Source organism: Candidatus Pelagibacter sp. (assembly GCF_052049815.1).
Lineage (GTDB): Bacteria > Pseudomonadota > Alphaproteobacteria > Pelagibacterales > Pelagibacteraceae > Pelagibacter.
Genome location: NZ_JBNGZG010000001.1, coordinates 56,939 through 114,314, shown reverse-complemented (window position 1 = coordinate 114,314; position 57,376 = coordinate 56,939). Strand labels below are relative to the sequence as shown.

Annotated in this window: 57 protein-coding genes (1 of these 57 only partly in view); 30 read left to right on the top strand and 27 right to left on the bottom strand. The window is 31.4% G+C overall.

Features of this window, described 5'->3' with window-relative positions:
• Positions 1 to 15: 15 nt before the first annotated feature.
• From glaH to ACTT9D_RS00570, 7 genes are read left to right on the top strand one after another with little or no spacing between them, the layout of a single operon-like run.
• Complete coding sequence (glaH, locus tag ACTT9D_RS00600) at positions 16 to 927, top strand: glutarate dioxygenase GlaH (RefSeq protein WP_440929969.1); 912 nt, start codon at positions 16 to 18, stop codon at positions 925 to 927.
• Between the two features lie 29 nt (positions 928 to 956).
• Entirely contained in the window at positions 957 to 1,724 is a 768-nt protein-coding gene (locus tag ACTT9D_RS00595) for a pyrroline-5-carboxylate reductase (RefSeq protein ID WP_440929966.1), read from the top strand.
• 3 nt (positions 1,725 to 1,727) lie between these two features.
• Entirely contained in the window at positions 1,728 to 2,510 is a 783-nt protein-coding gene (locus ACTT9D_RS00590) for an ABC transporter ATP-binding protein (RefSeq protein ID WP_440929965.1), read from the top strand.
• Between the two features lies 1 nt (position 2,511).
• Positions 2,512 to 2,874, top strand: coding sequence for a DUF2306 domain-containing protein (locus ACTT9D_RS00585; protein WP_440929964.1), 363 nt, complete (start codon positions 2,512 to 2,514; stop codon positions 2,872 to 2,874).
• On the top strand, positions 2,874 to 3,581 hold the full coding sequence (locus tag ACTT9D_RS00580; protein WP_440929963.1) for an ABC transporter ATP-binding protein: 708 nt from the start codon (positions 2,874 to 2,876) through the stop codon (positions 3,579 to 3,581). The genes ACTT9D_RS00585 and ACTT9D_RS00580 overlap by 1 nt, the downstream gene beginning before the upstream one ends.
• 1 nt (position 3,582) lies before the next feature.
• Positions 3,583 to 4,593 (top strand): branched-chain amino acid ABC transporter permease, encoded by a 1,011-nt coding sequence (locus ACTT9D_RS00575; protein WP_440929962.1) that lies wholly within the window; start codon positions 3,583 to 3,585, stop codon positions 4,591 to 4,593.
• A 38-nt stretch (positions 4,594 to 4,631) separates the two neighbouring features.
• Entirely contained in the window at positions 4,632 to 5,963 is a 1,332-nt protein-coding gene (locus ACTT9D_RS00570) for a branched-chain amino acid ABC transporter permease (protein ID WP_440929968.1), read from the top strand.
• A gap of 125 nt (positions 5,964 to 6,088) precedes the next feature.
• Here ACTT9D_RS00570 and ACTT9D_RS00565 read toward each other — a convergent pair whose 3' ends face one another.
• The 6 genes from ACTT9D_RS00565 to ACTT9D_RS00540 form a co-directional block, all read right to left on the bottom strand.
• The gene (locus tag ACTT9D_RS00565; protein ID WP_014953572.1) at positions 6,089 to 7,270 is read right to left on the bottom strand and encodes an ABC transporter substrate-binding protein; all 1,182 of its coding nucleotides are present in this window, start codon (positions 7,268 to 7,270) and stop codon (positions 6,089 to 6,091) included.
• Positions 7,271 to 7,347: 77 nt separating this feature from the next.
• The gene (locus ACTT9D_RS00560) at positions 7,348 to 8,205 is read right to left on the bottom strand and encodes a DMT family transporter (RefSeq protein WP_440929961.1); all 858 of its coding nucleotides are present in this window, start codon (positions 8,203 to 8,205) and stop codon (positions 7,348 to 7,350) included.
• A 4-nt stretch (positions 8,206 to 8,209) separates the two neighbouring features.
• On the bottom strand, positions 8,210 to 9,691 hold the full coding sequence (locus ACTT9D_RS00555; protein ID WP_440929960.1) for an aldehyde dehydrogenase: 1,482 nt from the start codon (positions 9,689 to 9,691) through the stop codon (positions 8,210 to 8,212).
• Positions 9,692 to 10,477, bottom strand: a complete 786-nt coding sequence (locus ACTT9D_RS00550) for an alpha/beta fold hydrolase (protein ID WP_440929959.1) — start codon at positions 10,475 to 10,477, stop codon at positions 9,692 to 9,694. It abuts the gene before it with no gap.
• A 2-nt stretch (positions 10,478 to 10,479) separates the two neighbouring features.
• Positions 10,480 to 11,067: an amino acid synthesis family protein gene (locus ACTT9D_RS00545; protein ID WP_440929958.1), complete on the bottom strand. Its 588-nt coding sequence runs from the start codon at positions 11,065 to 11,067 to the stop codon at positions 10,480 to 10,482.
• Positions 11,067 to 12,233 carry an LLM class flavin-dependent oxidoreductase gene (locus ACTT9D_RS00540; RefSeq protein ID WP_440929957.1) on the bottom strand — a complete coding sequence of 389 codons (1,167 nt, stop codon included), beginning with the start codon at positions 12,231 to 12,233 and terminating at the stop codon, positions 11,067 to 11,069. Before ACTT9D_RS00540 ends, ACTT9D_RS00545 begins: the two co-directional genes overlap by 1 nt.
• A 143-nt stretch (positions 12,234 to 12,376) precedes the next feature.
• On the opposite strand from ACTT9D_RS00540, the gene ACTT9D_RS00535 reads away from it, so the two are divergent.
• A complete protein-coding gene (locus ACTT9D_RS00535; RefSeq protein ID WP_440929956.1) occupies positions 12,377 to 13,402 on the top strand; it encodes a D-2-hydroxyacid dehydrogenase in 1,026 nt (341 codons plus the stop codon).
• Here the strand turns inward: ACTT9D_RS00535 and ACTT9D_RS00530 are convergent, their stop codons facing one another.
• Entirely contained in the window at positions 13,403 to 14,125 is a 723-nt protein-coding gene (locus ACTT9D_RS00530) for a haloacid dehalogenase type II (protein WP_440929955.1), read from the bottom strand.
• A gap of 53 nt (positions 14,126 to 14,178) precedes the next feature.
• Here ACTT9D_RS00530 and ACTT9D_RS00525 point away from each other — a divergent pair, with 53 nt between their 5' ends.
• The 7 genes from ACTT9D_RS00525 (at position 14,179) to ACTT9D_RS00495 (ending at position 22,875) form a co-directional block, all read left to right on the top strand.
• Positions 14,179 to 14,922 (top strand): maleate cis-trans isomerase family protein, encoded by a 744-nt coding sequence (locus ACTT9D_RS00525; RefSeq protein WP_440929954.1) that lies wholly within the window; start codon positions 14,179 to 14,181, stop codon positions 14,920 to 14,922.
• Positions 14,923 to 14,924: 2 nt separating this feature from the next.
• Positions 14,925 to 16,094, top strand: a complete 1,170-nt coding sequence (locus ACTT9D_RS00520; protein WP_440929953.1) for a M24 family metallopeptidase — start codon at positions 14,925 to 14,927, stop codon at positions 16,092 to 16,094.
• Between the two features lie 49 nt (positions 16,095 to 16,143).
• On the top strand, positions 16,144 to 17,229 hold the full coding sequence (locus tag ACTT9D_RS00515; protein ID WP_014953559.1) for an ABC transporter ATP-binding protein: 1,086 nt from the start codon (positions 16,144 to 16,146) through the stop codon (positions 17,227 to 17,229).
• A gap of 98 nt (positions 17,230 to 17,327) precedes the next feature.
• On the top strand, positions 17,328 to 18,455 hold the full coding sequence (locus ACTT9D_RS00510; protein WP_440929952.1) for an extracellular solute-binding protein: 1,128 nt from the start codon (positions 17,328 to 17,330) through the stop codon (positions 18,453 to 18,455).
• A 68-nt stretch (positions 18,456 to 18,523) separates the two neighbouring features.
• The gene (locus ACTT9D_RS00505; RefSeq protein ID WP_440929951.1) at positions 18,524 to 19,777 is read left to right on the top strand and encodes an ABC transporter permease; all 1,254 of its coding nucleotides are present in this window, start codon (positions 18,524 to 18,526) and stop codon (positions 19,775 to 19,777) included.
• A 5-nt stretch (positions 19,778 to 19,782) separates the two neighbouring features.
• Positions 19,783 to 20,637 carry an ABC transporter permease gene (locus ACTT9D_RS00500; protein ID WP_014953556.1) on the top strand — a complete coding sequence of 285 codons (855 nt, stop codon included), beginning with the start codon at positions 19,783 to 19,785 and terminating at the stop codon, positions 20,635 to 20,637.
• Positions 20,638 to 20,652: 15 nt separating this feature from the next.
• Positions 20,653 to 22,875, top strand: a complete 2,223-nt coding sequence (locus tag ACTT9D_RS00495; RefSeq protein WP_440929950.1) for a 3-hydroxyacyl-CoA dehydrogenase NAD-binding domain-containing protein — start codon at positions 20,653 to 20,655, stop codon at positions 22,873 to 22,875.
• Here the strand turns inward: ACTT9D_RS00495 and ACTT9D_RS00490 are convergent.
• The gene (locus ACTT9D_RS00490; protein ID WP_440929949.1) at positions 22,864 to 23,511 is read right to left on the bottom strand and encodes a peptidylprolyl isomerase; all 648 of its coding nucleotides are present in this window, start codon (positions 23,509 to 23,511) and stop codon (positions 22,864 to 22,866) included. The genes ACTT9D_RS00495 and ACTT9D_RS00490 overlap by 12 nt on opposite strands.
• Complete coding sequence (locus tag ACTT9D_RS00485) at positions 23,508 to 24,230, bottom strand: putative zinc-binding metallopeptidase (protein WP_440929948.1); 723 nt, start codon at positions 24,228 to 24,230, stop codon at positions 23,508 to 23,510. The genes ACTT9D_RS00490 and ACTT9D_RS00485 overlap by 4 nt, the downstream gene beginning before the upstream one ends.
• Before the next feature lie 53 nt (positions 24,231 to 24,283).
• Here ACTT9D_RS00485 and speB point away from each other — a divergent pair, with 53 nt between their 5' ends.
• Positions 24,284 to 25,243: an agmatinase gene (speB, locus tag ACTT9D_RS00480; RefSeq protein WP_440929947.1), complete on the top strand. Its 960-nt coding sequence runs from the start codon at positions 24,284 to 24,286 to the stop codon at positions 25,241 to 25,243.
• Between the two features lie 20 nt (positions 25,244 to 25,263).
• Positions 25,264 to 26,697 carry an aldehyde dehydrogenase family protein gene (locus ACTT9D_RS00475; RefSeq protein WP_440929946.1) on the top strand — a complete coding sequence of 478 codons (1,434 nt, stop codon included), beginning with the start codon at positions 25,264 to 25,266 and terminating at the stop codon, positions 26,695 to 26,697.
• Here the strand turns inward: ACTT9D_RS00475 and argE are convergent.
• The gene (gene argE / locus ACTT9D_RS00470) at positions 26,694 to 27,872 is read right to left on the bottom strand and encodes an acetylornithine deacetylase (RefSeq protein ID WP_440929945.1); all 1,179 of its coding nucleotides are present in this window, start codon (positions 27,870 to 27,872) and stop codon (positions 26,694 to 26,696) included. The two genes, ACTT9D_RS00475 and argE, sit on opposite strands and share 4 nt — an antisense overlap.
• 27 nt (positions 27,873 to 27,899) lie before the next feature.
• Here argE and ACTT9D_RS00465 point away from each other — a divergent pair, with 27 nt between their 5' ends.
• Genes ACTT9D_RS00465 through ACTT9D_RS00430 form a run of 8 tightly spaced genes read left to right on the top strand, consistent with a single transcriptional unit; the run spans position 27,900 to position 35,330 of the window.
• On the top strand, positions 27,900 to 28,241 hold the full coding sequence (locus tag ACTT9D_RS00465) for a tRNA-binding protein (RefSeq protein ID WP_440929944.1): 342 nt from the start codon (positions 27,900 to 27,902) through the stop codon (positions 28,239 to 28,241).
• Between the two features lies 1 nt (position 28,242).
• Positions 28,243 to 28,833: a LysE family translocator gene (locus ACTT9D_RS00460; protein ID WP_440929943.1), complete on the top strand. Its 591-nt coding sequence runs from the start codon at positions 28,243 to 28,245 to the stop codon at positions 28,831 to 28,833.
• A gap of 4 nt (positions 28,834 to 28,837) precedes the next feature.
• Positions 28,838 to 31,507: an aconitate hydratase AcnA gene (gene acnA / locus ACTT9D_RS00455; RefSeq protein ID WP_440929942.1), complete on the top strand. Its 2,670-nt coding sequence runs from the start codon at positions 28,838 to 28,840 to the stop codon at positions 31,505 to 31,507.
• Between the two features lie 2 nt (positions 31,508 to 31,509).
• Positions 31,510 to 32,154, top strand: a complete 645-nt coding sequence (locus tag ACTT9D_RS00450) for a hypothetical protein (protein ID WP_440929941.1) — start codon at positions 31,510 to 31,512, stop codon at positions 32,152 to 32,154.
• Positions 32,147 to 33,448, top strand: coding sequence for an outer membrane protein assembly factor BamB family protein (locus ACTT9D_RS00445; protein ID WP_440929940.1), 1,302 nt, complete (start codon positions 32,147 to 32,149; stop codon positions 33,446 to 33,448). Before ACTT9D_RS00450 ends, ACTT9D_RS00445 begins: the two co-directional genes overlap by 8 nt.
• A 1-nt stretch (position 33,449) precedes the next feature.
• Entirely contained in the window at positions 33,450 to 33,875 is a 426-nt protein-coding gene (locus tag ACTT9D_RS00440) for a hypothetical protein (RefSeq protein ID WP_440929939.1), read from the top strand.
• On the top strand, positions 33,868 to 34,917 hold the full coding sequence (zapE, locus tag ACTT9D_RS00435) for a cell division protein ZapE (protein WP_440929938.1): 1,050 nt from the start codon (positions 33,868 to 33,870) through the stop codon (positions 34,915 to 34,917). Before ACTT9D_RS00440 ends, zapE begins: the two co-directional genes overlap by 8 nt.
• Entirely contained in the window at positions 34,914 to 35,330 is a 417-nt protein-coding gene (locus ACTT9D_RS00430; RefSeq protein WP_440929937.1) for a secondary thiamine-phosphate synthase enzyme YjbQ, read from the top strand. Before zapE ends, ACTT9D_RS00430 begins: the two co-directional genes overlap by 4 nt.
• Here the strand turns inward: ACTT9D_RS00430 and ACTT9D_RS00425 are convergent.
• The 17 genes from ACTT9D_RS00425 to ACTT9D_RS00345 all read right to left on the bottom strand — a co-directional run bounded on the left by ACTT9D_RS00425 (position 35,327) and on the right by ACTT9D_RS00345 (position 53,432).
• Positions 35,327 to 36,751 (bottom strand): cryptochrome/photolyase family protein, encoded by a 1,425-nt coding sequence (locus tag ACTT9D_RS00425; protein ID WP_440929936.1) that lies wholly within the window; start codon positions 36,749 to 36,751, stop codon positions 35,327 to 35,329. The genes ACTT9D_RS00430 and ACTT9D_RS00425 overlap by 4 nt on opposite strands.
• A complete protein-coding gene (locus ACTT9D_RS00420) occupies positions 36,744 to 37,895 on the bottom strand; it encodes a diaminopropionate ammonia-lyase (protein WP_440929935.1) in 1,152 nt (383 codons plus the stop codon). Before ACTT9D_RS00420 ends, ACTT9D_RS00425 begins: the two co-directional genes overlap by 8 nt.
• Before the next feature lie 3 nt (positions 37,896 to 37,898).
• Positions 37,899 to 39,224, bottom strand: coding sequence for a type III glutamate--ammonia ligase (gene glnT / locus ACTT9D_RS00415; protein ID WP_440929934.1), 1,326 nt, complete (start codon positions 39,222 to 39,224; stop codon positions 37,899 to 37,901).
• A 32-nt stretch (positions 39,225 to 39,256) separates the two neighbouring features.
• Positions 39,257 to 40,573: an FMN-binding glutamate synthase family protein gene (locus ACTT9D_RS00410; RefSeq protein ID WP_440929933.1), complete on the bottom strand. Its 1,317-nt coding sequence runs from the start codon at positions 40,571 to 40,573 to the stop codon at positions 39,257 to 39,259.
• On the bottom strand, positions 40,573 to 41,253 hold the full coding sequence (locus tag ACTT9D_RS00405; RefSeq protein ID WP_440929932.1) for a protein glxC: 681 nt from the start codon (positions 41,251 to 41,253) through the stop codon (positions 40,573 to 40,575). The genes ACTT9D_RS00410 and ACTT9D_RS00405 overlap by 1 nt, the downstream gene beginning before the upstream one ends.
• Positions 41,254 to 41,256: 3 nt before the next feature.
• Positions 41,257 to 42,135, bottom strand: coding sequence for a class II glutamine amidotransferase (locus ACTT9D_RS00400; protein ID WP_440929931.1), 879 nt, complete (start codon positions 42,133 to 42,135; stop codon positions 41,257 to 41,259).
• Between the two features lie 3 nt (positions 42,136 to 42,138).
• Positions 42,139 to 42,288, bottom strand: coding sequence for a hypothetical protein (locus ACTT9D_RS00395; RefSeq protein ID WP_014953535.1), 150 nt, complete (start codon positions 42,286 to 42,288; stop codon positions 42,139 to 42,141).
• 65 nt (positions 42,289 to 42,353) lie between these two features.
• Positions 42,354 to 42,584, bottom strand: a complete 231-nt coding sequence (locus ACTT9D_RS00390) for a hypothetical protein (RefSeq protein ID WP_014953534.1) — start codon at positions 42,582 to 42,584, stop codon at positions 42,354 to 42,356.
• A gap of 9 nt (positions 42,585 to 42,593) precedes the next feature.
• Positions 42,594 to 43,994 carry an ammonium transporter gene (locus ACTT9D_RS00385; RefSeq protein WP_014953533.1) on the bottom strand — a complete coding sequence of 467 codons (1,401 nt, stop codon included), beginning with the start codon at positions 43,992 to 43,994 and terminating at the stop codon, positions 42,594 to 42,596.
• Positions 43,995 to 44,110: 116 nt separating this feature from the next.
• On the bottom strand, positions 44,111 to 44,521 hold the full coding sequence (locus ACTT9D_RS00380) for a hypothetical protein (protein ID WP_014953532.1): 411 nt from the start codon (positions 44,519 to 44,521) through the stop codon (positions 44,111 to 44,113).
• Positions 44,522 to 44,529: 8 nt separating this feature from the next.
• Entirely contained in the window at positions 44,530 to 45,951 is a 1,422-nt protein-coding gene (locus ACTT9D_RS00375; RefSeq protein WP_440929930.1) for an FMN-binding glutamate synthase family protein, read from the bottom strand.
• Positions 45,951 to 46,799 carry a GXGXG motif-containing protein gene (locus tag ACTT9D_RS00370; RefSeq protein ID WP_014953530.1) on the bottom strand — a complete coding sequence of 283 codons (849 nt, stop codon included), beginning with the start codon at positions 46,797 to 46,799 and terminating at the stop codon, positions 45,951 to 45,953. The genes ACTT9D_RS00375 and ACTT9D_RS00370 overlap by 1 nt, the downstream gene beginning before the upstream one ends.
• Positions 46,787 to 47,731: a class II glutamine amidotransferase gene (locus ACTT9D_RS00365; protein ID WP_014953529.1), complete on the bottom strand. Its 945-nt coding sequence runs from the start codon at positions 47,729 to 47,731 to the stop codon at positions 46,787 to 46,789. Before ACTT9D_RS00365 ends, ACTT9D_RS00370 begins: the two co-directional genes overlap by 13 nt.
• Before the next feature lie 47 nt (positions 47,732 to 47,778).
• A complete protein-coding gene (locus tag ACTT9D_RS00360; RefSeq protein ID WP_440929929.1) occupies positions 47,779 to 49,248 on the bottom strand; it encodes a glutamine synthetase family protein in 1,470 nt (489 codons plus the stop codon).
• A 67-nt stretch (positions 49,249 to 49,315) separates the two neighbouring features.
• Positions 49,316 to 50,641, bottom strand: coding sequence for an NAD(P)/FAD-dependent oxidoreductase (locus ACTT9D_RS00355; RefSeq protein WP_014953527.1), 1,326 nt, complete (start codon positions 50,639 to 50,641; stop codon positions 49,316 to 49,318).
• Between the two features lie 99 nt (positions 50,642 to 50,740).
• Complete coding sequence (locus ACTT9D_RS00350) at positions 50,741 to 51,091, bottom strand: hypothetical protein (RefSeq protein ID WP_014953526.1); 351 nt, start codon at positions 51,089 to 51,091, stop codon at positions 50,741 to 50,743.
• Between the two features lie 4 nt (positions 51,092 to 51,095).
• Positions 51,096 to 53,432: a DUF1989 domain-containing protein gene (locus ACTT9D_RS00345; protein WP_440929928.1), complete on the bottom strand. Its 2,337-nt coding sequence runs from the start codon at positions 53,430 to 53,432 to the stop codon at positions 51,096 to 51,098.
• Between the two features lie 129 nt (positions 53,433 to 53,561).
• Here ACTT9D_RS00345 and ACTT9D_RS00340 point away from each other — a divergent pair, with 129 nt between their 5' ends.
• The 5 genes from ACTT9D_RS00340 to ACTT9D_RS00320 form a co-directional block, all read left to right on the top strand.
• Positions 53,562 to 54,506, top strand: a complete 945-nt coding sequence (locus tag ACTT9D_RS00340; protein ID WP_014953524.1) for an ABC transporter substrate-binding protein — start codon at positions 53,562 to 53,564, stop codon at positions 54,504 to 54,506.
• A gap of 85 nt (positions 54,507 to 54,591) precedes the next feature.
• A complete protein-coding gene (locus ACTT9D_RS00335) occupies positions 54,592 to 54,969 on the top strand; it encodes an MORN repeat-containing protein (RefSeq protein ID WP_014953523.1) in 378 nt (125 codons plus the stop codon).
• 3 nt (positions 54,970 to 54,972) lie between these two features.
• Positions 54,973 to 55,506, top strand: coding sequence for a hypothetical protein (locus tag ACTT9D_RS00330; RefSeq protein ID WP_440929927.1), 534 nt, complete (start codon positions 54,973 to 54,975; stop codon positions 55,504 to 55,506).
• Positions 55,507 to 55,569: 63 nt separating this feature from the next.
• Complete coding sequence (locus tag ACTT9D_RS00325) at positions 55,570 to 56,592, top strand: quaternary amine ABC transporter ATP-binding protein (protein ID WP_440929926.1); 1,023 nt, start codon at positions 55,570 to 55,572, stop codon at positions 56,590 to 56,592.
• A gap of 10 nt (positions 56,593 to 56,602) precedes the next feature.
• Positions 56,603 to 57,376, top strand: the start of a protein-coding gene (locus ACTT9D_RS00320) for an ABC transporter permease (RefSeq protein WP_440929925.1). Its footprint extends 1,380 nt past the window's final position; the window shows 774 of its 2,154 coding nt (coding positions 1-774); it begins with the start codon at positions 56,603 to 56,605; its stop codon lies beyond the right edge, outside the window.

Genomic DNA, 57,376 nt, shown 5'->3' with positions numbered 1-57,376 from the left:
AATATAATAAATTATATGCAAAAAGTTAAAGATCTAGATATATCTCAGCACGAAAAATCAAATAGAATTTACAATATTAGAATTGAAGATGAAATCTTAGATAAACTACAATTTTCTTTTAATAAATTTGATTTAACAGCTTTAGAACTTAAACCTTTTTCAAGATTTACAATTGCAAAAAGTTTAGATGACCTAACACAATCTAAACTTAGCGAATTAATGAACTTTATTCTAAAGGATAGAAACACTGGATGTTTTATTATTTCACCAAAAAATATGAGCTCTAAACTAGATGATAAATTTTTTGTTAAATTATCTACTGCAATTGCATATTTAATAGGAAACCCAAATTTTGATTCAATGGCTGGTAAATATTATGCAAGGTTTCATGTTAAACATGAAGACAACAGTGACTCTTATTTAAGAAAAGCATATAGAAATATGGATCTTCATACTGATGGAACTTATGTAAAAGAAGTTACTGACTGGCTATTGATGACAAAAATTGAGGAAGAAAATGTTGAAGGTGGCGAAACAGCTATGCTGCATTTAGATGATTGGGAATTTTGTGACGAACTCTCAAAAGACCCGGTAGGTAAACAAGATTTTGTTTGGGGTTCTCCAAAAAGTAAAAATGTTGATTATAAAGTTGAACATCCAGTTTTTTCAGAAGATAGTGAAGGTAGGCCTCAAATTTCTTATATAGATCAATTTCCTGAACCAAAAAATATGGAACAAGGAATTTTTTTACAAAAATTATCTGATTGTTTAGAAGGAAGCAGATATAAAATTGTTACAAAGTTACCAGTAGGATCTATAATTGTTGCTAATAATTACTTTTGGCTTCATGGCAGAAAACCTTTCAAAGAAAACAAAGCATTAAGTAGAGAACTATTAAGAATTAGAGGTTCTTTTTTTATTAATTAATTAAATTAATTCACTATATTAAGTTCTTTATGAATTTAGGATTTATTGGGACAGGTAAAATAGCTTATTCAGTAATTCAAGGTATTTGCACGTCTAAAATAAAGTGTAAAAAAATTTATATTTCTCCAAGAAATAAAATTTTAGCTCAAAAATTAAGAAGAAAATTTAAAAAAGTAATAATTGCTAAAGATAACCAGGAAATCATTGATAAAGTGAATTGGGTTTTTTTATCGGTTACCCCAACAGTTGGAGAGCAAATAATTAAAGATTTAAAATTTAAATCTTCTCAAAAAATTATTAGTTTCATTTCTACAATTACACTTTCACAATTAAAAAAAATGATAAAAGTAAAATGTTCAATTGTAAGAGCAATACCACTACCATTTATATCTTTAAAAAAAGGTCCAGTTCCAATCTGTCCTCCTAATAAAAGTGTTAAATCTTTCTTTGATAAAATTGGAACAACTATCGAAATTAAAAATGAAAAATTATCAATAAATTTTTGGACTATATCAGGAATGATGGCATCATATTACGATATGCAAAGATCTATGAGTGAATGGCTAACAAAAAGAGGCATTAAAAAATTAGATGCTCAAAAATATATCACTTCATTGTTTTTAGCTTTATCAGAAGATGCAGTTGTTAATTCTAAAGTTGATTTAAGAAATCTTGTAAAGGAATCTCAAACTCCTAAAGGACTTAATGAACAAGGTTTGAAAGAGCTTACAAAAAAAGGTATGTATAAATCTTTAGAAAGTACCTTAAATAGTATTCATAAAAGATTAAGCAAATAATTTATGGAAAACATTTTAGAAATAAATGGTTTAACCAAAACTTTTGGTGGTCTAACAGCAGTTTCAGATTGTAGTTTAAAAGTTAAAAAAGGATCAATCACTGGCATCATTGGGCCCAATGGTTCTGGAAAAACTACTTTATTTAATTTAATAGCTGGTAATTTAAAAACATCTGGGGGAACTGTAATGTTTAATGATGAAAATATTACAGATGTTCCTTCTTATGAACTTTTTTCAAAAGGATTGTTAAGAACATTTCAAATTGCTCATGAGTTTACAAATCTTTCTGTTTTAGAAAATTTGATGATGGTGCCTGGTAATCAATCAGGAGAAAAATTAGTTAACGTGATGTTAAGACCTCAATTAGTTAAAAATGAAGAAGAACAAATTAAAAATAAAGCTAAAGAAGTTGTAGAATTTTTAAATCTAGGTCATCTTTCGAATGAGTTAGCAGGAAATTTATCTGGAGGACAAAAGAAATTATTGGAACTTGGAAGAACAATGATGGTAGATGCAAAATTAGTTTTATTAGATGAAGTGGGCGCTGGTGTTAATCGAACACTTTTAAAAGATCTAGGCACAGCTATTGAAAAACTTAATAAAGAAAAAGGATATACTTTTTGTATGATTGAACATGACATGGATTTTATAAGCAGATTATGTGACCCAGTAATTGTGATGGCAGAAGGCTCTGTCTTATTTGAAGGTTCAGTAGAAGATGCAAAAAAAGATGAAAAAGTAATTGAGAGTTATTTAGGAAGAGGATCAAAATTAAAAAATAATTAAAATGACAATAACATCACATTTAATATTAGCAATTTTAGCAGTAGGATTTGGTATTAAAAATCTTCTGTCAAAAAAAGGTGGATCAACTCACAAAATAATTGGTTGGATTTGGGTATCTTTGATGATGTATGTATCATTTTCATCTTTTTGGATTAAAGAATTAAATGATGGTTTATACAGCTGGATACACCTACTAAGTATTTGGGTAATAATTTCTTTAACTTTATCAATTTATTTTGTTAGAAAAAAACAAGTGCTTCTTCATAAAATTTTTATGGTAGGAAATTTTATTGGTTTAACTGTAGCTGGTATTTTCACTATGTTACCAGGACGATATATACCTGAAATGTTAGGACTATATTAATGGCATACTTTGAAGGAAATAATATGACAGGCGGCTATGGCAATGGGCCAGATATTATTAATTCTTGTTCAGTAAATGTGAATCGTGGAGAAATTGTTTCTATACTTGGACCAAATGGTGCAGGAAAATCTACTGCAATGAAAGCAATGCTAGGTTTATTAAATCTAAAGTCTGGTTCAATTACAATTGATGGTAAAGATATTACTAAATTATCTCCTCAAGATAGAGTTAAACAAGGAATTTCGTTTGTGCCTCAAACTAAGAATGTCTTTGCAGGAATGACAGTAGAGGAAAATTTAGAAATGGGTGCATTTTTAATGGATCAAAACTATCAACAAATTATTGATGAGATCTATGATTTATTTCCAATTTTAAAAGAAAAAAGAAATCAATTAGTTGGTGAATTATCTGGGGGTCAAAGACAACAAGTTGCTCTTGGAAGAGCATTAATGATTAGGCCAAGTGTCTTAATGTTAGATGAACCAACAGCTGGAGTTTCACCAATTGTGATGGATGAATTATTTGATCATATTGTAAAAGTAAAAAGAACTAATGTTGCAATATTAATGGTAGAACAAAATGCAAAACAAGCTCTTAATATTTCAGATAGGGGTTACGTTTTAGTGACAGGTGAAAATAAACATGACGGGACAGGCAAAGAGTTATTAAATGATCCTGAAGTTAGGAGATCTTTTTTAGGCGGTTAATATGGATTTTATAAACGCAATTGTTTTACTTCTAAATTATATTTTTGTGCCAGCTTTGACTTATGGGTCACAATTAGCTTTAGGTGCAATATTTGTTACGTTGATTTATGGAGTATTGAGATTTGCTAATTTTGCTACTGGAGACATGATGTCTTTTGGTACAATGTTTGCAGTTTTGTTTACTTGGTATTTTCAATCTCTTGGTGTTTCTTTAGGATTTTTACCAACAGCATTATTGGCAATTCCTTTCGCTATTCTTTGTATGATTATTTATATGTTGTTCATAGATAAATTTGTTTTCAAATATTACAGAACCAACAAAAGCCCACCAGTTCAATTTGCAATGGTCAGTATTGGAGTAATGTTTTTAACCCAAGCACTTGTAAGAATAATTATAGGGCCAGATGATAGAAGATTTTTTGATGGACAAAAATTTTTGATTAAAGCTGGAGAATTTAAAGAAATGACAGGATTAAGCGAGGGACTTGCTATCAAATCAACCCAAGTAATTACTATTTTTGTTACAGTTATTTTAGTTTCTGCATTATTTTGGTTTTTAAATAAAACAAAAACTGGAAAAAGTATGAGAGCATATTCAGACAATGAAGATCTTGCTTTATTGTCAGGAATTGATCCTAAAAAAATAGTAATGGTCACATGGATAATTGCTGGAATATTAGCGACAATTGGTGGAGTGTTGTATGGTCTAGATAAAAGTTTCAAACCATTTACTTACTTTAATAATATGCTTCCTATTTTTGCTGCTGCTATAGTTGGAGGTATAGGAAATCCATTTGGTGCATTCCTAGGAGGCTATGTAATTGCTTTCTCAGAAATATTTTTAACATATGCTTATAAAAAGTTTCTTGTTTATATATTGCCTGAAAGTTTAGAACCAGAGGGTTTGGTTCAACTATTATCTACAGATTATAAATTTGCAGTATCTTTTTCTATTTTAGTCATCGTTCTTCTTTATAGACCTCAAGGAATATTTAAAGGAAGGTTATTGTGATTAAAAAACACCTAAATATTATTGCAGCTTATTCAATAATGATGGGATTAATCATTTTAGTTGGAATATTTCAATCTTGGAACATAGCTCTATCTATTTTTAATTTATGTTTAATTTCTGCAGTTATGAGTATGGGTGCAAACATACAGTGGGGATATGCAGGTCTAATTAACTTTGGAATTATGGGTTATGCAGCTTTAGGTGGTTTGGCTGCTGTAATTGTTTCTGTTGATCCTGTGCAAGAAGCATGGAGAGCAGGTGGTTTTGATATCTTAATGTGCTTATGGTTAATCATTGTAATTATAATGGTGATTAGGTTTGCTTTAAAAAATTACGAATCTTCAAAATTAAGAAATTATGGAATTGCCGCATTAATTATAACAGGTGTAATCATAATTAGAATTACTGCGGAGCCAGGAATTGAAAAAATTGAATCTGTTGACCCAGCCATAACAGGATTTCTTGGTGGTTTTGGATTACCAATTATGTTTTCATGGGTAATTGGAGCTTTATTTGCTGGTGGATTAGCTTTTATAGTTGGAAAAATTGCTTTAGGTTTAAGAGCAGATTATTTAGCTATAGCAACTTTACTTATCTCTGAAATTGTTATTGCGATAATAAAACATGAGGATTGGTTAACGCGAGGTGTAAAAAATGTAATAGGTCTTAAGAGACCAGTTCCATATGAGGTAAATTTACAGTCTACTGATTGGTTTATTAATTTAGTTGAAAAATTTAATTCTGGAAAATTAAATTTAATTTCAGATATAGCTGAAAGACAGGCTGCTTTAAATCAAATGGTTATTGAAGGCTCATCAGTGTTTGTAAAACTTTGTTACTCAGGATTATTTTTAACAGTTGTAATAATTTTATTAATACTAACTCAAAAAGCTCTCTACTCACCTTGGGGAAGAATGATGAGAGCTATCAGGGATAATGAGGAAGCAGCAAATGCGATGGGAAAAAATGTTGTTAAAGAACATTTACTAATTTTTATTTTAGGCTCAGCAATTGTTGGTATCGCAGGTGCAATGTTAGTAACACAAGATGGTTTATTTACTCCAGGAAGTTATAGACCTATGAGATATACATTTTTAATATGGGTTATGGTTATTGTTGGTGGAAGCGGAAATAATTTTGGAGCGATTTTAGGTGGTTTTGTTGTCTGGTTTTTATGGATTGAGGCAGCACCTATGTCTTTATATCTAATTAATTTCTTTACAGCTGGTTTGTCAGAAACAAATGTTATTAAAGCACATTTAATTGAAAGCGTTCCTTACTTTAGGTTTTTATTAATGGGAATAGGTTTGTTATTGATTATGAGGTACAGACCAAGAGGTATACTTCCTGAAAAAATTGAAATAAAATAATTGTATGAAATATATTATAATGGGAGCAGCAGCAGCTTGGTTTTTGTATATAGCTGATAAATATATCTTTTAAAAAAAAACCCCCTAATTAAATTAGGGGGTTTTTAATAATTTAAATTTTAAAACTATCTTTGTTTCTTAGTTTTAAATTTTCCACCTTTTACTTCTTGCTCTAAGAAAGAACCTTCTGCTTCACCTACATCAGTAAATGAAACACCAGTTGCACCCTCGTAATCAATTTTCTTTCCTTTAGCTAAAAGGTCTAAACCTTTTTTAAGTTGGCCTGGATAAATTTTAGTTCCTGGACCGTTAGCAACATCCATTACATTTTTTGCAATAGAAGCTCTATCGGCTGATCCACCTGCTTGCATTGCTAAAACAATTAAAGCTGCTGCATCATAAGATTCACCAGTATAAGGTCCTGAAGAGTCAATGCCTGCTGCACTTGCAACTTTAGCAAATACTCCCGCACCTTTTCCAGTTGATCCTGGTAATGAACCAAAAGATTTATTTAATCCTTTTCCAAAAGCATCAACAAGTGATTGTCCAATCATACCATCTGATAAAATAAATGTATCAAATGCACCTGAGTCTAATGATGCTTGGATAATTCCTTTACCACCTTGGTCTAGGTAACCAATTACTGCTACAGCATCTCCACCAGCAGAAGCTAATGTTGCTACTTCTGACGAGTAATCTGCTTTACCATCTTCGTGAGCAGTAGTAGTTGTTACTTTAATGCCATGAGCCTCAACAGCTGCTTTGTAAACATCTGCTAACCCTTTACCATAGTCATTGTTTGTATATGTGATAGCTACACTTTTAATTTTTCTGTCTTTAGTTACATCAGCTAGAATTTGACCACCTCTTGCATCTGAAGGAGCTGTTCTAAAGAAATATCCTTTATCATCAAGAGTTGTTAATCCTGGAGAAGTTGCTGAAGGTGAAATCATTACAACACCATTTGGTACTGCAACGTTTGATGCAATAGCACCTGTCACACCTGAACAGTCAGCTCCCATAATTGCTGCTACACCTTGTGAAATAACACCTTCAGCTGCTGCTGTTGCTGCTGCTGAGTCAACACAAGTTGAGTCTGCTCTTACTACTGAAATAGTTTCACCACCTAACAATGATCCTGAGTCTGAAGCTTCTTTAAATGCTAGTTCAGCTGAGTTTGCCATTGCTGGAGTTAGAGATTCAATTGGACCTGTAAATCCAAGAATAATTCCCATTTTGATTTCTGCAAATACATTTGTTGAGAAAGTAGATACAAATATAAAGGCAGCGATTAATAGTTTTTTCATTATCGTCCTCTTTTATTGTTAACAATTTATAAAAACATGAAATTAAAGCTAATTTATAGAAATATTCAATAAGCAAATTACCTTACTTTTTGAAGTAAAATCACTGACGCAATCACTATAATGCCACCTATAGCAAATAGAAAAGAAGGAATTTCTCCAAAAATAAGATAACTGAGTAAAATCCCAAATATGGGGAATAATGAATAGAACGGAAAAATTTTTCCAACAGTGTAAAATTTATACAGGTAAAACATTAGTAAATGCGCACATAATGAAACAATAATTGCCTGATAAGATATCAATAACCATGAGTCTAAATTAATTGATTTTAAATTATTAAAGGTGTCTCCTTCAACTAAGAAAGAAACTAGCATTAATAAAAAAAATCCAAACAAACCTGTAAAAGCGTTAATCATACTAGTATCTAACTCTTTTAATTGTCGCGAATAAACTTGAGCTAATCCAAAAAAAAGAGCCATTAAACTTGCAAAAAATAATCCTAAAAAGTTATCTACTAATGCAGGATCAAAAAAAATAATCAATATTCCTATAAATGAAGAAAAAATTAAAAGCCATTTTTTCATACTAATGTTTTCATCTAATATTATTGCACTTGTAATTATTCCAAATGGTATTGCTAGCTGAGATCCTAAAATTATAGGTGAAATAATTGAAGAATTATATAACGAAAGATTCATAAAAACATAAACCATAACACCCATTGAAATTGAAAAGATCAGTAAAGAGTTTAAGTATTTTTTTGGAGGTAACTTAAATTTCCAAAATGGAATTAAAATAATTAATACTAATCCCATTCTAAGAGAAGCCATTAATATTGGAGGTACAGAATTATTTAAGGCTAGTTTTGCAACAGGAAAAGCACTTCCATGTGCAATCATTATAAATAATAAGATTAAAAGATGTTTAATTGGCAAAATTTTATCCCATTGTAAATGGATCAGCCATCGGCTTATCAGATGAATTGTACCAAGTAGTTTTTATTCGTGTGTAGTCTTTAATTGATTCAATTCCTGCTTCTTTTCCGTAACCACTATCTTTTATTCCACCAAATGGAGCCATCGGTGAGATAAGTCTGTAAGTATTTACAAAAACTATACCTGCTCTTATTAATTTTGAAACTCTCATACTTCTTGCTAAATTTGAAGTATAAACTCCAGAAGATAATCCGTATTTATTATCATTCATAAGTTTTATTACTTCACCTTCAGTTTTGAATTTCATAACAGATAAAATTGGTCCAAATAACTCATTTTCAGCTGTAGGGAGATTATGATTTTCACATTCAATAATCGTTGCAGGGAAATAATATCCTTTATTTGAAATTGATGATCTTTCTCCACCACACTTTATTTTTCCACCTTGATCTATTGTAGCTTTGATATTTTTTTCAATAGTTTCTAATTGTTTATAGCTGTTAAGAGGACCCATTTGTGTATCAGGTTCCATAGGTCCACCCAATTTAATTTTTTTTGCTTTATCAATTAATTTATTTAAAAACTCATCATAAATTTTTTCATGGAGATACAATCTTGATCCAGCTATACAACTTTGTCCGCTAGCTCCAAATATACCTGCAGTAATTCCATTAAGAGCATTTTCTTGATCAGCATCATCAAATACAGCTACTGGGCTTTTTCCTCCCAACTCTAAGCTTACTTGAGATAAATTTTCAGAGGAATTTTTTACAATATGTTTTGCCGTTTCAGGTCCGCCTGTAAATGCAATTCTTTCTACCAGATCATGAGTCGTAATAGCTTTACCGCATGGTTCACCTAGTCCTGTAATTACATTAATAACTCCTTTTGGTATTCCTGTTTTCTCTACAAGTTTTGCAAACTCCAGCAAAGTTACAGGTGCTAGTTCAGAGGCTTTTATAACCACAGTGTTTCCCATCGCTAATGCTGGTGCTAGTTTTACTGCAGTTAAAAGCATTTGAGAATTCCATGGAATAATAGCAGCCACAACACCTATAGGAATACGAGTTGTTGTTACTTGCATATCTGGTTTATCAATTGGAACTACTGTCCCTTCAACTTTATCTGCAAGACCTGCGAAATAATCATAATATTCAGCTATATAATTAGCTTGAGTTTTTGTTTCTCTATAAAGCTTGCCAGTATCTACAGTCTCAATTTTTCCAAGGTGTTCAGCGTTATTTCTTAATTGATCAGCGATCAATCTTAAATACTTAGCTCTTTCTCTTGGATGCAAAGTGCTCCAAGAATTATCAAATGCTTTTTGAGCAGATTTAACTGCGTGATCAACATCTTGCTCATTTGCTTCTGGTACTGTAGCCCAAACTTCATTGTTTTCTGGATTTAGGGTTTCTATTTTTTTATTTGATGAAGAGTTTACCCATTCTCCATTGATGAACATTTTAAAATGCGGAATTTCTGACATTTAATTTTCTATAAATTTATTTATATTCTTATTTACTATATCTGCACATTCTATACTACAAAGATGTTTTCCATCAGGAATTTCAATAAATCTTGCATTAGCAAGATCATTAGATAATTCCTTAGACATTAATGGAGTTGATCCAGGATCATTTGAGCCTGTCATGACTAAAGTTCTACAATTAATTTTTTTGATTTTTTCAATGTCATCAACATGATTTGCAAATAAATTATATGATTTTAAAAAATTCTTATGATCATTAGGATTCTTGTTTAAAATTTGCATAAATTCATCATAAGTTTCAGGATGTTCATTTAAATATTTATCACTAAACCACCTTTTTAATGCTTGCTTTGAAATTGGTTTGTTGAGTTTTGCTTGGTTATATCTATCAATAACCATTTTTCTTTGTTCATCAGTTCTTTTGTAGGTCGTCCCAATTAGTGTGAGAGAGTTAATTTTTTTATCAAATTTTGATGCAAAATCTAAGGCAATTAATGAGCCTAGAGAAAATCCTACTAAATTTATTTTTTCAATTTTTAAAAAATCTAAAATCGATAACAATTGATTGGAAAAATCATCCAAGGTTACATTGTCTTTTTCAAAATTTGTTTTGCCATGACCTAATAGATCATAAGTAAGTGTAGAAAAATTTAAGAATGATTTAATTTGAGAATTCCACATTTTGTGATCCAATCCAACACCATGAACAAAAACTAAAGGAATAGTTTTATTATCGATAAAATTAAAATAATTTTGATTATTATCAAAATTAGATTTTGACATTTTTATTTAGGATCTAATCCCATTTCTTTCATATCTTGATAACGATCACCAGTTCTAGCATGAGCTCTGCCAGTTGATGCACCTCCTATAGCAATTACTATTTCGTTATCAAATGGAGCATCATGAATAGTGAACTCATGAGTTAAATAATATGGTCTAAGTCCCGAGTCTGTTTTGTGCATCATTGGAATTGAAATTTTTGATCCTGCAGGACCTCTCGTGTTAGTAAAACTTAAATAAGAAGTACCACCAACTGCATCTCTAAATTTATTTCCAAATCTTAATGTGTGAATAAATGCTGATGCGTGCTCAATTTCACCATTCAAACCAACAATACCTGCTTTACCATATGCTAAAATTTTTTCTGGAGATCCAATTTCTTTAATTAATTCTGGCACCAATAGATCACCTAACTTTGGTGCTAGATCTAAAATAACAGGCTTTAGATCTTCTACGAAGCCTTGTCCATCCCATGGGTTTTTAAATACAGCGGCAACTGAAACTAAAAGGACTGGTTCTTTTGCTTCTTTACCACCTTCAATAAAAGTTTTATCAACAAATTTTGTAAATTTTCTTAATTCAAGTTTCATTAACTTGCTCTTTCAAGACTTGAGGTGTCTAAATTAATTTTTGGAATAACTTCATCATTAAATAACTTAATACTTCTCATACAAGCTTCATGATCAATACCTGGAAAGTTTGACCATACTTGTAAATTTTGAAGATTTAATTCAGATTGAAGTTCATTAATTTTATTAACAACATACTCTGGAGTACCAAATAATAGATTTCTTTTATGTAAAAAATCATAATTAAGTAAATCTAATTTATGTTTAGTCTCAGGTAATTCTTCTCCAGGATCCATGTGATTACCAAGACCTCTCCAATGACAAACCCATTTCATATAATTAATTATATGTTCACCAGCCATTTTTTCAGCCTCTTCCATTGTTTCAGCTACAAACATGTCTCTTACTAAGGATATTCCTTCACCTAAAGGCACTTCTCTATTTTCAGCTTTTGATTTTGCATCTCGATAAATTTCAAATCTTTTCTTTAAAGCTTTTACTGTTGGTATCCACATTATTGTATTTAAACCATTTTGTGCGGCCCATTCAATTGATCTTGCACCATCCACAACTTGCCAAATAGGTGGGTGAGGATTTTGTTTTGGTTTAGGAACTACACTAATCTTTTTAATCTCATTAGTTTTAGTATCTAGAAATTTTTCATTTGGTGGACTCATATCATGTTGCCAAACAAAGTTTGGTGATGGGTATGTGTAAAACTCTCCTTGATGATTAAAAAATTCTTCTGTCCAAGCTTTTTTCATAATTGTAAGAGTTTCTTCAAACAATCTAAAATTCTTAGCCTGATCTTTTAAATCAGCTTCTTTATTCATATTTACTGCTTCTCTTCCATAAACACCTCTTCCAATACCAACTTCAACTCTTCCATTTGAAAGTTGATCTAGTAAAGCTATATCTTCAGCTAGTCTTATTGGATTATGAAAAGTAATCACATTACATGCTTGACCAATTCTAATTTGTTTTGTTCTTGCAGCTGCATCAACACCCATCATTATAGGATTTGTGCAAGATTCCATCCCTTCATGATTAAAATGATGTTCTGTATACCAAATGGAATCCCAATTATTTTCATCACAATATGCTGTGATCTCTTGAGCTTCTTTTAGCAATTGTTCGTAAGGTTTTTTTGTCCAATTAGTGGTATTACAAAAGTATCCAAATTTCATTCTAACCTCCTTAAATAATTAAATTTAAGAAAACCGATCCCACTTTCGTAAATGAAACAAAAATTACACGACGAGTTATGTGTCTTCTTTAATTAGACTTTATAATAATTTAAGAATATATGAAATAAAAAAGTGAGAACTATTTGACAGACAAAAAAATTAAGATTCACATAAGAAATAATCACTGGAAAGCTGGTTCGTTACCATGTGATTTAGAAGGTGAAATAAATAATACAATTACAAAAGAAATTTTTGAAAAAAAATTGAAGGTATTTCCTGAGGTTAAAGATAAAATAGAATATTTAATTGATTGGGATGATGATAATTTTGAGTCATCATTAAGTAATTCCGATATTTTATTAGGATGGAACTTTCCAACAAAAGAGATAAAAAATATCGCTCCAAACTTGAAATGGATTCATGTTATTTCAGCTGGTGTAAATCATTTATATCCTTTTGACTGGATGAGTGAAAAATGTGTTTTAACAAACAGCAGTGGAGTGCATGCAAAAAAAGCAGGAGAATTTGGTTTGATGAGTATCTTGATGCTTCAAAGCCACATAACAAAAATTGTTACAAATCAAAAAAATAAGGAATTTATATCTTTACTCAGTAAACCAATAGCGGGAAAAAAAGTTATTGTAGTTGGAACAGGTTCTCTTGGGGGATCAATGATCAAACATATTGCAAAATTAGATGTTGAGGTAATAGGGGTTAATAGAAAAGGTAGATCTGTAGATGGATGTTCTAAAGTGATTACTTTCGACAAAATAGATGAAGTTTTGCCTGTAGCTGATTTTCTTTATTTAGCTGTTCCACAAACAAATGAAACGATAGGTCTGATAGATAAAAAAAGATTAGATATGTTAAAACCTTCTTGTGGAATAGTGAATATAGGAAGAGAAACAGTTTTAGATTATAAAGCTCTGTGTGAAAAATTAAAAAATAATGAAATAGCCGGTGCGATATTGGATGTGTTTTCTCAAGAACCTATACCTAAAGAATCTGAGCTTTGGGATACACCTAATTTGATAATTACCCCTCATGTTTCTTCTGATAGTGAGGGAAATTATGTAGAAATGGTTTTAGATATTTTTTTTGAAAATCTGAAGTTATTTTTGGAAAATAAAGAGTTAAATAATTTAATTGATAAAAAACTAGGTTATTGATTAGCTAGTAGCTTTATTAGCAAAAGAAATTAAATCTTCAAAAATAACATCTGGTTTAGGTTGGTTTTCAACAACTTTAGTAGCACCCCAATTACCACCTTTACTTAGATTTTGTCGATCAATCCATACAGTGCTCATGTTAAATTCTTTTGCTGGTACATGATCGTGAAAAAGGCTTTGAGCAACGTGAAGAATATCTTTTTTTTCAGCACCATGTGCTTTTTTTAAATTATCAAACATATATTCAAAGTTACTTGGATTTGGCTTGTAAGATCCAACATGTTCTGCAGTATAAATTTCATCAAATTCAACTCCTAACCATCTATTAGAAGCAGTAAAGCCACTCACATTTACATTTGAAAGAATTATTAATTTAAATTTTGATTTAAGTAATCTCAAAGCATCAGCACTATCAGCAAATGCTGGCCAATAAGGAACTGAGTTACCAAAGTTTTTATCAAGCTCCTCTGTTGTTTTTAATTCATTTTCTTTAGTAAATTTTTTATGAACATTAAATAAGATTTCAGAATACAACATTGATGGAGTTTGTTTTTGTTGTTCAGATTCTAATAATGCAAAATTTCTTAAAACTTTTTCTCTAGTCAAATCATTTCTATTATTAAAGAGTATAATTGGTTGAAATGCATTCCAAATTCCAGATTCCCAATCAATTAAAGTTCCGTAACAATCAAAACTTAAAAATTTGAAATCTTTATAATTCATGATCTCTTATTTATTTTATTGGAAATTAAAATCAATAATAATAGTATTCATCTATGGAACTTAATAAAATAGACCCAAAGTTTAATTCAAAACCCAATCCAAGAATTGGGTTAATAACATTAGCGAGTGATTTTCGAATTGAAAAAGATTTCAATAATTTAATTTACGGAAAAGATATAGATTTATTTTGTAATCGAATTAAGTGCTACAATCCACTTACAAATGAAACCTTAAAAAAAATGGCTGATGACATTACAGATGTTACAAAAGAAATTTTACCTGATCAGAAATTAGATTGTGTAGCTTATGGGTGTACATCTGGTTCGATAGCAGCAGGTTATGACTCAATTTTTGAAAAAGTAAATAAGGCAAAACCAAATACAAAAGTATCAACACCAATTACTGCAGCAATAAAAGGGATGAAAAAACTAGGTATAAAAAATTTGTCTATCTTCACTCCTTATACATCTGAAATAAATGACTCAGTTGCTGATTTTTTTAACAAAGAAAATTTTAAAATTAATGATATGAATTATTTTGATATAGCTTCTGATTTAGATATTGGAAAAGTAGATTCCAATTATCTATTTAGTGTTTTAAAAAAAATTGATTTATCTAAAAGTGATGCATTATTTGTATCATGTACTGCTTTACCAGTGCTCTCATTAATTAATGACTTAGAAAAAGAATTAAACAAACCTGTTATAACTAGTAACCAAGCTTTGATTTGGGATTGTTTAGAACTCATTAATTCAAATAATAATATTGAAGGATTTGGAAGATTATTTAAAAATTAAATATGAATTTTACAAAAGAAGAATATAAAAATAGATTAAAAAAAGTCCAATCATTGATGCAGAATAAAGGCATTGAACTTTTAATTTCTCAAGACCCATCCAATATGAATTATCTAAGTGGTTATGATGCATGGTCTTTCTATTATGCTCAATGTGTAATTGTCCATGTTAACTGTGATGAACCTATTTGTTTTGTAAGGGATCAAGATGCTGGAGGCGCTTATATAAAAACATATTTGAAAGATGAAAATATTATTAAATATAATGAAAAATATATTCATACTTGGCCATTACATCCATACGATGCATTAGTTGATCTAATTAAAGAAAAGAAATGGGATAAGCTTTCTATTGGTCTAGAGATGGATAGTCATTATTTTACAGCTTACTGTTATGAGAAGATAAAAAATGGTTTACCAAATGCTAAGATTAAAGACTGTGAAAGATTGGTTAATTGGGTGAGAGTAGTTAAATCTGATGCTGAAATAAAATTGATGAAATCTGCAGCTGAAATTACAAAACTAGGAATGGAAAAAGCAATGGAAGCAATTAATCCGGGTGTAAGACAGTGTGATGCTGTTTCTCAAATATATTCAACATTAATTAAGGGCACACCAGAGTTTGGTGGTGATTATGCATCAATTGTTCCAATGCTACCAACGGGCAAAGGAACATCAGCTTCTCATTTAACATGGACAGAAGATAAATTTGTAGAAGGAGAAGCTACTATCATTGAAATAGCTGGGACACACAAAAAATACCATTGTCCAATGGCTAGAACTGTTTTGTTAGGTAAGCCAGATCAATTAAAAATTGATACGATGAATAAAACAATTGAAGCATTACAAGCAGGTATTGATGCAACTAAAGCAGGAAATACTGCAGATGATGTTGCGCAAGCATTTTGGAAAATATTAGATAAGTATGGTATCGAAAAAACATCAAGAACAGGCTATTCAATTGGAATTGGCTATCCACCAGATTGGGGAGAACATACTTTAAATATTTCCAAAGGTGACATGACTGAGTTAAAACCAAATGTAACTTTTCACATGATAGCAGTAATGCAGTTTGGAAATTGGGGAGTAGAAGCCTCTGAATCGATAAGAGTTACTGATAAGGGTGCAGAATTATTTTATGATTTTCCTAAAGAACTTAGAATAAAGAGCTAAACTTAGGGGTTGAAATTTATTTTTACAAATGATTTAAATACGCTGGTTTATGGGTAGTAATAAAGAATTCGTTAAATTTGAAAATGTAGACAAAAGCTATGACGGTAAAGTCTTAGTAGTAAAAGGTCTTAATTTAGATATCGCTGAAGGTGAGTTTATAACAATGCTTGGGCCATCTGGTTCTGGTAAAACAACTTGCTTGATGATGTTGGCTGGATTTGAAACACCAACTAATGGGGAAATTTATTTAGATGGAAAAGGTATTTCAAGTATACCTCCCCACAAAAGAGGAATTGGAATGGTTTTTCAAAACTATGCATTGTTTCCTCATATGACTGTTTATGAAAACTTAGCTTTCCCTTTAAGAGTAAGAAAAATTCCAAAGGATGAAGCAGATAAAAAAATTGATAAGGCTTTATCAATGGTTTCTCTTCAAGGCTTTGCATCTAGAATGCCAGGACAATTATCGGGTGGTCAACAACAAAGGGTAGCTGTTGCAAGATCATTAGTTTTTGATCCTCAGCTTGTACTCATGGATGAACCTCTTGGTGCATTAGATAAAAATTTAAGAGAGAGTATGCAATATGAAATTAAGCATATTCACGAGAGTATTGGAGTAACAGTTGTTTACGTAACACATGATCAAAGTGAAGCTTTAACCATGTCAAACAGGATTGCAGTTTTTAATGATGGTAAAGTTCAACAGTTATCAAGTCCTGATGAGTTATATGAAAAACCTGTGAACTCTTTTGTTGCAGAATTTATTGGAGAGAACAATACTTTTGCAGGTGAAGTCTCAGATATTTCTAAAGATAAATGTAAAGTTAAACTAAATAATGCAGAAATCCTAGCTAATCCAATTTCTGTGAAATCAAAAGGTGATAGAACTACTGTTTCATTAAGACCAGAAAGAGCTTTGATTAATCCTTCTGATAAGATGGATAATGTTCATAATGGTAAAATTGAGGAAGTTATTTATCATGGAGACCATACTAGAGTAAGAATTAATCTTTTAGGTAACCCAGAATTTATTCTTAAGGTGCCAAATTCATCATCTAATCTCGATATCAAGCTTGGAAATGAGATTAAGATCGGCTGGAATAGTGAAGACGCTAGAGCGTTAGACCCAAAATAAACATACCATATATTGTTAACAATCAGCCAAAAAGGGCTGTTGACACTTCTCTTTGAAATTGTTTTAATTTTGTTTTTAAACGTTTAAACGGAGGAAAAATGAAAACAATTAGTAAGATATTACTAGCACTTTCTTTTGTACTTTCTGTAACTACTTCAGCTTTCGCTACAACTGTAACAGCTGTATCATGGGGTGGAGCTTACACTGAGTCTCAAAAGTTAGGTTATGGTGATCCAACTGCTAAAAAACTAGGCATTAACATTGCTTGGGTTGACTACTCAGGTGGATTATCAGAAATCAAAGCACAAAAAGAAGCTGGCAAAATTACGTGGGATATAATCGACGTATTTGCAATGGATACTATCAATGGATGTGACGAAGGTTTATTTGTTGAATTCGATTTTGACAAAGACTTCCCAGCAGCTCCAGATGGAACTCCTGCAAGTGAAGATTTCTTTACTGCAATGCCAAGTAAGTGTGCTGTAGGAAACATCTTGTATTCTTGGAACTATGCTTATAACACTGAAAACGTTAAAGGCACTCCAAAGACTATCCAAGATTTCTTTAACACTAAAAAATTCCCTGGAAAAAGAGCTATCTACAAAAGCGCTTTAACAAACTTAGAGATCGCTTTAGCAGCAGATGGTGTTAAACCAGGAAAAGGTGGCGCTAACATCTATGAAGAATTAAGTACAGATAAAGGCGTTGAAAGAGCAATGAACAAGATCAAAGAACTTTGCACAGACCCTAAAGGTGGATGTGTATTCTGGTCTGCTGGTGCTCAACCACCTGAATTACTAGTTTCTGGTGAAGTAGTAATGGCAACTGGTTGGAATGGTAGATTCTTCAACGCTGAAGTTGGAGAAGGTGCACCAATCAAACAAGTTTGGGACGCTCAAGGTCTTGACTACGAATATTTCGTACAAGTTAAAGGCGGACCTAACGATGCAAATGGTATGGCTAAGAAAGCTTTAGCTATGATGACTAGCACAGAGATGTTAGCTGGTAGTGCAAAATACATTGCATATGCTCCTTGGAGAAAATCATCTATAGCAATTATGGAAGCAGGAGAGCCATGGTACAAAGATGGTAAGACAAACATGGTACCACAAATGCCTACTGCACCACAGAACACTAAAAATTACTTCTTAGTTGATCCAATTTACTGGGCTGACAACGGCACAGAGCTTGGTGAAAAATGGGAAGCAATGAAAGCTGGTCTGTAATTTAGGTTTTATAGAACTTAAATTTATAATATAATTAAAGGGCGGTTTTATAACCGCCCTTTTTATTTATGAGCTCAGAAACAAATAAAATTTTAACAACAGACGGAATACCGTTAGAAGTAAGTTTAAAAAAAGCTGAAAGAAAAAATAAGATAAAAGCTTTTTTACTTGTTGCTCCTTTATTATTTTTTTTAATTATCACTTACGTTTTTCCAATAGGTGATATGTTGTTGAGAAGTGTTGATGATAAAATGGTAACACAAATGCTTCCAAAAACTTTTAAAGCTATGGAAACATGGGATGGTCAAGAGTTACCTGATGAAGAAGTATTTGCTGCCTTTCATGAAGATTTTATAAAATTAGTTGATGAAAAGCGTGAAGGTAAACTTTCAACACAACTTAATTACACAAAAAATGGATTTAAAAGTATCATTAAAAAATTAAGAAGAGCTTCTAAAAAATTTGAAGAAGGAAACTACAAAGAACAAATAATGTCAGTTCATAAAAGGTGGGCTGATGTAGATTATTGGAGAGCAATTAAAAGAAGAGCACCAGAAGTTACAAATCAAAAATATCTAAAAGCTATGGATATGTATAAAAATGAAGAAGGAAAAATTGTAAGTGTTGAAGAAGATAGAAGAATTCATAGAGTCTTGTGGTTAAGAACTTTAGAAATTGCTTTTTTTGTAACAGTATTTTGTTTCTTAATGGCTTACCCAATAGCTCATTTGCTAGCTACTTTACCAATGAAGTACAGTAACTTGCTGATGATCTGCGTACTGCTTCCGTTTTGGACATCACTACTTGTAAGAACAGCCAGTTGGATGATTTTGTTACAACAGCAAGGGGTAGTAAATGATTTCTTTGTTGGAATAGGGCTAGTGGATGACGATAACAGACCTGAGATGATGTACAATAAAACAGGAAGTTATGTTGCAATGACACAGATCTTATTGCCATTTATGGTTTTACCACTTTACAGTGTGATGAAAACTATCTCGCCAAGTTTAATGAGAGCTGGAAAATCATTGGGTGGAACACCTTTTGTAGCATTCTGGAAAGTGTACTTTCCTTTAACAATCCCAGGAATTGGAGCAGGATGTTTATTAGTGTTTATTTTAGCGATTGGATATTACATAACACCAGCTTTAGTTGGTGGCGCATCTGGTACTTTAATAAGTAATCAAATTGCCTTTCATATGAAGAGCACACTCGATTGGAGCTTTGCTTCTGCGATGGGCTTAATGTTGTTAACTGGGGTTTTAGTTATTTACTGGCTGTACAATAAAATAGTTGGAATTGATAATATTAAATTAGGATAAATAAGATGGCTTTACCAAAATATACCGAACCGCATTATCGAATTTGGCATTATATTTATCTTACAATTTGTGGAGCAGTTTTCTTTTTCTTAATTGCACCTTTATTTGTAATATTTCCATTATCATTTAACGCTGAAGAGTTTTTAAGTTTTTCAGACGGTATGAAACGTCTAGATCCAGATGCTTTTTCACTAAGATGGTACAAAGATATGATTTATGGAACTAAAAATCCTTGGGGATTAGCTGCTAAAAATAGTTTTATAATTGCAATTTTTGCAACAATAGGGTCAGTAATACTTGGAACAGTTGCAGCATTGGGATTGAGCAGTAGACATATGCCTTATAAAGGTTTGATAATGGCTGTATTAATTTCTCCAATGATTGTTCCATTAATTATTTCAGGTGTTGCAATATTTTTCTTTATGGCAAAAGCTGGATTAGCAGCAACGCATACTGGAATAATTTTAGCACATATTATTTTAGGGACACCATTTGTAGTAATTACAGTAACAGCAACGCTATCAGGTTTTGATCATAGTGTTACAAGAGCTGCTGCAAGCTTAGGAAGTGATCCCGTTCACACATTCATGAAAATTACATTACCATTAATTCTCCCAGGAGTAATTTCTGGAGGATTATTTGCATTTGTGACATCATTCGATGAAGTTGTTGTTGTTTTATTCTTAGCTGGATTAGAAAACACAACTATCCCAATTCAAATGTGGACAGGTTTAAGAGAACAGTTGAGCCCAACTATATTAGCGGTTGCAACCTGTTTGATTATTTTATCTACTTTAATTTTGGTTACAGCTGAGTTATTAAGAAGAAGATCAGAAAGACTCAGAGGAATTAATCATTAACAAGTTTTTCATTTTATGAAAATAAAGAATGTCGTTGTCATTGGTTCAGGTACAATGGGAAGTGGGATAGCAGCCCATTTATGTAATGCAAACGTTCCTGTTACTTTATTAGATTTAACTACAGAAATATCTTCAAACGCTAGAGAAAGAATTCACAAATCTAGACCACCATTACTTATTGATAAGTCTAAAGTAAACAATATTAAAGTTGGAAATATAAACGATAACTTTGATGTAGTTAAAGATGCTGATTGGATAGTAGAAGCTGTTGTTGAAAGAATTGATATTAAACATCAAATTTATGAAAAGATATTTAAAGCTAGAAAGGATGGAGCAATAGTTTCATCGAATACTTCTTCAATACCAATTAAAGTTTTATCTGAAAATCTCACTGATAAAGAAAAGAAGGACTTTTGTATAACTCACTTTTTCAATCCAGTGAGATATATGGGCTTATTAGAAATAGTTAAAAATGAAAATAATGATTTAGATAAAATTAATAGTTTAAAAGAATTTTGTGAAGTTGAATTAGGGAAAGGAGCAATTGTTTGTAATGATACCCCAGGGTTTTTAGGAAATAGAGTAGGCGTTTATGCAATGCAAATTGCTATGACAGAAGCTTTTAAAATGAAGCTGTCCGTTGAGGAAGCAGATGCAATTTTTGGAAGACCAATGGGAATACCAAAAACTGGAGTTTTCGGTTTATATGATTTGATTGGTATAGATTTAATGGCCGATGTTTTAAAAAGCTTTATTAAGGAACTTCCACAAACAGATAAATTTCATATTGTAGCTCAAGAAATTCCATTAGTTAAAAAACTTATTGATACCGGGTACACAGGAAGAAAAGGTAAGGGTGGTTTTTATAGAATAAATAAAGAAGGCGGATCAAAAGTTTTAGAAGCTTTGAATTTAGAAACTGGAGAATATTCACCAAGTAAAAAAATTGATGTTAAATCAGACAAGGTTGATCTTAACGCTTTAATAAATAGAGGCGACAAATATGGGGAGTATGCATGGTCTGTTTTATCAAAAATAATTAAATATGCTTCATCTCTCGTTCCAGAAATTACAAAAGATTTTAACGATATTGATGAAGCGATGAGGCTAGGATTTAATTGGGCTAAAGGCCCCTTTGAAATGTTAGAAGAAATAGGAGTTGAAAACTTCTTTAGCAAAATTGATGAATTTAAGGGAAATAAATTTTTAGAGGAATTGTCAAAAACCAAAGATGAAAAATTTTATGGAGAAAGACAAAAATACACAAATATTGAAACTGTTGGAAAAGTTAAAAGAAAAGCCCAAAGTGTTGATGGGAATAGTTCAGCACAAATTTATAGATTTAAAGATTACAATATAGTTGAGTTCACTACCAAAGCTAATGCATTGGATTACGATTCAATGGATGCTTTAAAAAAAGCTACCGACAAACCCTTAATAATCATTAATGAAAGTATGCAGTTTTCTGCAGGTGTAAATTTAACTTATACAATGGATTTTGCTGACAAAGGAGATTTTAAGTCTATTGAAAAGTTTATTAAGTATTTTCAAGATACATGTAAGCACTTAAAATACTCAAAATATCCAGTTATCTCTGCTCCATCAGGATTAACTTTAGGAGGTGGATTTGAAGTTTTAGTTCAAAGTAATTTTGTAGCTTCTCATACTAATATTGTGATTGGTTTAGTTGAAACTATTGTAGGTTTGATACCTGCTGGAGGCGGTTGTAAAGAAATGTTGGCAAGGTGGTCTGAAACTAAAGAAGCTAAAAAAGATCCAAATTATGCCCCTTTAAAAGTCTTTGATATTATTGGATATGGAAAAACAGCAACTTCTCCTGTTGAAGCAGTTCCTATGAAATACCTAAGACCTGAGGATAAAACTATAATGAATAGAAACAGTTTACTTGAGGTTTCAAAAAAGATTATAGAAGAAAATAAAGATTTCATTCCAACCGAGGAATTGAAATTTAACTTACCAGGAGAGAGTGTTAGAGGTGAAATGAATAAGATTTTAGAAAAACTTTACAATGATAAAGTTATACTAGATCACGGTTTAGAGGTTGCAAAAGAATTAGCATATGTGTTGAGTGGTGGAGACACAACTGTTGAAAAAACTCTAACAGAAGATGATTTATTTAAATTAGAGTTAGATGCTTTCATGAGACTTATAGAGACTAAGAAAACTCAAGAGAGAATAAAACACACTCTTGCTACTGGTAAGCCTTTAGTCAATTAACATTCTTAATGAATTAATAAAATCTGGTCTGAGAACATATACAGATTTATCTAAGTACTTAATTGTTCTTAATGTTTCTAATCCGTATAAAACTTTTCCTATTGGTGTGTATTCACCTTCATATAAAGGTTCATCTTGCAAAGTTATAAAAAATTGACTGTCCTCAGTATTATATTTTTGACTTCTTGCTAGCGCTACGCTTCCAGCATTATAATTAAAATCTTTATCTACCTCTGAATTTAAAGTCCCTAAACCAGATTTACCTGAACCAATTTTTCCATAATCAATATTATTTCGTTTTCCAAATTCAATATCCCCTGCTTGAACTAATTTATCTTTGATTACTCTATGGAAAGCAACATCATCATAAGCTTTAGATTTGATTAAAGTTTTAAATCTTTCTACAGAATTAGGTGAGAGATCAGGATAAAGCTCTATAATCACATTTCCACAATCTATATTAAGCACTGCTATATTTTCTGGGTTATCAAATATTAAATTTTTTGGATTGAAATCTTCAATAAATAAACATTTATTTTTTAAAAGAAAAAATGAAGTTATGGTGAAAGTTGCTAAAGTTAAGATAAATATAAAAATAACCTTTTCAGATCTAGATGGTTTGATCTTATTAATCATAATTTAAAATTTTTATCTAATTCTTGGAGTTTAGATTTTAAAAACTTAATTTTATTTTTTAATATTTGATCATCATTATTTGGAATTAATCCCATCATTATATGTGAGAACACTTCTGCCATATCCTCAGATGCTGTTGATTGAGAATATTCTGTAATAAATCCATTTGTTTTCGAATAAGTATCTAGTCCAAGTTTTTCAGTACATGTAGAACATTCTGCATAATTAAAGTCATTATTGTTGAATTTTGACCAATCACCGTAATTAAATAAGTTTTTATAACTATCATTAATTATATGGAAAACCTCATGATGAATAACTCTTTCAAAGTATTTTTGATTAAACTTAATATCGATAATCAAAGTTTTCATTACATTATCTGGAATTCCAGCTGTGTTTATTCCAGAAATAGATAAATCTTCACAAAGAACAATGTATTTTAAATTTATTTTTTTTAAAAATTCTTTTGAATACCTGTCTAGATTTTTCTTAATGAGTATATATTTTTCATCTAAGTCTTCTTTAGATGAATTAAAACAATTTATATTGTTATCCACACCAATAGTGAAAGGTTGCTTAGCATACAAATACCTTAATTTATTTTCATTTTTTATATTATAGATTTCAAGATTTGGTATTTTTATGAGCTCATAGATCGTGTTTGCTTGAGTAGAAAAACACAAAAGTATTAATATAAAAAAAGATTTAATTAACCTCATAATTTTGATAATTGAAGATATTCCAATTTAAAAGAATGTGGTAGGCTTAATTAATGAAAAAAGAGAAAAATAAAAATCCTATTCAACCAGTTAGTGGAACTAAAGTTCCAAGGTATGCTGGACCATCAACATTTGCAAGATTACCAGAGTTAAGAGATGTTGAAAGTTGTGATGTTGCAATTGTTGGAGTTCCTTTTGATGCTGGAACAAGCTACAGACCAGGTGCTAGATTTGGACCACAAAGTATTCGTCAGGCTTCAAGACATTTAAGAACCAATTATCATCCAAGTTATGATGTTGAACCATTTAAAATTCAACAAGTAGCCGATGCTGGAGATATTGCATGCAATCCATTTAGTATTGATGAGGCTATAAAACAAATAGAAGTTGGTGCTACAGATTTATTGAATAAAGTTGGTGGAATTATCAGTTTAGGTGGTGATCATACGATTGCAGTTCCATTATTAAGAGCAATAAACAAGAAAATGAATGGACCAGTATCTTTAGTTCATTTTGATGCTCATTTAGATACTTGGGATACTTACTTTGGAGCGCCTTATACTCATGGAACTCCGTTTAGAAGAGCAAGAGAAGAAGGTTTATTTTTAGATGATGCTTCAATGCATGTTGGAATAAGAGGGCCTCTTTATAGTAGGGATGACATTAAAAATGATGAAAGTTTTGGATTTAAAATTATTCACTGTGATGAATTTCAAACAGAAGGCACAGATAAAATTGCTGAAAAAATAAGAAAAAGAGTAGGTGATAATCCTCTTTATTTATCAATTGATATTGATGTTTTAGATCCAGCTTTTGCACCAGGAACTGGTACTCCTGAGATTGCAGGAATGACAACCAGAGAAATGGTAAATGTTCTAAGAGGTTTATCAGGATTAAATTTAGTTTCAGCTGATGTTGTAGAAGTTTCACCAGCTTACGATCATGCAGAAGTTACCTCTCTTGCCGCTGCAACAATAGTCTACGAATTAACAAATTTATTTGCAAAAACATAATGAAAGGATAGTTTTAAATCATGTTAGATAAAAAAGATTTTTATATCAATGGGCAGTGGGTAAAACCAAGTAGTTCTGAAGAAATTAAAGTAATAGATCCTGCAACAGAAGAAAACTGTGCAGTGATATCTTTAGGAAATCAAAAAGATGTGGATGCTGCAGTGGGTGCTGCAAAAAAAGCTTTTGAGACTTGGGCTTTTAGCTCAAAAGAGGAAAGAATTAGTTTATTGGAAAAACTATATGAACTTTATAAAAAAAGATGGGCTGATATTGCTGAAGCAATTACTATGGAGATGGGAGCACCAAAAGATTTTTCAACAAAACTACAAGCTGGAACAGGTGCCGCTCATATTAAATCTTTTATAAGATATTTAAAAAATTTTGAGTTTGAAAAACCATTAGGTGAACATGCTCCAAATCAAAGAATTCTTTATGAGCCAAAAGGTGTTTGTACTTTAATTACACCGTGGAATTGGCCAATGAATCAAGTATGTTTAAAAGTTGTACCTGCACTTGCATCTGGTTGTACAATGATTTTAAAACCATCAGAATTAGCACCATTATCATCAATGATACTTGCTGAACTCATAGATGAAGTTAAATTTCCAGCAGGAGTATTTAATTTAGTAAATGGAGATGGTGCCACAACAGGAAATGCATTAACTGCACACCCTGATGTAAACATGATCTCATTTACCGGATCAACTAGAGCAGGAGCTTTAATTTCCCAAAATGCAGCAAAAGATTTTAAAAGAGTAAGCTTAGAACTTGGTGGCAAAGGTGCAAATATTATTTTTAAAGATGCAGATCCAGAAGCAATTGAAAGAGGAGCTTTAAGATGTTTTAGAAATTCTGGTCAATCATGTAATGCTCCAACAAGAATGCTTGTTGAAAAATCAATGTATAATGAAGCTGTAGAAAGACTCAAGAAGTATGCTGAAAATTTTGAAGTAGGTGATCCTAAAAAAGAAGGTGAACATATAGGGCCTGTTATTTCAGAAACTCAATATAATAAAATTCAAACTCTTATTCAAAAAGGGATTGATGAAGGAGCAAAATTAGTTGCAGGTGGAGTTGGAAAACCTGATGGTTTAGAAAAAGGTTATTTTGTTAAACCAACAGTTTTTGCTGATGTAAATAATAATATGGAGGTAGCAAGAACTGAAATTTTTGGACCAGTTCTATCTGTTATGCCTTTTGAAAATGAAGAGGAAGCAATTAAAATTGCAAATGATACTCCTTATGGACTAACAAATTATATTCAAACACAAGATCCAGAAAAAGTTAAAAGAGTTGCAAGAAAACTTCGTTCAGGAATGGTTGATGTTAATGGTGCAGGAATTGCAGTTGATGCACCTTTTGGCGGTTATAAACATTCTGGTATTGGTCGAGAAGCTGGAGAACTTGGTTTGGAAGAATTTTTAGAAGTTAAAGCAGTAGGTGGTTGGAATTAATTAATAGATTTATTTTTTATTCCATCTAAAAAATTTAGACATTTCTTTAGTTCATTTAGTTCGATAAATTCATCTATTTTATGTGCTTGTTCAATTGAACCTGGTCCACAAACAACTGTGCTAATTCCAACTTCTTGAAAAAGACCAGCTTCTGTTCCAAATGATACAACTTCTCTTGAATTATCGCCTGTTATAGATGCTACGAACTCACATGCCTCAGACTCATCTAATTTTTCAAAACCTACAACTTCCCCAATAATTTCTTTCTTTATATATGAATTAGGGAAAACTTTTTTCATATCGGGCAAAAGTTTTTCACTTACAAATTTTTCTATCTCTTTAGTTACAAAATCTCCATCGGCTTTATTTACAGGTCTTGTTTCCCATTCAACTTTGCATTTATCAGCGATAACATTATGTGCTATTCCTCCTGATATACCTCCTATAGATAAAGTAGAGTGAGGTGGATCAAAGATACAGTCTTTAGGTGCTCTTTTAATTAATTCTTGTCTTAATTCTAAAAGTTTATTTATATATCTCGATGCATATTCAATTGCATTAACACCTATATGAGGTTTTGAACTGTGACCCGCAAGTCCACCAAAATGAACTGTGTATTCATTCATCCCTTTATGAGCATCAATAATTTTCATATTTGTTGGTTCACCAATAATACAAATTCCATTTTTGATATCTCTTTTCTTAAGTTCTTTAATTAATAAAGGAGCACCAATACATGCTGTTTCTTCATCAAATGTATAACAAAAATGTATATCGCGATCTAAATTACTCTCTTTAAAGACAGGAGCGAAAGCCAATGTGCAAGCAATAAATCCTTTCATATCACAAGATCCTCTTCCATATAATTTTTCATTTTTTATTGTTGCTGTAAATGGATCTGATGACCATCCTTTTGAAACAGGAACAACATCTGTATGTCCAGATAAAATTATAGGTTTTTTACCATTAGTTTTTTTTGCTTTTAAAGTGCCAAATAAATTTACCCTTTTTTCTTCATCATCAAAAACTTTGAAAGTTTCAATACCAAGATCATTAAGAATTTTTTCACAATAATTAATTAATTCACTATTATCTGTTCCAGAAACAGTTTGAAAACCTATTAGATCAGTTAAGATCTTGATTGATTTTTCATATAAATTGTTATCTATAGCCATAGTAAAAATTAATTATACATAATTATTATGAAACCTCAAATAACCTACGATGTTTATGAAAAATTAGATATTAGACTTGGGACAGTTTTGTCAGTAAAAAAAAATGAAAAGGCTAGAAAACCTTCATTAGTAGTAGAAGTCGATTTTGGAAAAGAAATTGGAGTAAGAACATCTTCAGCACAAATAACACATTATTATAATTCTGAAAATTTAGTTGGAAAACAAGTAATTGGAGTATGTAATTTTCCAGAAAAGAATATTGCTGGAATTAAATCTCAATTTTTACTTTTAGGTTCAATTGATGATGAAGGCAAAGTAACTCTTTTACATCCATCACAAAAAGCAGAGAATGGTTTACCTATAGCTTAAAATGCATCCAGAAATTTTATCTATAAGCTTATTTTGGTTTGTAGCAGCATACACTCCAGGCCCGAATAATGTTGTTGCATCTTATTCAGGGTTTAACTTCGGTGTAACAAAAACAATTCCTCATATTTTAGGTGTAACTCTGGGATTTACATCATTAGTTTTATTTTTGACTATTGGTTTGATTAATATTTTTAAATTATTTCCAATTATTCAAGAGATAATTAAATACCTTGGAACGTTATTTTTAATTTATTTAGCTTATAAAATTGCCTCTTCTACAGCATCAGATGAAATTAAAAAAGATAATCCAGTAAAATTTATAGAAACATTTTTATTTCAATACTTAAATCCAAAAGGAGTGATGGTCGGTATAATTGTTGTATCAACCTATGTAGAGTTAGGAGAAAATTATTTAAATTATGCGACTCAAGTTGTATTACTTGCCTTTTTATTCTCCTCTACCAGTATTACTTTATGGACATTTATTGGTAAATTTTTAAGGAAATTCGCGACAAATGAGAAATTTATAAAATACTTTAATTATGTTATGTCAGGGCTTCTTTTACTAAGCATAATAACTTTTTATATATAAAACTATGAAACCAGGAACAAAAAACTCTTACAACTCACTCTCAGAAATTCAGATTAATAATCAAAATTATAAGTACTTTTCATTAAAGAAAGCAGAAGAAAATGGTCTTGAAGGAATATCAAAATTACCAAAATCAATTAAGGTTCTTCTAGAAAATTTACTAAGATATGAAGACGATTTATCTGTTACAAAAAATCAAATTGAAGCAATTAAAAATTGGTTAAAAGATAAAAAATCTAAAACTGAAATTGCGTATCGACCTGCAAGAGTTCTTTTACAAGATTATACAGGCATTCCAGCTGTAGCAGATTTAGCTGCTATGAGAGAAGCGGTGAAAGAAAAAGACAAAGATCCTAGCACAATCAATCCTCTTTCGGCAGTGGATTTAGTTATTGATCATTCTGTTCAAGTTGATCAATCTGCAAAATCAGATTCTTTTGAAAAAAATGTTGATATTGAATTTCAAAGAAATGGTGAAAGATATTCTTTTTTAAAGTGGGGACAAAGTGCATTTGATAACTTTAGGATTGTTCCACCAGGTACCGGAATTTGTCACCAAGTAAATTTAGAGTATTTATCAAAAGTTGTTTGGTCAGAAGAATACAAAGGAGACAAATATATTTTTCCAGACACCCTTGTTGGAACGGATAGTCATACAACAATGGTGAATGGATTATCAGTTTTAGGATGGGGAGTAGGAGGAATTGAAGCAGAAGCAGGTATGTTGGGGCAACCTATTTCAATGTTAATTCCCGAAGTTGTTGGATTTGAAGTAACTAATAAAATGCCTGAAGGCACAACTGCTACCGATTTAGTTTTAACAGTTGTAAAAATGTTACGAGACAAAGGTGTTGTTGGTAAATTTGTTGAGTTTTATGGATCAGGTTTAAAAAATTTAACTTTAGCAGATAGAGCAACTATTGCTAACATGGCACCAGAATATGGTGCTACTTGTGGCTTTTTCCCAATTGATGAAGAAACTTTAAAATATTTAGAATTTTCTGGAAGAAATAAAGAAACTGTAAAAATTGTTGAAGACTATGCTAAGGAACAAGGACTGTGGGCAAGTGATCAAATAGAATTTACTGACAAAGTTTCACTGGACATGTCAACAATTGTTCCAACAATTTCAGGACCAAAACGTCCTCAAGATAAAGTTTTATTAACAGAAGCATCATCAAGTTTCAAAAAAGTATTTGAGGAAGCAACAAATAATAATACACAAAAAACTTCCAAAGTAGATAATACAGATTATGAAATAAAAGATGGTTCAATATTAATTGCTGCAATTACTTCATGCACTAATACATCTAATCCAAGTGTTTTAATTGGAGCTGGTTTACTCGCAAAAAAAGCTGTTGAAAAAGGTTTAAATGTAAAACCTTGGGTAAAAACTTCATTAGCACCAGGTTCACAAGTTGTAACTGATTATTTGGAAAAGGCAGGTTTAAATACTTTTCTTGACCAATTAGGATTTAATTTAGTAGGTTATGGATGTACAACTTGTATTGGCAACTCTGGTCCGTTGGCGGATAATATTGTAAGTGCTATTCAAAAAGAAAATTTATATGCAGTTTCAGTATTATCTGGAAATAGAAATTTTGAGGGAAGAATATCTCCTCACATTAAAGCGAATTATTTGGCCTCACCACCTTTGGTTGTTGCATATGCTTTAGCAGGACATATGGAATTTGATCTTTATAAAGATTCTTTTGGTAAAGACAAAGATGGTAATGATGTTTATTTAAAAGATATCTGGCCATCTAATAAAGAAATAGAAGATACATTGAAATCTTCTCTTAATGCAGAAATGTTTGTTAAAAGATATTCAAATGTTTCTGAAGGTCCAAAACAATGGCAAGAAATCAATACAGAGAAAAGTGATATTTATAATTGGGATGATGGTTCAACTTATGTCAAAAAACCACCATTCTTTGAAAATCTATCTGATAAGCCTGAGGGATTTAAAGCTATTAAAGATGCAAGACCATTATTGATTTTAGGTGACATGGTTACTACAGATCATATTTCTCCAGCTGGAAATATTCAAAAAGATAGTCCTACTGGGGAATATTTTATGAAACATCAGATACAGCAAAAAGATTTTAATTCATATGGTTCAAGAAGAGGAAATCACGAGGTAATGATGAGAGGAACTTTTGCAAACATTAGAATTAGAAATGAAATGGCACCTGGAACAGAAGGTGGATTTACAAAACTCTATCCTGAGGAAAAGGTAATGCCAATATATGATGCTGTTGTTGAGTATAAAAAAAGAGATACTGATCTTGTTGTCATAGGAGGCAAAGAGTATGGAACTGGATCCTCAAGAGATTGGGCAGCAAAGGGTACTAAATTGTTAGGTATAAAAGCTGTGATAGCAGAAAGTTTTGAAAGAATACATAGATCAAATTTAATTGGTATGGGTGTTCTTCCACTTCAGTTTTTAGAGGGATTTGATCGAAAAAAATTAAATCTAATTGGTTCTGAACTAATAAGCGTCGTTGAGCTTGAAAAAGGAATTAACCCATCAGATAAGATTAAAGTTGAAATTAAATATGCTTCAGGTGAAAGCAAGATTATAGATACCCTATGCAGAATAGACACCAAGAATGAATTAGAATATTATAAGAATGGTGGAATTTTGCAGTATGTTTTAAGAAATATGATTTAAATATGGATGAAGAAACAGCATTAATTGATGCAAACACAAGAAATGAAAAAATAAAAAATTTTCTTGTAAATAATAAATCAAGGATATTGACCATAATTATTTCAATTGTGGTTTTACTATTGCTTTTTTTTGGTTATGGAGAGTACAAAAAAAGAGATAGGATTAGTGTTTCAGATGAATTTAATTCTTTAACTATTGGTTATAATAAAGAAAATAACAGTAAGATTTTAACTGGTTTAATAAATGTAATAAAAGAGAAAAATCCAACATACTCTCCTTTAGCATTATACTTTATAATTGATAATGGTTTAATCGAGGATAAAGGTCAAATTAATCAATACTTTGATATTTTAATTAACCACACTCCTTTAGATGATGAAATAGAAAATCTTGTCATTTATAAAAAAGCTTTATTTAATGCAGACAATATTGAAGAAGCCGAACTATTGGAAATATTAAAACCCATTAATAATTCCAATAGTGTTTGGAAGTCTCATTCCTTATATCTTTTAGGTGAATATTTTTATTCCAAGGGTGAGAAACAAAAAGCTAAAGAATTTTTTGATCAAATATCAAACTTAGAAAACGCAAATCCCGATATAAGAATTCAAACTGAAAAAAGATTGAGAAGAGATCTGAGTGATTAAAATTTTTAAAATTTTAATAATATATTTATTTTTATCCAACTGTTCTTTTAATGACTCAACTGGTTTTTGGTCAAAAGATGAAGAAATAAAGAAAAGAAGTTTATTATTTAAACCTGTGTTTGAAAAAGTTAACAATGACCCTAAAGAATTCAACACTAATTTAAATTTAGAATTATCACTATCTGAAAAAGATTTTAAAAAATATAATTATTTAGATAATAATGATAATTTTATTAACTTTAACATAAATTTTGATAAACAATCGGAATATAGGTTCTCAAAAATTGAAAACTATCATTTAACTGATACAGAGTTAGTTTTTGATAAAAACAATATATTTTTTTTTGATGACAAAGGTTCTATCCTAAAATTTGAAGAAAATTCTAATTTGATTTGGAAAAAAAATATTTATTCAAAAAATGAAAAGAAACTTAATCCTCTAATAAATTTATATAAATATAAAAATTCATTAATTGTATCTGATAACTTATCTAAATATTATTCTTTAAATGTTAATACAGGTGAAGTAAATTGGTTAAAAGTAAATAAGTCTCCGTTTAATTCTCAAATAAAAATTTTCAATGATCTCATATTTATAGTTGATGCTGATAACATATTAAGATGTTTTTCAATAAAAAGCGGAGATGAATTATGGAGTTACAAGACAGAAAAACCTTTTGTCAATTCATTTAAAAATTTATCAATTGTTATTAAAGATCAATCAGTAATTTTTGTCAATTCTATAGGTGAAATTAATTCATTAAATTTAGAAGATGGAAAACTCAAATGGCAAAAAAATACTTTTCGATCTAATATTATTGAGGAAATAATGGATTTAAAAATTTCTGAATTAATAATTGATAATGAATCATTATATGTATCAAATAATAAAGATAAGTTTTATGCTTTAAATGTAGAAACTGGAAAAACTAAATGGGAACAATCTATAAATTCTTATTTAAAACCTTTATTAATTAAAAATTTTTTATTTACAATTTCAGATCAAGGTTATCTGTATGTTTTAGATAAAGACAATGGAAATATAGTTAGAATTACCAAACTATACGATAATTCTAATGTAAAAAAAAAGAAAAGATTAAAGCCAATAGGTTTTATATCTAATGGTAAAGAAATTTATTTAAGTACAAATCAAGGCAAGCTATTAATAATAAATTTGGAAAACGGAAAAGTGATAGAAATATTAAATATTACAAGAAACAGAATCTCAAGGCCAATAGTTAGAAATGGAAACTTTTATTTAATTAAAGATAATTCCATTATTAGATTGAACTAAAATGTTTTTAAAAATTTTAGAAAAACTGGGTAAAAAAAGAATTGTTTTAGACAGAGGACCATCTCATCCCAGATATGATTTGGCTAAACCATGGATGAATAGGTATTATTTATTGTTTAGAAATAGACCAAAATGGTTTCCTTTTAATGTTCTAATTCATGAAATGTTAGATGATGATCATGGAGATGGAGTTCATAATCATATGTGCCCATATATCACAATCATTTTACGAGGTGGATATTGGGAAACAACAAAAGACGGAAAATTTTGGAGAAAGCCTGGCTATATAGGTTTTCGTTCGGCTAATGCTTATCATAGAGTTGATTTGGAAAAAGGAACTAACCCACTAACAATATTCATTCCTGGTCCATTTGGTTTAAGAAAAGGGCCTAGGGCTAAATATAATTTTAAATTCAATAATGAATAATTTGAATAATCTTTTTTTAGATTATTGTAAAACTGAAAGTTTTGAAGTCAATCAAGCTCAACTTGAGGTAATAAATCAATTAAGTCAGTTTAAAGATAATTATATTAATACTTCTTTGTTGAAATTTTTTTCAAAACAAAAAGAAAAAAAATTAGGAATTTATTTACACGGTGATGTGGGTGTAGGAAAAACTATGCTCCTTAACTTTTTTTTTGATAATTTGGATAAAAAAAAACAAAGACTACATTTTAATGAATTTATGATTAAATTTCATGATTTCAAATTTGTTAACTCAAAAAAAAATGATGTTATTGAACTTTTTGTTAAAGAGATTAAGAAAAAAATAGATTTAATTTATTTTGATGAATTTCAAGTGACTAATATTGCTGATGCAATGATCTTAGGAAGATTGTTTAAAGAAATATTTAATCAAAATATAATTGTTTTTTTTTCTTCAAATATTAAAATTGAAAATTTATACAAAGATGGTTTGCAAAGAGATCAATTTATTCCATTTTTAAAAATAATAAAAGAATGTTGCATTGAAATTAATTTGTCAATTGATAATGATTACAGATTAGTTAAAGGAAAATCTGAGAGGTTTTTATCTCCGCTTAATTCTACAAATAATTTTATATCAAATAAATTTTTTAGAGAAATTTCAAAAAATAAAAAGGTTCAAGAAAGAAATTTAGATATCAAAGGAAGAAATTTTACTATTAAAAATTTTTATGAAGGAATTATAAAATTAGATTTTAAAGATTTATGTGACAAAAATATTGGAGCTGAAGATTATATCGAGATTGCCAAAAATTGTTCTTTTCTATTTTTAGAAAATTTACCAAATTTTAATGAAAATAATTCTAACCAACAACAAAGGTTTATTACTTTAATTGACATACTTTATGAAAAAAAAATTCCTTTATTAATTACATCAGAAAAAAAATTAAATGAAATAAATTCTTCATCAAGTTTAAAAGATCCTTTCAAGAGAACAATTAGTAGATTATATGAACTAACATCAATTGATTATCAAATATGAAACAAAGCTTTTTTGAATTAAATATCAGTACAAATGGACAAAACTTATATGAATTTACTCACGAAACATTAGAGTGGATAAAAAAAAATAAATTTTCTAATGGAGTATTAAATTTAAGTATTTTGCATACAAGTGCATCTCTTATTATTCAAGAAAATGCTGATCCAGATGTAAAAACAGATCTTTTAAATTATTTTGATAAATTAGTGCCGATGAATGAAGATTATATTCATTCAACTGAAGGAAAAGATGACATGCCTGCTCATATAAAATCTGCTGTTACAAATAATCAAATATCTTTAAGTATTAAAGATAGAAAATTATTGTTAGGAACTTGGCAAGGTATATTCTTATTTGAACATCGAATACATCCTCAAAATAGGAAAATTATTCATCATTTTTTAGGAGATTAATTTTTTTTCAAAGTTTGAAAAGCCTTTAAAGCTGCAGCTCTTGCTTCTTCATGTATCACTATTGGTTTTGGATAGTTTTTTCCAATAATAGTGTTTAAAGCTGTTTGATATTTAATATCCATTTCCCAAGGTTTATGAATAAATTTTTCTGGCACTTTGCTAAGTTCTGGTACCCATTTTTTTACATAAAGACCTGCTTTATCAAATTTTTCTCCCTGCAAAATTGGATTAAATATTCTAAAGTAGGGTGCTGCATCTGCCCCACAACCTGCTACCCATTGCCATTGAGCAACATTATTGGCTTCATTAAAATCTAAAAGACAATTTCTGAAATGTTTTTCACCTTCTTTCCAGTCAATTCTTAAATGTTTTACTAAAAAAGATCCAACAATCATTCTTACTCTGTTGTGCATCCATCCAGTTTCATACAATTCTCTCATACCAGCATCAACTATAGGGTAGCCAGTCATTCCTTGTTTCCAAGCTTTTAAAAATTTTTCATTCCTAACCCAAGGAAATCTATCAAATTCTTTTCTTAAATTTCCTTTAAGCATCTCAGGAAAATAATTTATTAAACTATGAGAGAACTCACGCCAGCCAAGCTCATTCGTATATTTTTTAATATTAATATTTTTAGGTTTAACTTCTGCACATTTTTTATAAATATTCTCAACATGAATTTGACCATGTTTTATATATGGTGAGAGTTTTGAAGTTCCACTTACACTTGGTATATCTCTATCTGTACCATAACTATTAATTTTATTTTTTATTAAATCATTTAATAAATTTTGCGACTCACTTTCAGAAATTTTCCAATATTTATCAAATTTTTTGTACCAATTCTTTTTGGGCAATAAATCTTTGGAATTAATGTTATTATTAAAGTAGCTAAATTTTTTTTTCACTTTTTGTATTTTTGAATTTTTTGATGGTACTGAATTTAGATAAATTTCTTCCGCAACTCTCCAGAATGGTGTAAAAACTTTAAATGGTGTTTGGTCTTTTTTAGTAACATCTTGAAATTCATTTAGAATATTACCTTTGAAATATTTAAAATTAATTTCATTTTTTAATAAAATATTATCTCTTATTTTTTTACCAAGATTAATAATTTCCGGTTCATAAATTTTATTCCAATATAGGGTTATGTTATCTTTTTTCTTTATCTTAGATAGTACTTCGATCTCATCTCCTTTTTGAATTTCTAAATTGATATTAAAATTAGATAATTCTTTTGAATAACTTTCTAAAGATTTTGAAATCCACCACAATTGCGCTTCACGCTTATTGATAAAATTTTTTGGATTGAAAATATATAGCGCAACCACTTCATTATGGTTCTGACTAGCATGAGAAAGTGCTGGATTTAAATTTATCCTAAAATCTTCTCTAATCCATACAATTGCTTTACTAGACATCTTTAATTTTTTCTAATCCACTATTTAAAAGTTGATCATACATTTTTTGGTCAGTTAAACCTTCACATCCGATGAGAAGAATTTTTGAATTTTCATTAATTCCAACTTCATTTATTTTTTCCTTTTCTTTCATAAGACTGATCAAAGAAATTATACCAGGCACACCACATTCACCTGCAATAATTTTGTTTTCTGAAAATACTTTATTAGATAACAAGGCTACTGTTGAAGAAATTCCTTCATCTGAAATAGATAAACAATGATTAGCTGAATTTTTTAATATATCCCATGCAACTGTTGAGACATCTCCGCAGGACATGCCTCCCATTATAGACTCTTTCTTTATATCTATAGATGTTGGTTTTGAATTTTTGATACTTTCTAGAACACACTTAGCATCTTCGGGCTCAACAATAATAAATCTTGGAATTTCTTTTGAAAATTTAGCAAATCCTGCTATGGCAGCTGCAGCCATACCACCCACACCAGCTTGTAAAAACACATGGCTTATTTTTTGATCTTTTAAATCATCTATAATTTCCTTTATCATTATTGAGTAACCGGCCATAATATATTTTGGAACTTCCATATAATTTTCCCAAGAAACATCCTGTACAATTTCCCAATTATTTTCCTTAGATTTTTTTAGACATTCTTTTAAAGAAGCATCATAGTTTCCTTTAACTCTAATTACTTCAGCACCTAGAGATCTCATTGCTGATGCTCTTTCTTCACTTACAAATTCACTTATAAAAATTTTACATTTTACCCCCAACCTTTGTGCACCCCATGCAACTGATCTTCCATGGTTACCTGCGGTTGCTGTTGCAACTGTATTTGTCTTGGTTTCTTTGATTATTTTATCAACTGCGAAGGCTCCACCTAATGCTTTAAAAGACTTTAAATGAAATCTAAATCCCTCGTCTTTGTAATAAATCTTATCTATATTTAAATAATCACTTAATTTGTTTAGCTCTACGAGAGGAGTAGGTTTATAAGTATCCCATGAACTTATAGTTTTGACTGCTTCGTCTATATATTCATTTGGGAGATATTCTAAAATCTGATCTTTATTAAAATTATAGTTTTTGTTTTTTACAAAACTAGAAATAGAAAAAGCTTTACTCTCTAATACTGAATTCATTTATTAACAGTCGAGTGTATTTCTTCTTTCCCATTCAGTAACTGGTTTTGTTTTATCAAAGCTTTCATTATTGTTAAATTCTTCTAATTCTGCTGATCTAAGCTTTAAATAACTATTGATTACATCGTTTCCAAAAGCTTCATTGATCATTTTATTACTTTTTAATCTATCAAGAGACTCACTTAAATCATTTGGTAATTTTGGCAGGTCCGGATATTTTGCATGATCTTCATACATGTTGCAATGTAATGGTTCACCCGGATCAATTTTGTTATTAAGACCGTCTAAACCAGCCGCAATCACACCAGCTTGTAATAAGTAAGGATTTGCTGATCCATCCATCAATCTAAGTTCAAATCTTCCTTGATCAGGTATTCTAACCATGTGGGTTCTGTTATTACCAGTATAAGAGATACTGCTGGGAGACCAAGTAGCTCCTGATTTTGTTGGTGGTGCATTTATTCTTCTATAACTGTTAATTGTTGGATTAAAAAATGCAGATAGAGAGTCGGCATTTTTAATCAACCCACCTAAAAAGTTATAAGCTGTTTTGCTTAATCCTAATTTATCTGATTTATCTAAAAACTTATTCTTCTTACCATCCCAACATGAAACATGTGCATGACAACCATTACCAGTAAGGTTTGAAAAAGGTTTTGGCATAAAAGTTGCTCTTAGACCATGTTTTTCTGCTAAACTTTTAACCATAAATTTAAAAAATACATGACGATCAGCTGTTATTAAACAATCTGAATAATCCCAATTCATTTCAAATTGACCGTTCGCATCTTCATGATCATTTTGGTATGGATTCCATCCAAGTTCTATCATACTGTCACAAATTTCTTTTATTAATTCATATCTTCTCATCAAAGCTGATTGATCATAACAAGGTTTTGATTGTATATCTCTTGTATCTGCAATTGATGAACCATCTTCACTTATCAAAAAATATTCACATTCAACACCAGACTTCATATTAAGTTTTTTCTTTGATAGTTTTTTAATTTGTTCTTTTAAAATTACTCTCGGAGATGCTTTAACTGGCTTTCCATCCATATATAAATCTGAAGCTAACCATCCAATTTCTTTATTCCATGGCAATTGTATCAAACTATCAGGATCTGGAATTGCAAACATATCGCTGTCCGCTGGTGTCATATCCAACCAGGTTGCAAAACCAGCAAATCCAGCACCATTCTCTTGCATTTCGTCTATTGCACGGGCAGGCACTAATTTTGAACGTAAAACTCCAAAGAAGTCCACAAAACTGATTAAAAAATATTTTATTTTTTGTTGTTTAGCAATTTTTGATAAATTTTTTGACATAATCAAAAGGTTATAAACTTAAGATAAATGAATCAACCTTTTTCTTTTAAACCAGGTATCCAATCTGTACCAGCCAAAGGCACTCTTGCCATAGCAGCTGCTTCAACTGTTAGTGCAACTAAATCTTCTGGCTCTAGATTTCTTACATCAGATTTTCCGTTAGCTCTAGCAAGTGTTTGTAATTCTAATGTAAGAGTGCTCAGATAGTTTCTTAATCTTCTGCCTCCTTCAACTGGATCTAGTCTCTCTTCTAATTTTGGATCTTGCGTAGCAACACCTACTGGACATCTTCCAGTATGACAGTGATGACAAAAGCCAGGTTCTGTACCTAATTTTTCATAGTCCTCTCTATATAAATCAGCATTACAGTTGAGCGCCATCATAGCTGCTGAACCAATAGATACTGCATCTGCACCCATAGCTAATGCTTTAGCAACATCCGCTCCAGTTCTTATTCCCCCTGATACAATCAATTGAACTTTTCTGTGCATATTCAGCTCTTTTAAAGCATCTACAGCTTCTCTTAGAGCACCTAATGTTGGAATTCCAACATGTTCAATAAAAACATCTTGCGTGGCAGCTGTACCACCTTGCATACCGTCTAAAACAACAACATCTGCACCAGCTTTTACTGCGAGCGTAGTATCATAATAAGATCTTGCAGCACCTACTTTAATATAGATGGGTTTTTCCCAGTTTGTTATTTCTCTTAATTCTTGTATCTTAATTTCTAAATCGTCAGGTCCAGTCCAATCTGGATGTCTGCAAGCACTCCTTTGATCAATTCCTTGAGGAAGAGTTCGCATTCCAGCAACACGTTCATTAATTTTTTGTCCTAAAAGCATACCACCACCACCTGGTTTAGCACCTTGACCCACAACTACTTCTATAGCATCTGCTTTTCTTAAATCATCAGGGTTCATTCCATATCTTGAGGGAAGTAATTGATAAACTAAGTATTTTGAAGATCCTCTTTCTTCTTTAGTCATACCCCCATCACCAGTAGTTGTAGATGTTCCCATAGCAGAAGCGCCTTTACCCAAAGCATCTTTCGCATTTGCTCCTAGTGCACCAAAACTCATACCAGCTATTGTAATTGGAATATCTAGATGAAGAGGTTTTTTTGCAAATCTATCTCCTAAGATCACTGAAGTATTGCATGTTTCTCTATAACCTTCTAATGGATATCTCGACATAGAAGCACCTAAAAAAACTAGATCATCAAAATCAGGAACTTTTCTTTTAGCTCCTAATCCTCTTATTTGATAAATTCCTTCATTTGCTGCTCTTTGAATTTCTTGAATCGTTGATGTTGGAAATGTTTTGAATTCTTTTAAATTTTTTTTCATTAATATGATCCTACGTTATCTATTTTAAAGTTATATAAATTTCTAGCGGATCCATATCTTTTGAAATTTTTTGGATCTTCTTTGATATTATTTTCTTTAAATATATTTTTTAAAATTTGAATATTTTTTTCATCCATTTCTTTTTCAATACAATCAGCACCTAAGCTTTTAACTTTTCCTTTGACAAATATCTTAGCTTCATAAATAGAGTCTCCCAGATCAGCATCAGCATCACCAAAAACAATTAAATTTCCTTTTTGAGCCATAAAAGCTGACATGTGTCCAACTGAACCTTTAACAATAATATCAATTCCTTTCATTGATATTCCACATCTAGAACTAGCGTCACCTTCAATAATTAGAGTTCCACCATGACCCGTTGCTCCAGCTGCTTGTGAAGCATTACCTTTAATAGTCACTTTTCCCGACATCATATTTTCTGCTACACCTGTACCAACATTTCCATCAATTTTAATATGAGCATTTTGGTTCATGCCAGCACAGTAGTAACCTGTGTGTCCTTTGATGTTCACTTCAATCTCATCTTTTAAACCAGCGCAAATTGCATGTTGTCCTTGTGGGTTTAAAATTTCAAATTTTCTTTGGTTGTTTTTTCTATCTACGTCTTGGAGAAATGAATTTACTTCTCTTAATTTTTTCTTTTTTAAATCTAAATTCATAAATTACCAATGATAAACTACTCCAGGTTTTGGTTCAAAAATTTTAGCATCATTTACATTAGGTAGATGCGCCATAGCTTGAAACTCAGAGGCTACAGCAACATAATCTTTTGTTTCCGCAACCACTGCTGGCTTACAAGCTATTTCATCTCTTAACAAAGCAAAACCATCTTTAGTGCCTGCTATAAAAGTATAGAAACCATCTAAATCACTTAAACTATTTTTCAATGTCTTTTCTAAATCTTTGCCTCTTGAAATTTGATTAGATATATAGCCTGCCGCAACTTCTGTATCATTATCAGAATTAAATTTTTGACCATCTTTAATTAAAACTCTTCTAACATTATTATGATTTGAAAGTGAGCCATTGTGAACTAAACACTCATCTTCAGCTGTAGAGTAGGGGTGAGATCCTTGAGTCGTTATAGCACTTTCAGTTGCCATACGTGTGTGACCAATTCCATGAGTTCCAGAAAAAGATGAAAGTTTGAATTTTTTTACTACATCTTTTGGGTTACCAGTTTGTTTGAAAATATTTATGCTTTTACCATATCCAACAATTGAAACTTCATTTAAACTATTATTTAATATTCCCAAAACTTTCTTTGGTTTTTCTTTTGTTTCCAAAACAATATGATCAGAAAATATATTTATCTTAGGTTTTTTTATAAATTTTGAAATTTTTTTTTTAAACTGATCTTGAGTTAAATTATTTAAACAAATTGAATACTTGTAAAAACCTTTTTTTTCTTTTGAGTAAATTGCAAAGCCAGCACTATCAGGTCCTCTAGTTGCCATTCCATCTAACATTCCAGATAAAAATTTACCTAGTTGTTTTTCATATTTTTTGGTTTTTAGATATATCCCAACTATTCCACACATAAATTATTTTATTAAAGATAAAAGAGCGTCCTTATAATAGATTAAATTCACTATTACAATGATGATTACAGCGGCTATAGCTCCATATTTAGCTTTTGGAAATGCCACACCTCTCATTTTAGATGGAGGTAAATTTTTTTCTTCTTCATTCATAAATATTTTAAATAAAAAAAGGGCACAGTTAAAAATTTAACTGCGCCCTTAATTTTATTATTTAATTACCAATTGGCAATATTGTTTTTATAGTCGTTAGCGCTACGTCTTTTTCTTGCTAGTTTCTCAAGCTTTTCGCTCTCTGATCTAGCAGTCAAAACATGCCAACCTATCCACAAAACTATACCAATAATAACAAGCAAACCTTCGCTAGAACCAGCACCCGGATAAACTGCTCCGACAACTTCCTCTGCTGGTTTGTTAAGGTGATCTATCCAGTTTGTTACTGTAGCCATATTTCTCCTTTACCTTGTTGCTGAGGAAACTGCTTTTTCTGCATCTTTGTCAGCTTCCATTATTTCATAGTCAAGTCCTGCTAACTCTACTTCACGTGGGATTCTTAGTTTACCCATACCGTTTAGTACTTTAGCAATGACATAACCTGGTATTAGTCCTAGAACAACAAACATTATTATTGCTCCTAAGAACTGACCTAGTGGATTAATTGTTGCGTATGTTGTTCCATCCCACATAGCTCCTACACTGTAACCAGACGAAGGATAACCATTTAAAACAAAACCACATATTACAAGACCAATAAATCCAGCATAACCGTGTACAGCTACTGCTCCAACTGCATCATCAATTTTGAACTTACGTTCAACCCAATAATGAAGTTTGTAAGATATAACTACACCAATCATACCAATAATCATTGATTGAATTGGATGGTATAGATCATTTCCTGCTGAAGCACATATAATACCAGCTAATCCACTTGAGTATGTCCAGAACGGATCCCCTTTAGCGATCCAATATCCAGCTAATAATCCTCCTGATAGTGACATCAAGAAGTTAAAAGTAATACCACTAAGTGTAGTTGGTGTTACATAAATGTTTGTAGCAGTCCAGAACGATACACCTTCCATTCCATATTCTGGTCCAAGATCAAATATTGGAATATTACACGCCGCATAGAATCCCCAGAAACCAGTATAAATCATAAATAATCCAACTGTTACTAGCCAAGGATTTCTAGGCCCAATATTTCTTGGTTCACCACTAGATGAAAATTTACCTATTCTAGGTCCAAGAACCATAAGTACTCCTAAAGCAAATCCACCCGCAATTGCGTGAATTACTCCAGATGCATATGCATCATGATAACCTAAAATTTTGAGCATCCATCCATCAAAATGCCATCCCCATGCTGCATCGATTGTCCAGAACACTGAACCAATTGCTATTGCTAAAATACCAAAAGCAAATGTAGTTATTCTTTCAATCACTGCACCAGAAACAATTGATGCTGCAGTCCATGAAAATAATAAAAACGCAGCCCAGAATACTCCACTTATATGGTCATTTAAGTTAATAGCCATTAATTCTGAAGTTGCTGTGTACCACGTTGCACTAAAAGCACTTTCATCCGTTATCAATGCAGTACTTTCATTCATTATTGATGGAGCAATTCCTGGTCCTGTTGGAAATGCCCAATAGATCCACCAACCAAAGAAAAACCAAGTTACTGTTACCAAAGGTATCAGCATTGTATTTTTCATTAATGTGTGTTGATGGTGTTTATAACGAGAAGCTCCAACTTCATACATACAGAACCCAACGTGAATTAAGAACATTAGGACTACTGTTACCCAGTAGTAAAACTCTGTAAATATGGTCGTAAGAGCACTTAACTGATCAGTCATTTTCTCTCCCCCATGTTAATTTCTTAAACTTTATTAAAATTAAAAGAGAGATACAATATTATAAAGACCAGCTATTATGCCGCTAGTCTTTATAAATAATCAACTAATAAGTGAATTTAAAACTTTAAATAAGCTTTTTTCAAATCAACAAGAGGGTGTTTTTTTGACATTTGAAACTTAACTAATAGCTCTCTTGCTATCATATCTCTATCTTGTTGATTGTTAGGTAGTTTAATAGACTTAGGTATTGTCACCCAACCATTCGCATTTCTACAAAATACAGCTGGTCTTCCTTCTTCATAACCCATGTGAACATCCTCTAACCAATTTAAATCATCCCAACCCATTGCTTCTACGTATTTCTTAAGAAATGGAGTTAGTTTTTTGTAATCAGGTAAAAGATTAACATCATATCTGTAACCGATATGTTGACCTATCATCTTTTCTCTAGCTGTCTCTTTAGATTTTCCAATTACAGCTTTACTTACCTTTTTCGATTTAGCTTTTTTAACTTTTTTCTTAGGCATAATAATCCTTATATTTTATGGAAGTTGTCAACACCAACTGTGTAGTTAGTTCCAGCTAGTGGAACTTTAGCTAATGCTGAAGCTTCAGATGTTAATGCCGCTAAATCTTCTGGCTCTAAAGAGTGGATATTTGTTTTACCACAAGCTCTAGCTAATAATTGAGCCTCTAAAGTCATTGTGTGTAAATAGTTATACACTCTTAAAGCAGCATCATCTGGGTTTAATCTTGATCTTAATTTAGGATCTTGAGTAGCAACTCCAACTGGACATCTTCCAGTGTGGCAGTGGTAACATTCACCTGCTTTAACTCCCATTTCTTTCTCAAAATTAGACTCTGGGATTTCCTTATTGCAGTTAAGAGCTATCATTGCTCCAGTTCCAATTGCTACTGCATCTGCACCTAATGCAAGACACTTAGCGAGATCAGCACCATCTCTAACACCACCAGCGTAAATTAATGATACTTTTCCATTTTTACCTACATCATCAATTGCTCTTCTTGCCTCTCTGATTGCTGCTATTCCTGGAATACCAGTATTAGCTGCTGCAATGTGTGGACCTGCACCAGTTGAACCTTCCATACCATCAATATAGATAGAGTCAGGATCACACTTAGCTGCCATACGAACATCATCATATACTTTTGCTGCACCAAGTTTTAATTGAATTGGTACTTTATTCTTAGTCAATTCTCTTAATTCCTGAACCTTTAAAGCTAAGTCATCTGGACCTAGCCAGTCAGGGTGTCTTGCTGGTGATCTTTGATCAATACCAGCAGGTAAAGATCTCATCTCAGCTACTTGATCAGTAACTTTTTGACCCATTAGGTGACCACCCATTCCAACTTTTTGACCTTGACCAATAAACACTTCAATACCATCAGCTAACTGTGCGTGATGCGGGTTAAAACCATATCTTGATTGGATACATTGGTAGTACCATTTCTCAGAATATCTTCTTTCATCAGGTATCATTCCACCTTCTCCTGAACATGTAGCACTTCCAGCCATTGTAGCACCTCTTGCTAAAGCTGTTTTAGCTTCATAAGATAAAGCACCAAAACTCATTCCAGTGATATAAACAGGAATATCAAGCTCTACTGGATTTTCACATCTTGGACCAATTACAGTTTTTGTTTCACATTTTTCTCTGTAACCTTCAATTACAAATCTTGTAAGTGTCCCAGGTAAGAATGTTAAATCATCAAAATCAGGAATCTTTTTCATCAATGCCATTCCTCGCATTCTGTATCTTCCTAATTCAGCTTTGATATGAATATCGTCAATTACATCTGGAGTAAAAATAGCATTTAAGCCAAGTAAACTTTTATTTCTTCCTCCACTTTTATTTAAATGAACATCAGCTTTTCCACCAACTCCAGCTTGTCCATTTGATTTTTTCTTTTTAGCTTTTGTTTTCTTTTTAGCCATTAAATTGCTCCTTTTTTCTCTGTAGGTTCTAAATTATCGTAGTTCCAAAGTTTCTTACCAGCTACAACTTTAGTCATCTTACTAACGTCAAAGTTTTCACCAATCTCTGCAACTTTTAATTTTCTTTTTAGCCAAGAAACGTCATCTGATGTAAGTTCTGCTGTTACAGCATCGCTTCCAAAAGACTCAATTTTTCCACCAATATAAATAATTCCATCATACATAGAGTCTCCTAAGTTAATTCCAACATCGCCTAGAATAATTATTCTTCCTCTTTGCATCATGAAACCTGTAAAAGCACCAGCGTCACCACCAATTATGATAGTTCCGCCTTTCATATCGATACCAGTTCTAGAACCAACACTACCTTTACAAATTAAATCGCCACCTCTAATAGCAGCACCAAATGAAGAGCCAGCATTTTTTTCAATCACCACCTTACCAGCCATCAAATTTTCTGCACAAGACCATCCAACACGACCATTCACTCTTACAACTGGTCCATCACATGATCCAACACCAAAGTAACCTAAGCTACCTTCAAAAATTAAATTTAGTTTATTTAATATTCCAACTCCCAAACTGTGTTTTCCTTGAGGATTTTTAATTACTATAGTTCCGAAACCTTTGCTCATAAGGTTATCTATTTCCTTATTAGCTTCAGTTGCAGTCATATCTTTTACATCAAGCTCTGTTCTTTTATTAAAATCTACATCGTATGTTCCAAAATAAAAGAAATTTTCAGCCTCATCAGGGTTAAAGAATTTTTGCTGAGTTCTTCCAGTAAGCACCTCAGTGTGCATACCCATTGAACGAGCTTTTGATTTTTCAGTCTTTAAATTTGCCATACTTTAACCTCCCCATTAAATGGATCATAAGTGTCAATCTCTTGAGGTAGCACTGATCTAATTGCTATTTCCTCAGATCCCATTGCCACAAGATCATCTGATTCATATAATACTAACGGTTTTGCTGCCATTGTATCTTTTGCCATTCCTAGCGAATTTTTAGTCGCAACAAAATATGTAAATACTCCGTCTAACTCATGTAAAGAGTCTTTCATTCCTTCTTCAAGTGAAGCTCCATTTCTCATTTTGTCAGCAAGGTATACTGCAATAAGTTCAGAGTCACATTCTGACATAAATCTCATGCCTTTATTTTCAAGTACTCTTCTATTATTCCAATAGTTTGTAAGTTGACCATTGTGAACAACAGAAACATCACTGAATGGATAACCCCAAAATGGGTGAGCAGATTTAATATCTACACCAGACTCAGTTGCCATTCTAGCATGACCTATTGCGTGAGTACCAACTAAGTTACCTAAGCTATATCTGTCACAAACTTCTTTAGCATTTCCAAGATCTTTAATTACTTCTAAAGATTTACCTAAAGACAATATTTCTACTCCTGGAACACTCTCGATTTTTTCAGACAAATCTCTTAAATCTTTTGCGTCATAAGTAATCTCATATCTTAGTGAGTAGGGAAGTATTCTTTCTTCCTTAACAATGTTAGCACCTAATTCTTTCAATTTTGCATTTACGATTTTTATTCTTTCATCATAAACAGAAACATCTTCCATTACTGATGAACTTCCTTCACCAACATTTTCACCTACTTTAAATCTCATGATGAAATTTTTTCCATCAGTATCACCGTATAATGCATAACCAGTAGAATCTTCTCCTCTATGTTTTAAAGCCTGAAGCATTCCCTGAAGTTCGCTTCCAACATTAGAAGATTTATTTCTATGAATAAGTCCAGCTATTCCACACATATCTTTTTCCTTATGTTAAATTGTTAATTTATTTTCCTTTAATTCTATTATGGTAGACAATCCAAGTAAGTATCTAGATCCCACTGAGTTGTTGCCCCAAGGAATCTTTCCCACTCATCATTTTTATACCAATGAAATATCTTATACATTTCATCTGGCATTGCTGATTGAATTACTTTGTCTTCTGATAATCTATCTAAAGCTTCACCAAGACTTAAAGGAAGTTTTTTCACATCCTTACCTGCTTTTTGGGCTTCATATATATTTCTAGACTCTGGCTTACCTGGGTCTATGTTATTTGATATTCCATCATCAAAAGCTTTTAACAAAGCTGCACCCATTAAATATGGATTATGCATTGAGTCTACTGATCTGTATTCAAATCTACCTGGAGCAGAAACTCTTAGACCACAAGTTCTATTTTGATAGCCCCAATCTGCATAAACTGGTGCCCAAAAACCTTGGTCCCATAATCTTCTATAAGAGTTAACAGTTGATGAGCCAATAGCAGTAAGAGCTGGCAAGTGTTTCATTACACCTCCAATAGATTGCAATCCAATTTTTCCTGGAAGTTGCATATCTTTTGTATCAGGCATAAATGTATTTTCTCCACCCTCAACATAAGTAAATACTTCATCAACACCTGGTAAACTTTTATGACCAAGTTTATTTACTTTATCTTTTCCACCTTTCCATAAAGACATATTTGTATGACAACCACTTGCTGATACACCCATAAATGGTTTAGTCATAAAACATGCAATCAAACCATGTTCTCTAGCTACTTGCGCGCAGATTTGTCTGTAGGTAGAAAGTCTATCAGCATTTCTTAATACATCATCATACATCCAATTAAGCTCTAATTGCCCTGGAGCATCTTCATGGTCACCTTGAATCATATCTAGACCCATTGCATTTGCATACTCAATAACTTTCATGAATACAGGTCTTAAAGACTCAAATTGATCTATGTGATAACAAAAAGGTTTCGAAAAACCTTTTCCAGTAGGAGTTCCATCTTCATTTTTAGTTAACCACATCATCTCTGGCTCTGTTCCAACTCTCATTTGGTAGCCATGCTTCTTTTTGAATTCTTCAGCTATAATTCTTAAATTTCCTCTACAGTCAGAAGTTAAATGTCCGCCTGGATTTTCTCTTTCTTCTCTATTTCTAAAACACGTACAATAAACTCTCGCTACTTTTTTATCCCAAGGTAATTGAACAAAAGTTTCTGGATCAGGGATACCAACTAACTCTTTGGCTTCTGGACCATATCCAATGTAGTTGTTGTGACGATCTAAAAATAAGTTTGCTGTTGCACCATAAACAAGTTGGAAACCTTTTTCTGCAGTTCTTTCCCAGTGGTCTGCTGGTATACCTTTACCTACAATTCTTCCTGTTACTGAAATAAATTGGAAATAAATATATGTTATTCCTAATTCGTTAATTTTTTCTCTAACTTTTTTTACAAGCTTATCTCTACCTGGTTGATTTACATGTTTTTCTAGATCAGTCATTTTTTCCCCTCTTTAATTTTCAGAACAAAAAGTTAGCTGAAATTAAAAAGCCTGTCTACTTGGATAATTAGCTCCAAGGGAACGGACTGTTAGAAGTAGGGTGAAGTTCACCCTTCTCGTACCGGTTGAATCTAAACGGTTTTAACAATTCACTTTCTTGTCCTAAAATTTCTTTTGCAACAAGCTCACCAACTCCTATCATTTTATATCCGTGGTTAGCATCAGCAATTAAATATACATTTTCTAAAAATCTATCAAAGATTGGAAAAGAGTCTGGTGTCATACATCCTAGTCCACCAGATGGCCCTTTTCTATAAAGATGAGATTTACCTTCAAATCTTTTTTGACAATGAGCTAATGCAGAGCACCACATTTCATTAAATGCTTCAGTAGTTTGGTACTCTGGTGACTCTATTCCGTAAGGGTCCACATTTACTTGATCAAAATGTTTGTCAACTATGTAAGGAGAAGTTCCACCTTGAACGCCTAGACCTTCAATATCTGGTTTGTAATAAATTCCCCAAATTTTATCTGTTATTAATTTTTTTGTTTTATCTGAATATAAAGGTGCAGTACTGTCAACGTGTATTACCGGTGGCTGTTCACCATTATTCATTTTTAAAAAATCTGGCTCAACACCTATAACACCCTCTTGTAACATCCAGTATGTCCACATATCAGTTGTGTGCATTTTACCATCTTTGCCTTTAATATTTGCTGTTTTTGGAAGTTCTAACATGTTCCAAAAATCTCTTGCCCAAGGGCCAGCACCAATTACTACTTGTTCACAATCAATAACACCTTTGTCAGTTTCTACTCCTGTAACAGCTTTACTATTACTACCTCTTTTGAAACCATTGACTGTTACGCCTTTAATAACTTGAACACCGTTAGAAGTTGATTTGTTTTCTAGTGCTTTAATTGAATCTTTGTTGAATGCGTATCCACCTTTTTTTTCATGAAGCACAGACGTAATACCTTGCGCTTGCCAGTCATCAAACATGCCTTTCATGTACTTCATACAATCTTTTTCACCTTCGATAAATTCAGATTCATATCCAATAGCTTTTTGTTGTTCATAAATTGTTGCAACATCCGCATGCATTACTTCTGGTGATATTTGTAAGTAACCAACAGCATTGTATTTAAATGCTTTAGGATCACTCTCCCAAACTTCCACTGAGTGAGCCATTAATTCTCTCATTGCAGGTTGGAAATAGTTATTTCTAACAACTCCACATGCAATTCCACTAGCACCTGCTGCTGTATCTTTTTTCTCAAGAACAACTATATCGCCAGGGTTTTTATAAGTTTCAGATAATTTCCAAGCAGTACTCAATCCATGAATACCACCACCAATGATAACAACTTTTGCTTTTGAAGGTATAGACATAATTTAAACCATATTTTTTTGTAAAACAAAAGAATATATTATTTTTTATATATAATTTTTAGAAGTTTTAGATCTGCAACTATTAATTGTTGATAAATTTTAGAAGCTAAGACTTTTGAGAGTTGTCAAATAATTACTGAATTCCTCAATAAATCCTTGGGTAGGCACAACATATTTTTTCCGATGGTCTTTTCCTTTTTTTTCCAAACTAAAGAAATTCTTCTCACACGCTTCTTTAATCATCAGAGCAGACTTAGGTCTAGAAGTTTTAAACAATCTTGTTTTAAGTTCTTCTACCGAGAGATTCTCACTCTTCTTATATGAATGCATTACAATTAACATCATATGATAATGAGAAGGTGATTTTCTAAAAAAATAATTGCTAGATGTATGTGAAAGTTTCATTTGCTCTTCCCAAAACTCTAGAAGATCTTTTGATGACTTTGGCATTTATTTACGCTCTTACTCTTGTTTTGTCAGGATCATAAAAAGGAAACCTAACCACTTTAGCTGAAATTCTTTTTTGATGACCATCAATTTTTCCTATTTCTACTTCAGTTCCAATTTCTGAGTACTGTGTATCGATTCTACATAAAGCTACATTTTTATTTAAAACAGTTGATAAACATCCGCTAGTAACAATTCCAACTTGTGATCTACCAATGTGAACACAATCACCATGTCCCGCAGGCTCTTTTCCAATTAATTCTAAACCAACAAGTTTCTTTTGAGGGTTTTCTTTTCTTTTCTTTAATTCTTCTTTTCCAATAAAATCTTCTTCTTTCGTTTTTAATGGAACAGCAAATCCTATACCGGCTTCAAATGGATCTTGTTGACCATCAAATTCAGCACCGAATAAAATTAATCCTGCTTCTATTCTAAGTTTATCTAAAGCAGCAAAGCCTGCAGGAATAATTCCATCTTCTTTTCCAGCCTCCATTAGTTTATCCCAAACTTCAGGAGCATGTTTTGGATGACACCATACTTCATAACCTAGTTCACCTGTGTAACCAGTTCTTGAAACTATTAAAGGGATACCTTGTAATTCTTCAACTCTACATATTGTAAATCTAAACCAACCAAGTTCATCAATAGATGGTTGAGTAGGTGGAGTAAAAATTATTTTTTTTAAAATTTCTCTACTCATTGGTCCTTGCACAGAAACGTTACTAATCTGATCAGTAGAATTTTTTATTATAACTTTATAGTTTTTCTTTTTGGCTACTTCTTTTAACCATTCACCAGCATACTCATCTCCACAAATCCATCTAAAACCAGTTTCACTTAATCTTAATAATGTTCCATCATCAAACATCATTCCATTTTCGTAGCACATTGCAGAATAAACAATTTGTCCAACAGATAATTTTTTAATATTTCTAGTTAGTGTGTAGTTACATAATTCTTCTGCATCAGGTCCAATGATTTCAAATTTTCTTAAAGATGATAAATCAATTAAAACAGCTTTTTCTCTACAAGCATTATATTCGTTAACCAAACCATGTTTTGTATAATCATTAGGCAACCAAAAACCTCTAGCATCAACAAAGTTTCTTGTTAGCTTTGATGTTCTTTCATAGAAACCGGAATTTTTTGTAAGTTTTTTTTCAGAGTCTGTTTTCATTCTAAATGCAAAAGATTTGCTAAATTCTTTTTTTTTATCGTAAGTTCTAACAAAAATATCTGTAGGATTCCATGAATTACATGCATCGATATCGCTTGGACATGCTGTAGTACCTATTGTTAAATCTTTTAAGGCTCTAAACATCACATAATCACCAGGCCTTGAATAAGATTCATCTGATATAACAGAATTTAATCCAGCAGCTGATGTATTAAAAAATAAATTTATTGCATGCCATCCTTTTTGTTTTTGAACACCATACTTTAACATGGAATCTGTTAAATTATCTGAACAATTAGGATGTCCAAAGTAACCTGCATCTTCATAATATTTTGAAGTACATGCTAAGTTGAAAGTATCATGTTTTCCAACAGTATCTCTTATAACTTCTACTAATGGTTCATGATCTGTATCATAAAATTTCGAAAATAATCCTGGGCCTGGAAATGTATTTCCCATAAAGGTTCTTGTTGTTTGCCAATCTAAACCTTTTTCAATTCCTTTATTTAATTTTCTTGTATCAAAAGCTACAAAGTCAGAACATTGTCTACCAGTTGGACTAATTACCTGAATATAATCACCTTCTTTAACCTCATAGGCAATAGAAGTTTCTTTATCTATATTTTGTTCATACAAAGGTTCGAATATTGGATCAGGAATTATATTCAGTTCTTTATCATTTATAATTTTTGCTCTTTTAATAAAAATAGTTAATTCACTTGGAGGATTTTGGTTTGTCACCAACATATCTTCACCTGGTGCTGAGAAGATCGCATAACATTTATCTTTTGATTTTAATTTAATTTTTTCACCTGGAGGAGTATCTTTGTCAAAAACTATAGATGATTTTGATTGAGTAATATTTAAGTTTCTTTTTTTTAATTGATAATTTGTTGCTAGAATAGTTTCATCTTTTCCATTTAAAATATCTCTAATAAAATTTTTATCTGAATTTTCTTTAAGATTAAGAATACCGACTTCTGACTTACCATCTTTATTAAAACAAATTATTTCACAAATTTGATTTCCTTCATCATTTATGATTTCAACTTCATCGTCAGGAAACAATTGAAAAGCTGTTAGCCCTCCACCGTTAACGACGTGTCTTTCTACTCCTGGAGGTAGGACATTTAGTCCAGGCTCTTTAATATCCAAAGTCGTTTTCATGAAACACTTATATTTTAATAATAATTATAACTTGTTTATATTTTTTATATATAAAAAAAATAATTAATGTTGAAGGTGGTTTAATTTTATAGTTAGATATTCTTAATTAGGAATAAGGAAAGGGAAAAAATGAAAAAGTTAATGTCTATTCTATCGGCATTAGTTATTTCTCTAGTAAGTTTTGCTGGAGTATCTAATGCAGCAGATAGTAAAAAACCAATAGTTATCCCAACTCATAACTGGTCTTCACAAGTAGTAATGGCTTATGTAATCGGTGGTATTTTTGAGTCTATGGGTAACAATGTAAAATATGTACCGGCAGATTCTCAAGCTGTTTACGAGTCAATCAGAATTGGCGATGTAACAATCTCACATGAAGTATGGGAGTCAGCTTTTGGTAAATCATTTACAACAGCTCTAGAAAAAGGTGGTATCCTTGACTGGGGTGATCATGAAGCAAGAACTCTTGAAGATATGGGTTATCCAAACTGGGTTGCAGAAAAAGGTCTATGCCCAGGTCTTCCAGACTGGACTGCTTTAAAAAATCCTGACTGTGCAAAAAACTTTGTAACACCTGACTCTGGTGGTAAAGGCAGAATGTTAGAAGGTCCACAATCTTGGCACGGTGACTTAATCCCTCAAAGAGTTGAAGCTCTTGGATTAGGTGATTTATGGACTGTTAAATTTGCGGGTGGTGCAGATGCATTATGGGCAGAATTAGCAGCAGCAGAAAAAGAAGGTAGAGGAACTATTATTTTCAACTGGACACCAAACTTTACTGATGGTGCTGGTTTTACATTTATCGACTTCCCTCCATACACAGCTGGTTGCAGACCAGAAGATGGTGGTGATGGAAAATGTGGTTCTCCTGATGGTTACTTGAAGAAAGCTGTTAACGCAGATTTCCCAAAAACTCATCCAGCAGCAGCTGCAGCATTTAAGAAAATGTCTTTCTCAACAAGTCACATTGGTGCAATGGCATCTTTAGTTGATATCGACAAACTTTCTCATGAAGATGCTGCTAAAAAATGGTTAGCTGATAATGAGAGTGTTTGGAAGCCATTTACTAAATAAAGGTAAATCAAAATAAACTTTTAAATCTCTCCCAACTTAGTTGGGGGAGATTTTTTTTTTAATTATTTTTATGTAAGATAATGAAATGAAAAATTTATTTTTAACTTTAATTTTTACTTTGTTAATTTCAACGTCGGTTTTGGCAAGAAGCACCGGCTGTAAGGAGGGAAATTGCGAAAATGGTTATGGTAAATGGATCTATACAGATAAGACAACTTATGAAGGTGAGTGGGTAGCAACAAAAAAACATGGCCAAGGAACAGAGACATGGCCGAATGGTTATATCTATAAAGGTGAATTTAAAAATAGCGTTTGGAGCGGCCAAGGTATTTTAACGTTTCCTGATGGTTCAAAATATGAAGGTAATTGGGAAAATGGTTTTATGAATGGAGAAGGAAAATTCACATTACCTGATGGCACAGAAACAGTTGGAGTTTGGAAAAACGGAGAGCTTCAAAAATAAGTTATGGTTGAAAAATTTAAAACTCTTCCTGGTAATGTAAAACAATTTGTAGGTCTTATTACTGTCACTGTAGTTGTAATTTTATTTTTTACAATTTTAAATAATATTTTTGGTGGTGGTGATGAACTTATTGCAAAGATGAAAGCAGAAGAGGAAAGAATTGCCCAAGAGAGAAAATTGAATGAAGTTATTTCAAAACTTCCATCGGGAATTTTAGTAGCGTATGATGGTACTGAAAATCATAGATTAACTGACGAAATTTACGAGTCAGTATGTAAAGTAACAAAATTAATTCCACAACGTGCAGTAATGGGAGCAAATTTAATTAATTATAAAGCTTTTCAAATTTATACTAATAACGGAAATTTGATTAAAGAAACATTTGTAAAATGGGAAAACGACAAATGTTTTGCTGGCTTTACTCTAGAAGGACCACTAGATGATGGTACAATTGAATCAATTACAGTTAGTGGGGAAGCATTAAGTTTTTTAAGCACAGGTATTGATACCAGAGTTTATTATATAAAAAATTTTTAGGAGGATAGAGAAAGTTTATACAGTTTATTTTATTTAGTTTTTTGTGTAGGCTATTAGTAATTTATGTCAGAAGCAGTAATAAAATGTGAAAGTGTTTACAAAATTTTTGGTGCTAATGCCAAAGAGATGCTTGAAAAAGCTGACGGCAATGTAGATGCAAAAACTTTTCAAGAAAATGGATGTATAGTTGGTGTTAACAACGCCTCCTTTGAGGTTGCGAAAGGCGAAATGTTAGTTGTCATGGGTTTATCAGGTTCCGGTAAATCTACTTTATTAAGATGCATTTCAAGATTAACTGATGCTACAGCTGGAAAAGTTTTTATAGAAGGACAGGATTTATTATCTTTAAAAGATAAAGATTTAATTGAATTGAGACGAAATAAAATGGGTATGGTGTTTCAAAGTTTTGCTCTGTTACCTCACAAAACAGTTATTGAAAACATTGCTTTTCCTCTTCAGATCAAAGGTATTAAAACTGAAGAAAGTATTAATAAAGCATTAGACATGGTAAAATTAGTTGGTCTTGAGGGTAGAGAAAATTACTTTCCAAGAGAACTCTCTGGCGGTCAGCAACAAAGAGTTGGAATTGCAAGATCACTAGCAGTAGAACCTGATATATGGTTTCTAGATGAACCTTTTTCAGCACTAGACCCGCTTATCAGAAAAGAAATGCAAGATGAATTTTTAAGACTTCAAGAAAAACTTCAAAAAACAATTATGTTTATCACACATGATTTTGATGAAGCCTTAAAACTTGCAGATAGAATTGCAATTATGAAAGATGGTATAATTGAACAATTAGATACACCAGCAAATATAGTTTTAAATCCTGCTACTGAATATGTTCGAAAATTCACTGAAGAAGTCCCAAGAGAAAAAGTTTTAAAAATAGAAGATGTTATGGATAAACAAAATACTGATAATTTGGGAAGCATTAAGGTTTCAAAAAATGATATTATAGAGGATGTTGCAGAAAAAATTTTAACTCAAGAAAGTATTGTAGGAGTTACAGATGAAAATAACAAAATCATTGGTTCAATTAAACCCTCTAAAATAATTGATACTGTTTTTGGAGGAAAAAAATAAACTAAAATTTATGGAGCTATTAAAAAAACATCCAAAAACATTTCAATGGTTGTTTTTACTGGCAGTTTTTTTTGGTTTATGTTTTGCAATTGATGTACCTGAAACTTATAAATTTATAAGAGGTCAAGCAGAATTTGTTAAAGACCCTAATCAAAGCGTATATTTCTTTCTTGGAAAAGAAGTTCGATATTATGCTTTTGATAATTTTTGGAGATTACCCCCGTTACTAGGCTGGTTGCCCATCTGGATTAATGATGGATTATTTTTTCTACTTGAAGAGTGGATGCCGATCGAAATTTGGAATGAGGACACTCAAGAATACAAAACTCGTCCACTAGTTCTTCAAATTACAAGGAATATAACTTCTTTCATGACATTCTTAATTGAATTTTTTAGAGAGTTTTTATTAGGAGGTGTTGAGACAATAGTTTCTTTTACTAGTTGGGACTGGATAGATGCAAATCCTTGGGCAGAATTACCAGGTTTACCTTGGACTATCGTTGCAGCTGGTGTTACGATTTTATGTTACAAGTTAAGTGGTAAAGGATTAGCTATCTTTGCTGCTTTCACAATGATCTACATTTCAATTTTTGGTCAGTGGAAACCATCAATGCAAACTTTATCGTTCATTTTAGTTGCTGTACCATTATCTTTTATTTTTGGAATAACTTTAGGGATTATGGCTTTCAAAAGTAAAAGAGTAGAAAAAGCTCTTTATCCAATTCTTTTAGTTATGCAAACAATGCCTCAATATGCAGTCTTAGTTCCTGCGATGGTATTATTT

Excerpts from the sequence above, each read along its gene's own strand:
- ACTT9D_RS00355 (WP_014953527.1), bottom strand. The coding sequence starts at position 50,641 with ATGTCTATACCTTCAAAAGCAAAAGTTGTTATCATTGGTGGTGGTATT.
- ACTT9D_RS00550 (WP_440929959.1), bottom strand. The coding sequence starts at position 10,477 with ATGTCAAAATCTAATTTTGATAATAATCAAAATTATTTTAATTTTATC.
- argE (WP_440929945.1), bottom strand. The coding sequence starts at position 27,872 with ATGGCTATAGATAACAATTTATATGAAAAATCAATCAAGATCTTAACT.
- ACTT9D_RS00325 (WP_440929926.1), top strand. The coding sequence starts at position 55,570 with ATGTCAGAAGCAGTAATAAAATGTGAAAGTGTTTACAAAATTTTTGGT.
- glaH (WP_440929969.1), top strand. The coding sequence starts at position 16 with ATGCAAAAAGTTAAAGATCTAGATATATCTCAGCACGAAAAATCAAAT.
- ACTT9D_RS00460 (WP_440929943.1), top strand. The coding sequence starts at position 28,243 with ATGCATCCAGAAATTTTATCTATAAGCTTATTTTGGTTTGTAGCAGCA.
- ACTT9D_RS00360 (WP_440929929.1), bottom strand. The coding sequence starts at position 49,248 with ATGACTGATCTAGAAAAACATGTAAATCAACCAGGTAGAGATAAGCTT.
- ACTT9D_RS00475 (WP_440929946.1), top strand. The coding sequence starts at position 25,264 with ATGTTAGATAAAAAAGATTTTTATATCAATGGGCAGTGGGTAAAACCA.
- ACTT9D_RS00490 (WP_440929949.1), bottom strand. The coding sequence starts at position 23,511 with ATGATTAATAAGATCAAACCATCTAGATCTGAAAAGGTTATTTTTATA.
- ACTT9D_RS00425 (WP_440929936.1), bottom strand. The coding sequence starts at position 36,751 with ATGTCTAGTAAAGCAATTGTATGGATTAGAGAAGATTTTAGGATAAAT.
- ACTT9D_RS00580 (WP_440929963.1), top strand. The coding sequence starts at position 2,874 with ATGGCATACTTTGAAGGAAATAATATGACAGGCGGCTATGGCAATGGG.
- ACTT9D_RS00540 (WP_440929957.1), bottom strand. The coding sequence starts at position 12,233 with ATGAAATTTGGATACTTTTGTAATACCACTAATTGGACAAAAAAACCT.
- ACTT9D_RS00430 (WP_440929937.1), top strand. The coding sequence starts at position 34,914 with ATGAAACAAAGCTTTTTTGAATTAAATATCAGTACAAATGGACAAAAC.
- ACTT9D_RS00345 (WP_440929928.1), bottom strand. The coding sequence starts at position 53,432 with ATGAAAACGACTTTGGATATTAAAGAGCCTGGACTAAATGTCCTACCT.
- ACTT9D_RS00530 (WP_440929955.1), bottom strand. The coding sequence starts at position 14,125 with ATGAATTATAAAGATTTCAAATTTTTAAGTTTTGATTGTTACGGAACT.
- ACTT9D_RS00395 (WP_014953535.1), bottom strand. The coding sequence starts at position 42,288 with ATGAATGAAGAAGAAAAAAATTTACCTCCATCTAAAATGAGAGGTGTG.
- zapE (WP_440929938.1), top strand. The coding sequence starts at position 33,868 with ATGAATAATTTGAATAATCTTTTTTTAGATTATTGTAAAACTGAAAGT.
- glnT (WP_440929934.1), bottom strand. The coding sequence starts at position 39,224 with ATGTCAAAAAATTTATCAAAAATTGCTAAACAACAAAAAATAAAATAT.
- ACTT9D_RS00545 (WP_440929958.1), bottom strand. The coding sequence starts at position 11,067 with ATGAAACTTGAATTAAGAAAATTTACAAAATTTGTTGATAAAACTTTT.
- ACTT9D_RS00365 (WP_014953529.1), bottom strand. The coding sequence starts at position 47,731 with ATGTGTGGAATAGCTGGACTTATTCATAGAAATAAATCTTCTAATGTT.
- ACTT9D_RS00585 (WP_440929964.1), top strand. The coding sequence starts at position 2,512 with ATGACAATAACATCACATTTAATATTAGCAATTTTAGCAGTAGGATTT.
- ACTT9D_RS00405 (WP_440929932.1), bottom strand. The coding sequence starts at position 41,253 with ATGAATTTAGATTTAAAAAAGAAAAAATTAAGAGAAGTAAATTCATTT.
- ACTT9D_RS00450 (WP_440929941.1), top strand. The coding sequence starts at position 31,510 with ATGGATGAAGAAACAGCATTAATTGATGCAAACACAAGAAATGAAAAA.
- ACTT9D_RS00465 (WP_440929944.1), top strand. The coding sequence starts at position 27,900 with ATGAAACCTCAAATAACCTACGATGTTTATGAAAAATTAGATATTAGA.
- ACTT9D_RS00420 (WP_440929935.1), bottom strand. The coding sequence starts at position 37,895 with ATGAATTCAGTATTAGAGAGTAAAGCTTTTTCTATTTCTAGTTTTGTA.
- ACTT9D_RS00590 (WP_440929965.1), top strand. The coding sequence starts at position 1,728 with ATGGAAAACATTTTAGAAATAAATGGTTTAACCAAAACTTTTGGTGGT.
- ACTT9D_RS00410 (WP_440929933.1), bottom strand. The coding sequence starts at position 40,573 with ATGAAAAAAAATTTAAAAGAATTCAAAACATTTCCAACATCAACGATT.
- ACTT9D_RS00335 (WP_014953523.1), top strand. The coding sequence starts at position 54,592 with ATGAAAAATTTATTTTTAACTTTAATTTTTACTTTGTTAATTTCAACG.
- ACTT9D_RS00440 (WP_440929939.1), top strand. The coding sequence starts at position 33,450 with ATGTTTTTAAAAATTTTAGAAAAACTGGGTAAAAAAAGAATTGTTTTA.
- ACTT9D_RS00575 (WP_440929962.1), top strand. The coding sequence starts at position 3,583 with ATGGATTTTATAAACGCAATTGTTTTACTTCTAAATTATATTTTTGTG.
- ACTT9D_RS00570 (WP_440929968.1), top strand. The coding sequence starts at position 4,632 with ATGATGGGATTAATCATTTTAGTTGGAATATTTCAATCTTGGAACATA.
- ACTT9D_RS00485 (WP_440929948.1), bottom strand. The coding sequence starts at position 24,230 with ATGAGGTTAATTAAATCTTTTTTTATATTAATACTTTTGTGTTTTTCT.
- ACTT9D_RS00505 (WP_440929951.1), top strand. The coding sequence starts at position 18,524 with ATGAGCTCAGAAACAAATAAAATTTTAACAACAGACGGAATACCGTTA.
- ACTT9D_RS00515 (WP_014953559.1), top strand. The coding sequence starts at position 16,144 with ATGGGTAGTAATAAAGAATTCGTTAAATTTGAAAATGTAGACAAAAGC.
- ACTT9D_RS00555 (WP_440929960.1), bottom strand. The coding sequence starts at position 9,691 with ATGTCAGAAATTCCGCATTTTAAAATGTTCATCAATGGAGAATGGGTA.
- ACTT9D_RS00350 (WP_014953526.1), bottom strand. The coding sequence starts at position 51,091 with ATGCCAAAGTCATCAAAAGATCTTCTAGAGTTTTGGGAAGAGCAAATG.
- ACTT9D_RS00595 (WP_440929966.1), top strand. The coding sequence starts at position 957 with ATGAATTTAGGATTTATTGGGACAGGTAAAATAGCTTATTCAGTAATT.
- ACTT9D_RS00520 (WP_440929953.1), top strand. The coding sequence starts at position 14,925 with ATGAATTTTACAAAAGAAGAATATAAAAATAGATTAAAAAAAGTCCAA.
- ACTT9D_RS00390 (WP_014953534.1), bottom strand. The coding sequence starts at position 42,584 with ATGGCTACAGTAACAAACTGGATAGATCACCTTAACAAACCAGCAGAG.
- acnA (WP_440929942.1), top strand. The coding sequence starts at position 28,838 with ATGAAACCAGGAACAAAAAACTCTTACAACTCACTCTCAGAAATTCAG.
- ACTT9D_RS00500 (WP_014953556.1), top strand. The coding sequence starts at position 19,783 with ATGGCTTTACCAAAATATACCGAACCGCATTATCGAATTTGGCATTAT.
- ACTT9D_RS00340 (WP_014953524.1), top strand. The coding sequence starts at position 53,562 with ATGAAAAAGTTAATGTCTATTCTATCGGCATTAGTTATTTCTCTAGTA.
- ACTT9D_RS00510 (WP_440929952.1), top strand. The coding sequence starts at position 17,328 with ATGAAAACAATTAGTAAGATATTACTAGCACTTTCTTTTGTACTTTCT.
- ACTT9D_RS00380 (WP_014953532.1), bottom strand. The coding sequence starts at position 44,521 with ATGCCTAAGAAAAAAGTTAAAAAAGCTAAATCGAAAAAGGTAAGTAAA.
- speB (WP_440929947.1), top strand. The coding sequence starts at position 24,284 with ATGAAAAAAGAGAAAAATAAAAATCCTATTCAACCAGTTAGTGGAACT.
- ACTT9D_RS00370 (WP_014953530.1), bottom strand. The coding sequence starts at position 46,799 with ATGGCAAATTTAAAGACTGAAAAATCAAAAGCTCGTTCAATGGGTATG.
- ACTT9D_RS00495 (WP_440929950.1), top strand. The coding sequence starts at position 20,653 with ATGAAAATAAAGAATGTCGTTGTCATTGGTTCAGGTACAATGGGAAGT.
- ACTT9D_RS00385 (WP_014953533.1), bottom strand. The coding sequence starts at position 43,994 with ATGACTGATCAGTTAAGTGCTCTTACGACCATATTTACAGAGTTTTAC.
- ACTT9D_RS00330 (WP_440929927.1), top strand. The coding sequence starts at position 54,973 with ATGGTTGAAAAATTTAAAACTCTTCCTGGTAATGTAAAACAATTTGTA.
- ACTT9D_RS00525 (WP_440929954.1), top strand. The coding sequence starts at position 14,179 with ATGGAACTTAATAAAATAGACCCAAAGTTTAATTCAAAACCCAATCCA.
- ACTT9D_RS00375 (WP_440929930.1), bottom strand. The coding sequence starts at position 45,951 with ATGGCTAAAAAGAAAACAAAAGCTAAAAAGAAAAAATCAAATGGACAA.
- ACTT9D_RS00565 (WP_014953572.1), bottom strand. The coding sequence starts at position 7,270 with ATGAAAAAACTATTAATCGCTGCCTTTATATTTGTATCTACTTTCTCA.
- ACTT9D_RS00400 (WP_440929931.1), bottom strand. The coding sequence starts at position 42,135 with ATGTGTGGAATAGTTGGGATATATCTAAAAACCAAAAAATATGAAAAA.